This window comes from Streptomyces sp. NPDC051921, from assembly GCF_040680975.1.
GTDB lineage: Bacteria > Actinomycetota > Actinomycetes > Streptomycetales > Streptomycetaceae > Streptomyces.
Genome location: NZ_JBFAXU010000001.1, coordinates 55,204 through 110,719, shown reverse-complemented (window position 1 = coordinate 110,719; position 55,516 = coordinate 55,204). Strand labels below are relative to the sequence as shown.

The 55,516-nt window shown below is 73.4% G+C and carries 54 protein-coding genes (2 of these 54 running past the window's edge); 28 read left to right on the top strand and 26 right to left on the bottom strand.

The genetic code is table 11. The annotated features are described in order from the left end of the window. The 7 genes from AB0M16_RS00545 to AB0M16_RS00515 form a co-directional block, all read left to right on the top strand. Positions 1-147, top strand: the 3' portion of a protein-coding gene (locus AB0M16_RS00545) for an AMP-binding protein (RefSeq protein WP_365337190.1). It extends 1,350 nt beyond the left edge of the window; the window shows 147 of its 1,497 coding nt (coding positions 1,351-1,497); its start codon lies beyond the left edge, outside the window; it ends in the stop codon at positions 145-147. Next, on the top strand, positions 144-410 hold the full coding sequence (locus tag AB0M16_RS00540; RefSeq protein WP_365337188.1) for a phosphopantetheine-binding protein: 267 nt from the start codon (positions 144-146) through the stop codon (positions 408-410). Before AB0M16_RS00545 ends, AB0M16_RS00540 begins: the two co-directional genes overlap by 4 nt. Before the next feature lie 189 nt (positions 411-599). Further along, positions 600-974, top strand: a complete 375-nt coding sequence (locus AB0M16_RS00535; RefSeq protein ID WP_365337186.1) for an ectoine synthase — start codon at positions 600-602, stop codon at positions 972-974. Between the two features lie 94 nt (positions 975-1,068). Beyond that, positions 1,069-2,187: an acyl-CoA dehydrogenase family protein gene (locus tag AB0M16_RS00530; protein WP_365337184.1), complete on the top strand. Its 1,119-nt coding sequence runs from the start codon at positions 1,069-1,071 to the stop codon at positions 2,185-2,187. A 43-nt stretch (positions 2,188-2,230) separates the two neighbouring features. Continuing rightward, entirely contained in the window at positions 2,231-2,908 is a 678-nt protein-coding gene (locus AB0M16_RS00525) for a transglutaminase family protein (protein WP_365337183.1), read from the top strand. An 11-nt stretch (positions 2,909-2,919) separates the two neighbouring features. After that, positions 2,920-3,729, top strand: a complete 810-nt coding sequence (locus AB0M16_RS00520) for a maleate cis-trans isomerase (RefSeq protein ID WP_365337181.1) — start codon at positions 2,920-2,922, stop codon at positions 3,727-3,729. Continuing rightward, complete coding sequence (locus AB0M16_RS00515) at positions 3,726-3,986, top strand: DUF6253 family protein (protein WP_365337179.1); 261 nt, start codon at positions 3,726-3,728, stop codon at positions 3,984-3,986. Before AB0M16_RS00520 ends, AB0M16_RS00515 begins: the two co-directional genes overlap by 4 nt. 68 nt (positions 3,987-4,054) lie before the next feature. Here AB0M16_RS00515 and AB0M16_RS00510 read toward each other — a convergent pair whose 3' ends face one another. The 4 genes from AB0M16_RS00510 to AB0M16_RS00495 all read right to left on the bottom strand — a co-directional run bounded on the left by AB0M16_RS00510 (position 4,055) and on the right by AB0M16_RS00495 (position 7,967). Further along, positions 4,055-5,236: a transposase gene (locus tag AB0M16_RS00510; RefSeq protein ID WP_365337176.1), complete on the bottom strand. Its 1,182-nt coding sequence runs from the start codon at positions 5,234-5,236 to the stop codon at positions 4,055-4,057. Positions 5,237-5,606: 370 nt separating this feature from the next. After that, positions 5,607-6,188 (bottom strand): TetR family transcriptional regulator, encoded by a 582-nt coding sequence (locus tag AB0M16_RS00505; protein WP_365337174.1) that lies wholly within the window; start codon positions 6,186-6,188, stop codon positions 5,607-5,609. A 196-nt stretch (positions 6,189-6,384) separates the two neighbouring features. Beyond that, positions 6,385-7,344 (bottom strand): NAD-dependent epimerase/dehydratase family protein, encoded by a 960-nt coding sequence (locus AB0M16_RS00500; RefSeq protein ID WP_365337172.1) that lies wholly within the window; start codon positions 7,342-7,344, stop codon positions 6,385-6,387. Then, positions 7,341-7,967 (bottom strand): ScbR family autoregulator-binding transcription factor, encoded by a 627-nt coding sequence (locus tag AB0M16_RS00495; protein ID WP_365337170.1) that lies wholly within the window; start codon positions 7,965-7,967, stop codon positions 7,341-7,343. The genes AB0M16_RS00500 and AB0M16_RS00495 overlap by 4 nt, the downstream gene beginning before the upstream one ends. 107 nt (positions 7,968-8,074) lie before the next feature. Between AB0M16_RS00495 and AB0M16_RS00490 the strand changes: the two genes are divergently transcribed. Beyond that, positions 8,075-9,022, top strand: coding sequence for a ScbA/BarX family gamma-butyrolactone biosynthesis protein (locus tag AB0M16_RS00490; RefSeq protein WP_365337168.1), 948 nt, complete (start codon positions 8,075-8,077; stop codon positions 9,020-9,022). Positions 9,023-9,045: 23 nt separating this feature from the next. Here the strand turns inward: AB0M16_RS00490 and AB0M16_RS00485 are convergent, their stop codons facing one another. The 5 genes from AB0M16_RS00485 to AB0M16_RS00465 are packed head-to-tail and all read right to left on the bottom strand — an operon-like array spanning position 9,046 to position 16,256. After that, entirely contained in the window at positions 9,046-10,179 is a 1,134-nt protein-coding gene (locus AB0M16_RS00485; RefSeq protein WP_365337166.1) for an acyl-CoA dehydrogenase family protein, read from the bottom strand. Beyond that, positions 10,176-12,104, bottom strand: a complete 1,929-nt coding sequence (locus AB0M16_RS00480) for a biotin carboxylase N-terminal domain-containing protein (protein ID WP_365337915.1) — start codon at positions 12,102-12,104, stop codon at positions 10,176-10,178. Before AB0M16_RS00480 ends, AB0M16_RS00485 begins: the two co-directional genes overlap by 4 nt. Positions 12,105-12,124: 20 nt before the next feature. Next, positions 12,125-13,729, bottom strand: a complete 1,605-nt coding sequence (locus AB0M16_RS00475) for a carboxyl transferase domain-containing protein (protein ID WP_365337164.1) — start codon at positions 13,727-13,729, stop codon at positions 12,125-12,127. Continuing rightward, complete coding sequence (locus AB0M16_RS00470) at positions 13,726-15,453, bottom strand: acyclic terpene utilization AtuA family protein (RefSeq protein ID WP_365337162.1); 1,728 nt, start codon at positions 15,451-15,453, stop codon at positions 13,726-13,728. The genes AB0M16_RS00475 and AB0M16_RS00470 overlap by 4 nt, the downstream gene beginning before the upstream one ends. Next, positions 15,450-16,256: a TIGR03084 family metal-binding protein gene (locus AB0M16_RS00465; protein ID WP_365337160.1), complete on the bottom strand. Its 807-nt coding sequence runs from the start codon at positions 16,254-16,256 to the stop codon at positions 15,450-15,452. The genes AB0M16_RS00470 and AB0M16_RS00465 overlap by 4 nt, the downstream gene beginning before the upstream one ends. Before the next feature lie 600 nt (positions 16,257-16,856). Here AB0M16_RS00465 and AB0M16_RS00460 point away from each other — a divergent pair. Then, positions 16,857-17,834 carry a CARDB domain-containing protein gene (locus AB0M16_RS00460; RefSeq protein WP_365337159.1) on the top strand — a complete coding sequence of 326 codons (978 nt, stop codon included), beginning with the start codon at positions 16,857-16,859 and terminating at the stop codon, positions 17,832-17,834. 16 nt (positions 17,835-17,850) lie between these two features. On the opposite strand, the gene AB0M16_RS00455 is transcribed toward AB0M16_RS00460, so the two are convergent. Further along, positions 17,851-18,030: a DUF1272 domain-containing protein gene (locus AB0M16_RS00455; protein WP_365337158.1), complete on the bottom strand. Its 180-nt coding sequence runs from the start codon at positions 18,028-18,030 to the stop codon at positions 17,851-17,853. A gap of 110 nt (positions 18,031-18,140) precedes the next feature. Further along, positions 18,141-19,088 carry an EamA family transporter gene (locus AB0M16_RS00450; protein WP_365337156.1) on the bottom strand — a complete coding sequence of 316 codons (948 nt, stop codon included), beginning with the start codon at positions 19,086-19,088 and terminating at the stop codon, positions 18,141-18,143. Positions 19,089-19,257: 169 nt separating this feature from the next. On the opposite strand from AB0M16_RS00450, the gene AB0M16_RS00445 reads away from it, so the two are divergent. Continuing rightward, positions 19,258-20,265, top strand: coding sequence for a LysR family transcriptional regulator (locus AB0M16_RS00445; RefSeq protein ID WP_365337154.1), 1,008 nt, complete (start codon positions 19,258-19,260; stop codon positions 20,263-20,265). Here AB0M16_RS00445 and AB0M16_RS00440 read toward each other — a convergent pair. Then, a complete protein-coding gene (locus AB0M16_RS00440; RefSeq protein ID WP_365337152.1) occupies positions 20,159-20,803 on the bottom strand; it encodes a GNAT family protein in 645 nt (214 codons plus the stop codon). The genes AB0M16_RS00445 and AB0M16_RS00440 overlap by 107 nt on opposite strands. A 248-nt stretch (positions 20,804-21,051) precedes the next feature. After that, complete coding sequence (locus AB0M16_RS00435) at positions 21,052-23,802, bottom strand: FAD-binding and (Fe-S)-binding domain-containing protein (protein ID WP_365337150.1); 2,751 nt, start codon at positions 23,800-23,802, stop codon at positions 21,052-21,054. Between the two features lie 51 nt (positions 23,803-23,853). Here AB0M16_RS00435 and serC point away from each other — a divergent pair, with 51 nt between their 5' ends. Then, positions 23,854-24,972, top strand: a complete 1,119-nt coding sequence (gene serC, locus AB0M16_RS00430; protein WP_365337148.1) for a phosphoserine transaminase — start codon at positions 23,854-23,856, stop codon at positions 24,970-24,972. A 75-nt stretch (positions 24,973-25,047) separates the two neighbouring features. Here the strand turns inward: serC and AB0M16_RS00425 are convergent, their stop codons facing one another. Beyond that, complete coding sequence (locus tag AB0M16_RS00425) at positions 25,048-26,031, bottom strand: WD40 repeat domain-containing protein (protein WP_365337146.1); 984 nt, start codon at positions 26,029-26,031, stop codon at positions 25,048-25,050. A gap of 89 nt (positions 26,032-26,120) precedes the next feature. Between AB0M16_RS00425 and AB0M16_RS00420 the strand changes: the two genes are divergently transcribed. Together AB0M16_RS00420 and AB0M16_RS00415 are read left to right on the top strand one after the other, a co-directional pair. After that, positions 26,121-26,825, top strand: coding sequence for a GDSL-type esterase/lipase family protein (locus tag AB0M16_RS00420; protein WP_365337144.1), 705 nt, complete (start codon positions 26,121-26,123; stop codon positions 26,823-26,825). A 118-nt stretch (positions 26,826-26,943) separates the two neighbouring features. Beyond that, the gene (locus tag AB0M16_RS00415) at positions 26,944-28,248 is read left to right on the top strand and encodes a hypothetical protein (protein WP_365337142.1); all 1,305 of its coding nucleotides are present in this window, start codon (positions 26,944-26,946) and stop codon (positions 28,246-28,248) included. A gap of 118 nt (positions 28,249-28,366) precedes the next feature. Here AB0M16_RS00415 and AB0M16_RS00410 read toward each other — a convergent pair whose 3' ends face one another. Further along, on the bottom strand, positions 28,367-28,780 hold the full coding sequence (locus AB0M16_RS00410; RefSeq protein ID WP_365337140.1) for a carboxymuconolactone decarboxylase: 414 nt from the start codon (positions 28,778-28,780) through the stop codon (positions 28,367-28,369). Positions 28,781-28,811: 31 nt separating this feature from the next. On the opposite strand from AB0M16_RS00410, the gene AB0M16_RS00405 reads away from it, so the two are divergent. Further along, positions 28,812-29,384, top strand: coding sequence for a MarR family winged helix-turn-helix transcriptional regulator (locus tag AB0M16_RS00405; protein ID WP_365337138.1), 573 nt, complete (start codon positions 28,812-28,814; stop codon positions 29,382-29,384). 221 nt (positions 29,385-29,605) lie between these two features. Here AB0M16_RS00405 and AB0M16_RS00400 read toward each other — a convergent pair whose 3' ends face one another. Both AB0M16_RS00400 and thpR read right to left on the bottom strand, forming a co-directional pair. Then, positions 29,606-30,595, bottom strand: coding sequence for an aldo/keto reductase (locus tag AB0M16_RS00400; RefSeq protein ID WP_365337136.1), 990 nt, complete (start codon positions 30,593-30,595; stop codon positions 29,606-29,608). A gap of 174 nt (positions 30,596-30,769) precedes the next feature. Continuing rightward, positions 30,770-31,342 carry an RNA 2',3'-cyclic phosphodiesterase gene (thpR, locus tag AB0M16_RS00395; protein WP_365337134.1) on the bottom strand — a complete coding sequence of 191 codons (573 nt, stop codon included), beginning with the start codon at positions 31,340-31,342 and terminating at the stop codon, positions 30,770-30,772. A gap of 33 nt (positions 31,343-31,375) precedes the next feature. On the opposite strand from thpR, the gene AB0M16_RS00390 reads away from it, so the two are divergent. Then, positions 31,376-31,888, top strand: a complete 513-nt coding sequence (locus AB0M16_RS00390) for a GNAT family N-acetyltransferase (RefSeq protein ID WP_365337132.1) — start codon at positions 31,376-31,378, stop codon at positions 31,886-31,888. 168 nt (positions 31,889-32,056) lie between these two features. Here the strand turns inward: AB0M16_RS00390 and AB0M16_RS00385 are convergent, their stop codons facing one another. Beyond that, a complete protein-coding gene (locus AB0M16_RS00385) occupies positions 32,057-33,421 on the bottom strand; it encodes an MFS transporter (protein WP_365337130.1) in 1,365 nt (454 codons plus the stop codon). 27 nt (positions 33,422-33,448) lie between these two features. After that, entirely contained in the window at positions 33,449-33,892 is a 444-nt protein-coding gene (locus AB0M16_RS00380) for a MarR family transcriptional regulator (protein WP_365337128.1), read from the bottom strand. 186 nt (positions 33,893-34,078) lie between these two features. On the opposite strand from AB0M16_RS00380, the gene AB0M16_RS00375 reads away from it, so the two are divergent. Next, entirely contained in the window at positions 34,079-34,303 is a 225-nt protein-coding gene (locus AB0M16_RS00375) for a ribbon-helix-helix protein, CopG family (RefSeq protein ID WP_365337126.1), read from the top strand. Here the strand turns inward: AB0M16_RS00375 and AB0M16_RS00370 are convergent. Beyond that, on the bottom strand, positions 34,273-35,718 hold the full coding sequence (locus tag AB0M16_RS00370; RefSeq protein ID WP_365337124.1) for an NCS2 family permease: 1,446 nt from the start codon (positions 35,716-35,718) through the stop codon (positions 34,273-34,275). The genes AB0M16_RS00375 and AB0M16_RS00370 overlap by 31 nt on opposite strands. A 153-nt stretch (positions 35,719-35,871) precedes the next feature. Between AB0M16_RS00370 and AB0M16_RS00365 the strand changes: the two genes are divergently transcribed. Together AB0M16_RS00365 and AB0M16_RS00360 are read left to right on the top strand one after the other, a co-directional pair. After that, positions 35,872-36,147, top strand: a complete 276-nt coding sequence (locus AB0M16_RS00365; protein WP_365337122.1) for a DUF2530 domain-containing protein — start codon at positions 35,872-35,874, stop codon at positions 36,145-36,147. Between the two features lie 105 nt (positions 36,148-36,252). Continuing rightward, a complete protein-coding gene (locus tag AB0M16_RS00360) occupies positions 36,253-38,676 on the top strand; it encodes an HAD-IC family P-type ATPase (protein WP_365337120.1) in 2,424 nt (807 codons plus the stop codon). Between the two features lie 598 nt (positions 38,677-39,274). Here the strand turns inward: AB0M16_RS00360 and AB0M16_RS00355 are convergent. Together AB0M16_RS00355 and AB0M16_RS00350 are read right to left on the bottom strand one after the other, a co-directional pair. Then, on the bottom strand, positions 39,275-42,493 hold the full coding sequence (locus AB0M16_RS00355) for a molecular chaperone Hsp90 (RefSeq protein ID WP_365337118.1): 3,219 nt from the start codon (positions 42,491-42,493) through the stop codon (positions 39,275-39,277). Between the two features lie 218 nt (positions 42,494-42,711). Then, positions 42,712-43,632, bottom strand: a complete 921-nt coding sequence (locus AB0M16_RS00350) for a DUF3027 domain-containing protein (protein ID WP_365337116.1) — start codon at positions 43,630-43,632, stop codon at positions 42,712-42,714. A 338-nt stretch (positions 43,633-43,970) separates the two neighbouring features. Between AB0M16_RS00350 and AB0M16_RS00345 the strand changes: the two genes are divergently transcribed. The 4 genes from AB0M16_RS00345 (at position 43,971) to AB0M16_RS00330 (ending at position 47,671) form a co-directional block, all read left to right on the top strand. Then, positions 43,971-45,368, top strand: coding sequence for an MFS transporter (locus AB0M16_RS00345; RefSeq protein WP_365337114.1), 1,398 nt, complete (start codon positions 43,971-43,973; stop codon positions 45,366-45,368). Positions 45,369-45,558: 190 nt separating this feature from the next. Further along, positions 45,559-46,038, top strand: coding sequence for a DUF2771 domain-containing protein (locus tag AB0M16_RS00340; protein ID WP_365337113.1), 480 nt, complete (start codon positions 45,559-45,561; stop codon positions 46,036-46,038). A gap of 23 nt (positions 46,039-46,061) precedes the next feature. After that, on the top strand, positions 46,062-46,826 hold the full coding sequence (locus AB0M16_RS00335) for a futalosine hydrolase (protein WP_365337111.1): 765 nt from the start codon (positions 46,062-46,064) through the stop codon (positions 46,824-46,826). Then, positions 46,823-47,671 carry a 1,4-dihydroxy-6-naphthoate synthase gene (locus tag AB0M16_RS00330; RefSeq protein WP_365337109.1) on the top strand — a complete coding sequence of 283 codons (849 nt, stop codon included), beginning with the start codon at positions 46,823-46,825 and terminating at the stop codon, positions 47,669-47,671. Before AB0M16_RS00335 ends, AB0M16_RS00330 begins: the two co-directional genes overlap by 4 nt. 6 nt (positions 47,672-47,677) lie before the next feature. On the opposite strand, the gene AB0M16_RS00325 is transcribed toward AB0M16_RS00330, so the two are convergent. Then, complete coding sequence (locus AB0M16_RS00325) at positions 47,678-48,061, bottom strand: cold-shock protein (protein ID WP_031073201.1); 384 nt, start codon at positions 48,059-48,061, stop codon at positions 47,678-47,680. Between the two features lie 206 nt (positions 48,062-48,267). On the opposite strand from AB0M16_RS00325, the gene AB0M16_RS00320 reads away from it, so the two are divergent. Then, a complete protein-coding gene (locus AB0M16_RS00320; protein WP_365337107.1) occupies positions 48,268-48,546 on the top strand; it encodes a hypothetical protein in 279 nt (92 codons plus the stop codon). Here AB0M16_RS00320 and AB0M16_RS00315 read toward each other — a convergent pair. Continuing rightward, positions 48,534-49,151, bottom strand: a complete 618-nt coding sequence (locus tag AB0M16_RS00315; protein ID WP_365337105.1) for an HAD family hydrolase — start codon at positions 49,149-49,151, stop codon at positions 48,534-48,536. The two genes, AB0M16_RS00320 and AB0M16_RS00315, sit on opposite strands and share 13 nt — an antisense overlap. A gap of 80 nt (positions 49,152-49,231) precedes the next feature. Between AB0M16_RS00315 and AB0M16_RS00310 the strand changes: the two genes are divergently transcribed. The 4 genes from AB0M16_RS00310 to AB0M16_RS00295 all read left to right on the top strand — a co-directional run bounded on the left by AB0M16_RS00310 (position 49,232) and on the right by AB0M16_RS00295 (position 53,657). After that, entirely contained in the window at positions 49,232-50,245 is a 1,014-nt protein-coding gene (locus tag AB0M16_RS00310) for an iron ABC transporter permease (RefSeq protein WP_365337103.1), read from the top strand. Further along, positions 50,242-51,291 (top strand): iron chelate uptake ABC transporter family permease subunit, encoded by a 1,050-nt coding sequence (locus AB0M16_RS00305; RefSeq protein WP_365337101.1) that lies wholly within the window; start codon positions 50,242-50,244, stop codon positions 51,289-51,291. Before AB0M16_RS00310 ends, AB0M16_RS00305 begins: the two co-directional genes overlap by 4 nt. Then, complete coding sequence (locus AB0M16_RS00300; RefSeq protein ID WP_365337099.1) at positions 51,288-52,100, top strand: ABC transporter ATP-binding protein; 813 nt, start codon at positions 51,288-51,290, stop codon at positions 52,098-52,100. Before AB0M16_RS00305 ends, AB0M16_RS00300 begins: the two co-directional genes overlap by 4 nt. A gap of 117 nt (positions 52,101-52,217) precedes the next feature. Further along, positions 52,218-53,657 carry a DUF308 domain-containing protein gene (locus AB0M16_RS00295; protein ID WP_365337097.1) on the top strand — a complete coding sequence of 480 codons (1,440 nt, stop codon included), beginning with the start codon at positions 52,218-52,220 and terminating at the stop codon, positions 53,655-53,657. Positions 53,658-53,687: 30 nt separating this feature from the next. Here AB0M16_RS00295 and AB0M16_RS00290 read toward each other — a convergent pair whose 3' ends face one another. Next, positions 53,688-54,680, bottom strand: coding sequence for a zinc-binding dehydrogenase (locus AB0M16_RS00290; protein WP_365337095.1), 993 nt, complete (start codon positions 54,678-54,680; stop codon positions 53,688-53,690). Between the two features lie 186 nt (positions 54,681-54,866). Here AB0M16_RS00290 and AB0M16_RS00285 point away from each other — a divergent pair, with 186 nt between their 5' ends. Beyond that, positions 54,867-55,232 (top strand): helix-turn-helix transcriptional regulator, encoded by a 366-nt coding sequence (locus AB0M16_RS00285; RefSeq protein WP_365337093.1) that lies wholly within the window; start codon positions 54,867-54,869, stop codon positions 55,230-55,232. Between the two features lie 7 nt (positions 55,233-55,239). Here the strand turns inward: AB0M16_RS00285 and AB0M16_RS00280 are convergent, their stop codons facing one another. Continuing rightward, a protein-coding gene (locus AB0M16_RS00280) for a hypothetical protein (RefSeq protein WP_365337091.1) crosses the window boundary here: on the bottom strand, positions 55,240-55,516 show its 3' portion. 605 nt of this gene lie beyond the right edge of the window; the window shows 277 of its 882 coding nt (coding positions 606-882); its start codon lies beyond the right edge, outside the window; it ends in the stop codon at positions 55,240-55,242.

The following is a 55,516-nucleotide window of genomic DNA, read 5'->3' as shown; positions in this document are numbered from 1 at the left end:
CTGCGCACCCACTCGGGCCGGCACCTGCCTCGCCACGCCATACCGGCCTCGGTGCACCTCACCGACGCGCCGCTGCCCCGTACTTCGACCGGCAAGCCCGACCGAAACCTGATCAAGCAGAACCGTATGAAGGAGATCGACGCATGAGCACCAGGGACATCGCCGGTGAGATCCGCGCCTACGTCGTGGCCCAGTTCCTCGCCGGGGAGGACACCTCGGACCTGACCGGGGACTACGACCTGATCGACTCCGGCGTCATCGACAGCCTCGGCCTGGTGCGCCTGCTCTCGCACCTCACGCAGGCCTTCGACATCCCCGTCGACGACATCGAGTTCACGCCGGACGACTTCCGCACCCTCGACTCCATCACCGCCGTGGTCGAGGCGCACGCCCCGGCCCAGGTCGCCTGACCTCCGTCACACCCGGCGTCAGGGCGCCCTGCGCCGCACCCCCACACACCCCCACGCACGGCCCCACGCCCCGCCCACGCACCCCCACGCACCGGGCCAGGCACCGCCGAGCACCAGAGCACCAGAGCACCGAGCACCGAGCACCACCTCATCGCGCAGCACCCCTCATCCACCGAAGGAGAACCGGAAATGTTCGTTCGCAGCCTCGATGACGTCGCTCCCGTCGAGTGGGGCAACGGCCTGAGCACCCGGCTGCTGACCAAGTCCGACGGCATGGGCTTCGCGGTCTGCGACACGGTCGTGCGCCAGGGCACCACCAGCGCCCTGCAGTACCGCAACCACCTGGAGGCCTGCTACTGCATCGGCGGTTCCGGCGAGGTCGTGGAGAAGGACGGCACCCGCCACAAGATCGTGCCGGGCACCATATACGTCCTCAACGAGCACGACCCGCACTACCTCGTCGCCTCCGACTACGAGGACCTGCACCTGGTGTCGATCTTCAACCCGCCGATCGTCGGCGACGAGAAGCACACCCTGTCCGAGGACGGCTTCTCGCAGTACTGAGCCGCCCGGTCCGGGCCGGCCCGCTTCCCTCCCCCGTTGCGGGCCGGCCCGGGCCCGGGCCTGTCACCCGACCACCGCCGACCTAGGACCCGCCTTGACCGACGACCTCTTCCATCTCACCGCCCCGTGGGCCCAGCAGCTGAACGCGGACACCCGCGAGCTGGACGCGGCGGGCGCCTTCCCCCACGACAAGTGGAAGGTCCTGCAGGAGACCGGTCTCCTGCGCACGCACTTCGCCCCGGAGTTCGGCGGCGCCGGCCACGGCGTGACGGCGACCATGCGCGCTCTGGAGGGCCTGGGTTACGTCTCCCACGACGCGGGCCTGTCCTTCTCCGCCTCGACCCAGATCGTCTCCGTGGGCGTGCCGCTGCAGCGCTTCGGCAGCCAGGAGCTGAAGGAGCGGTACCTGCCGAGGATCATGTCCGGTGAGGCGATCACCGCGCACGCGATCACGGAGGAGTCCGGCGGATCGGACGCGATGAACCTGTCCGCCACCGCCCGCCGCGACGGCGACCACTACGTGGTCAGCGGCGGCAAGATGTTCATCACGAACGCCCCCGTCGCCGACCTGTTCCTGCTGTACGTCCGCACCGGCAAGCCGGGCCCCTTCGGCCTGACCACCCTGCTCGTCGAAGCCGGCACACCCGGCCTGACCGCGGGCCCCGCGATGGACAAGATCGGCCTGCGCACCAGCCCGGTCGGCACGCTCTCCTTCGACGAGCTGCGCGTCCCGGTCGCCCAGCGGGTCGGGCAGGAGGGCGCCGGCTTCCTCGTCCTGGACCACGTGATGAAGCGCGAGGTCCTGTTCGGCTTCTCGATCACGCTGGGCGAGATGACCCGGCGCCTGGAGGAGACCATCGCCTTCGCCCGGCAGCGCCACCAGTTCGGGCAGCCCATCGGCTCCTACCAGGCCGTCTCCCACAAGATCGCCGACATGAAGATGCGGGTCGAGACGGCCCGCAAGTGGCTCGCCGACACCGGCGCGAAGGTCGAGGCGGGCCAGGACGCCTCGCTCGACCTGGCGGCCACGAAGACGATCGTGTCCGAGGCCAACGTGCAGACCGCGCTGGACGCGGTGCAGATCCACGGCGGCCGCGGCGTGCTCACGGAGCACGGCATCGAGCGCGACCTGCGCAACTCGATCGCCGGAACGATCTACTCGGGCACCTCCGAGATCCAGCGCAACCGCATCGCCACGCTCCTCGGTCTCTGACCGACCGGCCTCCGGCCGAGCCCTCGACCGACAGGAATCCCGCATGACCGACCAGCTGGAACGACTCACCCGCCCCACCGAGTTCCTCGACTACGAGACCGACGCGGTGCAGGCCTTCATCGACCACGCCGTCAAGGACCGCGGCGCGGACCGCACGACCAACGCCATCGAGCTGTACTACGCGGTGCGCGACGACGTCTTCTACGAGGTCTACGGCGCCCCCCTCTCCCGCGAGGGCCTCAAGGCCTCGCACACCGCCACCACCAAGGAAGGGTTCTGCCTGCACAAGTCCGCCCTGTACGCGGCCTGCGTGCGCGCCCTCGGCATCCCCTCCCGGCTCGTCTACGGCGACGTGCGCAACCACCTCGCCTCGCCGCGTCTGCTGCAGCACATCGGCGGCGACGTGTTCTTCCACGGCCTCACCCAGGTCTACCTGAACGGCACGTGGGTCAAGGCCACCCCGGTGTTCAACAAGATGCTCTGCAAGCTCTACGGCATGGAGGCCCTGGAGTTCGACGGCGTCAGCGACAGTCTCTACCACCCCTTCGCCGAGGGCGGCGGCTCCATGGAGTTCCTCACCGACCACGGCGCCTTCGACGACGTCCCCTACGAGTTCGTCATGTCCGCCATGCGCAGCAAGCACCCCGGGTTCCTCGACGCCGACGGTGACGGCACCGTCCGCGGCGGCAGCCTGGCCGACGAGTCCACCCTCACCCGGTAGGAGATCCCGACATGCCCCACACCAGTTCTCCCACCGACGGCTGGGACGCCTCGACCCGGATCGGCGTCGTCGTGCCGCACGCCGACGTCGGCCCGGAGGCCGAGCTGCAGGCCATCGCCCCCTCCTCCGTGTCCGTCCACGGCTCGCGCATCCACTTCGCCGCGATGCGGGCGGGCGGCGAGATGGACGAGAAGATCCCCCACGACCCCGTTCGCGCCTTCGTCGAGCCCCCCTTCCTCGACCAGGCCGTGGAGCTGCTCGCCGCGTCCCCGCTGCACGCCCTCACCCTCGGTTTCACCTCCTCCAGCTACGTGCTGAAGGCGCAGGGCGAGCAGGAGCTGTACGAGCGGCTGCGGCCCGTCACCCGTGACCTGCCGATCACCGGCACCACCAAGGCCGCCCGGGCCGCGTTCGAGGCACTGGGCGCCCGCAGGATCGCGGTGGTCAACCCGCCGTGGTTCGACGACAAGCTCTCGGGCCAAGGCGCCGACTACTTCCGCGAGTTCGGGTTCGAGGTCGTCCACCACGGCCCGTGCGGACTGCCCTCCGACCAGAAGGCCATCACGCCGGACAACCTGTCGGCGTGGATCCGCACCACGGTCGCCGCGCACCGTCCGGACGCCGTCCTCGTCGCCGGCAACGGGATCCGTGCGGTGGGCACCATCAAGCCCCTCGAAGCCGAGCTCGGATTCCACGTGGTCACCGCGAACCAGGTGATCCTGTGGCACGCCCTGCACCTGGCCGGCGCCGCCGACACCGCCTTCGGCATCAGCGACTACGGGCACCTGTTCGCCACCCGGCCGAAGGGCGAGGACGCGTGAGCCTGCTGGACGCGGCCGGTTACGAGGCCGTCTTCGCGACGCCCGAGGGCGACACGTACCGCATCCCGCTGGTGTGCTGGCGCGAGGACGAGGGCCGGGTGTACGGCATGGTCCTGGTGAAGGGGCAGCTGCGGTGCGCGGACCGGGTACGGCACTTCCTGCGGTACGGCACCCGGACCGCGTCCGCCGCGGCCGACGGCGCCGGCGCCCCCCGCGCCGCGTCGCACGCCACCGCCCTGACACCGGTGCTGGGCTGACCGGAACAGGACGAGGGGCCCGTGACACACCGAGGTGGTGGTCACGGGCCCCGCGCGTAGGGACGTGCCTACGCCGAGAGCAGGTCCATGGCCCGTCCGAAGTCATCCTCCCGCGCCCAGTCCGCGGGCACGTCGAGGGCGCCGTACGCCTCGGGACCGGCCGTGAGCCGGCTGTAGGCGAAGGCCGCGGAGACGAGCGTCATGTGGTGGTGCCAGCCGGGGAAGGACCGGCCCTCGAAGTCCTTCAGGCCGAAGCCCCGTTCGAGCCGGTCGACGGTCTCGCCGGTGGCCGTGGTCCGTTCCGCGTACCGCGCGAGTTCACCGACCGTCCGGTCCACCATGTTGGTGAGCCACAGCCGCCCGAGGCCGTTCGCACGGGTGCCGGGCCCCGCGAACAGGCGGAACGGCTGCGGGCGCTGCTCGGCCGGTGTGAACGGCAGCTGCACCAGCTGGTGGCGGACCGGGCCTCGTACCGCGCGCTCCGGCCCGCTCGACCCGGTCAGCATCCGGACGGCCGGCCGCGCCTGGGCGCGCGCCGGCCGGGCAGCGGTGAAGGGTGCGAGCGGCAGGCCGTCGGGAACGGCGACGACGAAGTCGTGCCGTCCCCGGATCAGACCGTGCAGCAGCGGGCGTACGTCCAGGTATCCGTCGACGTCGACCACCACCGGGACCGGCTCGTGCCGCGAGGGCCGCGCCAGCAGCTCGACGAGGCCCAGGACGTGCGTCTCGGGCCGTGCCACGACCTCGTCGGGGACGCGGGCCCGCTCCCGCAGGTCGCCCCGGGCCCATGCTTCGGGCAGCAGAAGGCTCCAGCCGACCGGGAAGTCACCCACGTCCGTCGACATGAACAGGGCTGTTCCGACCTGGCAGTTGACAGTGCGCCCGGTGTGCGGGACGAACCGGCGGTGCACACCGCACGACTTCTCGCCCCGCTTGGGCAGGACGACCGGAGCGACCGTCCAGGCGCGGGGCCGCACCCGGGCCTCGGTCCAGTGCCGTAATCGGTCACAGACCGGCGTCCAGTCCCACGGGCTCTCGTTGATGAACTGGTGCAGCGCCTGCGACGCCGTCGGCGAATCGCTCGCGGCCGCGGCGAGGCGGCGCATCGACTTCTTTCCGGGTGTGGTGAGCAGGCCCAGCACATAGGCGTGGGCCCATCTGCGCTGGTCGATCCTGCGCAGGTGTCCGAAGAGCTGGTCAGTGAACCGGTTGACGGAATCCGGTCCCCCGGATCCGGCTGTCCCCCTCATGCCTTCTCCCTCTCTCGGTGCGACAGCTCCGTGTGGGCTGCGCATCAGAATAAAGAGAATGAGCACTATTTTCTTCTGGGGGAGGTGTTTTCGGCCGCGACTTCGCCAACTCGCGGGGCCGTCGTGCGGCGGGGGCGCCGGCGCCGAATCCGGACAGGGGTGAGCGACCGCGCCCCGTCCGGGGGGCGGCTCGGTGACGCGCGGACCGGTGCCGGATCAGCGCCGGAAAGGGTCGGACCGGTGCCGTATCCACGCCGGAAAGGCGGATCGGGGCCGTATCCACGCCGGAAGGGGGGGAGCGGGGCCGGATCAACGACGGAAAGGCGGATCGGGGCCGGCTCAACGCCGGAGACGTCGGATCAGTTCAGTGTCAGGCGGGGAGACCCGCGGCGAACCGCTGCCACAGGCGGCCCAGTTCGTGCCGGACCGTCGCCACCGAGTGGCCGGCCCGCATCCGGGCCCCGGCACCGGCCAGCAGGTAGGAGATCAGCAGCTGGACGTCCGCCACGACCGCGTCGTCCGATCCGCCCGCCCGGGCCCGCTCCAGGGCGTGGTCCACGGCCGGACGCCACGCCTCCTCCCAGGCCGCGCACTCGTCGGGGCACTCGTCGGGGCACTCGTCCATGAGGCGCACGGTCGCTCGGACATGGACGTCCTGCTCCAGGAGGACGGCAAGGACCTGCGTGAGACGCTCGGCCGCGGCCAGGCCGGGGGCGGCGAGCCGCTCCACCTCGGCCACCGCCGAGCGGGCAGCCTCGACGCCGGCGTCGGCGACCGCGCGGGCCAGCTCCTCCTTGGACACGAAGTGGAAGGTCAGCGCGCCCGAGGTCACACCGGCGGCGGTGCTGATGCGCGCCACGGTGGCGCCGGCGTAGCCGAGCCGGGCGAACTCTCCCGCGGCGGCGGTGATCAGGGCCGAGCGGGTCAGCCGCGCCCGTACCTGCCTCACCACAGCGGCGCGTCCCGGTGCGGGACGACAGGCCCGGCCGGCCGGGTGGCCCCGGCACTTCGTACGAGCTGCACAGCTCCTCCCGCACCCCTATGGCCGGCTCCCGTCACAACCCCTCAACCGTACCGGGGAGGCCGGTCGGCCCTGCTTCATCTCCCGTTCGCGAGGACGGCTTTGGCACGTTGCCCGGACGGATCCCTCACGCCGCCGCGCGGACGGCATCGGCCCGCCGGCCCAGGTACGCGCGGTACCACGGCGCCGCGGCGGCGAGGCGGGCCAGTGGGCCCGGGCCCGCGGTGGCACCGGTCGCGATCCAGATCCCGTCACTGCGGTACCAGTGGTCGCCCGCCAGCAGGGCGAACTGGCGCTCGCTCACACCGCCCGGACCGCCACGCAGCCGCTCCAGGCACTCCTGCCACGACCAGTCCGCCAGCGCGGCGGGCAGGACGTCGAGTGCGGACAGCCTGGCCATCAGATCCGCGTTGCGCACGGGCGTGGGGTGGCTGGCGTGGTGCACGCCCGCGGGCACCGGGTCCGGGGCCAGGACGAGCGCCGCGACCAGCCGGGCGAGGTCGTTCGCGTCGACCATGGACAGCAGCCCGCGGCCGCCGTCCCAGCGGGCGGGCACCAGAGTGAGCAGGTCGGCGAGCGCGGGCACCACCCACCGGTCGCCCGCCCCGGTGACCAGGCCCGGCCGCAGCACCGTGCCGCCGGCGGCCAGTACCGCCTCCTCCCCCGCCAGGCGGGACCGGCTGGCGGGGGACAGCGGCGCGGGCGCGACCTCGTTCTCGGTGATGCCGCGGTGCGGACCCGCGCCGTAGACGGCCGCCGTGGACAGCTGGACGATGCGGCGCACCCCGGCCCGCTCGGCCTCGGCGACGAGCGCCTCGGTGCCGCGGTGGTTGACCGCGTCGCAGGCGGCCTCGTCGCCCACGACCAGGGCGGCCAGGTGCACGAGGACGTCCACGCCCCGGGCGAGACCGCGCAGGGACGCCGGATCGGCCAGGTCGGCCCGGCGGCAGGCGACCCCCGGGACGTTCGCCGAGCGCCCTGCCACCACCACCTCGAGACCGTGGCCCGCGCGGCCCGCCTCCAGGAGCCGGCGCAGCACCTTCGAGCCGATGAAGCCGGTGGCCCCGGTCAGCAGGACGGTGGTCATCGCGCACCCTTCCCGCCGCCGTCGGTGAACTCCAGGCCGGCGATGACGTCGGCCGGAGCGAGCCCGGGCAGCAGGCATCGCCACACGTTGGTGATGCGCTGGGGCAGGTCGGCCCGGCCGCTGGCGAGCCGCGACATGATCTGCGAGCCGGTGAAGGCGGCCACCAGGGTCGTGGCGAACACCGTGGCGTCGGCCTCCGGAAGGAGTTCGCCCCGGTCCCGGGCCGCCGCGAGCTCCTGCGCGAACCGGTCGGCCCACCACTCGTAGATCGAGTACTCCTGCAGCCCCGCCTCGCTCTGCTCCACCGCGAGGCGGACGCCGGCGCGCAGCAGGGTGTCGTGCTGCAGCCGCTCGGCCAGGTACAGGGTCAGGTCGAGGAGTCGCTGCAGTCCCGCCTCCCCCTCGGGGAAGTCCAGGTCGGCGGCCTGCTCCCGGATCACGGCGCGGGCCAGTCCCTCCTTGGAGCGGAAGTGGAAGTAGACCGCGCCGGTCGTGACCCCGGCCCGATCGATGATCTTGGTGATGCTCGCCCCGGGGTAACCGACCTCGTCGAACACCTCCGCCGCCGCACGCAGAAGCACCTCCCTCGTCCGCACCGCTCGCTCCTGCATGACCCGGCTCATCTGTTCACCTTTCCGCCACGAAAAAAAGAATCACCACTATGTTAAATTCGTCGCCGGTCAAGCACCAGTCAGGGCGCACCAGTTGAGTCAGTAAGGGGAGAACTGGCATGTCACAGCTGCACCTTGAGCACAGCAGGATCGACGAGGACCACGGGGTCGCGACCCGTGTCGTCCAAGGACACACCCACAAGACGAATCCGGACGAAGTCCTGCTCACGGACTGGCGGCGAACGGACGAGCACGCCTTCGTCGTACGGGCCCACTGGCCCAGATCGCACGACTTCTACACCACCCGGCACGGGCTGCACGACCCGCTGCTGCTCGGCGAGACGGTGCGGCAGGCACTGCCGCTGATCTCGCACGTCGGGTACGAGATACCGCTCGGCCACCAGCTGCTGTGGCACGACTTCCGCTGGGAGCTCGCCCCGGCGGCGCTGTTAGTGGCCGAGCGGGAGACAGAGGTGGAGCTGCACATCAGGTGCACGGAGCTCAAGTACCGCCGGGGGAGGGTGGTGTCCATGCTCCTGACGGCGCTGGTGTACCGGGAGGGCCGGCTGCTCGCCTGCAGCCGCACCCGGTTCGCCATCCAGGACCGTGCCATCTACGAGCGCCTGCGCGGACAGTACGCCGACATCGAGCTGGCCAACGCCCGGGCGCTGCCGCCCTCGCCCCCGGTGCCCGCGTTCTCCGTCGGACGCTCACGGGCCATGGACGTCGCCCTGTCCCCCGCCGGCCGGCCGCACCGGTGGTTACTGAGGGTGGACACCACCCACCCCATCCTGTTCGACCACCGCGTCGACCACGCCCCCGGCATGCTGCTGCTCGAGGCCAGCCGTCAGGCGGCGCAGGCCGTCACGTCGCCGCGGTCGAGCGTGGTCGTCGGCATGGACACCGCCTTCATCCGGTACGCCGAACTCGACGCGCCCTGCCGGATCCACGCCCACCGCCACGCTGTCGACGAGGCCGGGCGGCGGCGCGTGCTGGTCACCGCCCACCAGCACGACGTGGAGATCTTCACCAACCTCGTGACCCTGGTCGGGGCACCCCTCGACTGAACCCTCGGAGCGCCCCGTCCGGCTCAGTACGACTTGGGCAGCCCCAGGGTGTGGACCGAGACGTAGTTCAGGATCATCTCCCGGCTGACCGGGGCGATCCGGGCCACGCGGGACGCCGCGATCAGGCGGGCGAGTCCGAATTCGCGGGTGAGGCCGTTGCCGCCGAGGGTGTGGACGGACTGGTCGACGGCCCGTACGCACGCCTCGGCGGCGGCGTACTTGGCCATGTTGGCGGCCTCGCCCGCGGCCAGGTCGTCCCCCGCGTCGTAGAGGGCGGCGGCCTTCTGCATCATCAGGCGGGCCAGTTCGAGTTCGATGTGGGCCTGGGCCAGGGGGTGGGCGATGGCCTGGTGGGCGCCGATGGGGGTCTTCCAGACCTGGCGGTCCTTGGCGTACGTCACCGCCTGGGCGAGGGCGTAGCGGCCCATGCCGATCGCGAAGGCGGCGGTCATGATGCGCTCGGGGTTGAGACCGGCGAAGAGCTGGAGGAGGCCCGCGTCCTCGTCGCCGACGAGGGCGTCGGCAGGCAGGTGGACGTCGTCGAGCGTCAGCTCGAACTGCTTCTCGTCGGCGTCGAGTTCCATGTCGATCCGGCGGCGCCCGAAGCCCGGGGTGTCGCGCGGGACGATGAACAGGCAGGCCTTGAGGTTGCCGGTGCGGGCGTCGGACGTGCGGCCCACGATCAAAGTCGCGTCGGCGATGTCGACGCCGGAGACGAAGACCTTGCGCCCGTTGAGGACCCAGCCCGCCTCGGTGCGGGCGGCGGTGGTGGTGATCCGGTGGGAGTTGGAGCCGGCGTCGGGCTCGGTGATGCCGAAGGCCATCGTGCGGCTGCCGTCGGCCAGGCCCGGCAGCCAGGCCCGCTTCTGCGCCTCGGTGCCGAAGCGGGCGATGACCGTGCCGCAGATGGCGGGCGACACCACCATCATCAGCAGCGGCGCGCCGGCCGCTCCCGCCTCCTCCAGGACGATGGACAGCTCGGCCATGCCGCCGCCCCCGCCGCCGTACTCCTCGGGCAGGTTCACGCCGAGGTAGCCGAGCTTGCCGGCCTCGGCCCACAGGGCGGCCCGGTCGAAGCCGGGGCCGTGGCGGTGGCCCAGGGCGGAGACCGCGGCGCGGAGGGCGGTGTGTTCCGGGGACTCGATGAGGCTGCTCATGCGGGGTCTTCCTCCTGGGCTTCGGACGGGACACCTTCGGTCGGTACGGCGGGCTGTTCGACAGCGGGTTGTACGACGGCGAGCAGGGCGCCGACCTCGACCTGGCGGCCGGGGGCGGCGTGCAGCGCGGTGAGCGTGCCGGAGGCGGGCGCGAGGACCCGGTGCTCCATCTTCATGGCCTCCAGCCAGAGCAGCGGCTGCCCGGCCTCCACCGGGTCGCCGACGGCGAGCCCCTCGGCGACCCGGACGACGGTGCCGGGCATGGGGGCGAGCAGGGAGCCGGGGGCGGTCTGTTCGCGCGGGTCGGGGAAGCGGGGGGCGGCGGTGAGGCGATGCCGGCCCACGTAGGCCGTGGCGCCGTGCCGGGCCACCTCGAAGTCCCGTACGACCCCGTCGACGTCGAGGCGCACACGGTCGGGCGACACCGCCACCGCGTGGATGCCGGCCGGGCTCGTCACCTCGTAGCCGCCGTCGCGGGTGGGGCGGTAGCGGACCTCGTGGGCGCCGTAGACCTTCACCTCGTCCTGCGAGCGGACGTTGCGCCAGCCGCCCCCGAAGCGGCTCGTCCCCCGGGCCGCCTCGGCGAGCGCCGCCGCGACGGCTGCCTGTGCCTCCCCGGCGGGCGGCTCGGTCAGGGCGGCCAGGTGCTGCTCGTAGAAGCCGGTGCCGAGCTGGTCGGGGTCGGTGAACCCGGGGTGCCGGAGGGAGGCGACGAGGAGGTCGCGGTTGGTGGCGGGGCCGTGGAGGCGGGCCCGCTCCAGGGCATGGGCGAGCGCGCGGGCGGCCGCCGCGCGGGTGGGCGCGTGGGCGACGATCTTGGCGAGCATGGCGTCGTAGTGGACGCCCACGGTGTCGCCGGACGCGTAACCGGTGTCCACCCGGAGGCCGGGGCCGGTCGGGAGGTCGAGCGTGTGCAGCAGCCCCGTCTGCGGGGTCCAGGCGCCCGCCGGGTCCTCCGCGTACAGCCGGGCCTCGATCGCGTGGCCGCGCGGGACGGGCGTCTCGGCGGGCAGCGGGCCGCCCTCGGCGACGGCGATCTGCAGGGCGACGAGGTCGACGCCGTAGATCTCCTCGGTGACCGGGTGCTCGACCTGGAGGCGGGTGTTCATCTCCAGGAAGTGCGCCCGACCGCCCGCGACCAGGAACTCGACCGTGCCCGCGCCGACGTAGCCGACGGCCTTCGCGGCCGCCGCCGAGCGTGCGTACAACTCGTCGACGAGCGCCGCGGGCAGGCCCGGCGCCGGGGCCTCCTCGACGACCTTCTGGTGACGCCGCTGGAGGGAGCAATCGCGGGTGCCGAGGGTCCACACGGTTCCGTGGGTGTCGGCGAGGATCTGCACCTCGACGTGCCGCCCGTTCTCGACGTACGGCTCGACGAACACCTCGCCGTCGCCGAAGGCGCTCAGCGCCTCGGCCGAAGCTGCGGACAACTCCCCTTCCAACGCCGCGAGTTCCCGGACGACGCGCATGCCTCGGCCACCGCCGCCGGCCGCCGCCTTCACCAGGACCGGCAGGTCGTCCTCGGTGACGTCGGCGGCGGCCAGCGGGGCCACGCCGAGGAGCTCCTTGGCGCGGGTCTTGGACGCCATCGCCGCGATCGCGGCCGGCGGCGGTCCGATCCACACCAGGCCGGCCCCGGTCACCGCCCGCGCGAACTCCTCGTTCTCGGACAGGAACCCGTAGCCGGGGTGCACGGCGTCCGCGCCCGCCGCGAGCGCCGCCCGCACCACCAGGTCGGCGCGCAGATACGTCTCCGCGGGCGTCGCCCCCGGCAGCCGCACGGCCGCGTCCGCCTCCCGTACGTGCAGGGCGTCGGCGTCCGCGTCGGAGTACACGGCGACGGTCGCGATGCCCAGCTCACGGCAGGTGCGGAAGATCCGGCAGGCGATCTCGCCCCGGTTCGCCACGAGGACGGACTTGATCAGCTCGGTCATGAGAGGGGGCCTCACATTCGGAAGACGCCGAAGCCGCCGCGCGCGCCCTCGACCGGTGCCGTGTGGATCGCGGACAGGCAGAGCCCGAGGACCGTGCGCGTGTCGCGCGGGTCGATGACCCCGTCGTCGTACAGCCGCCCGGAGAGGAACATCGGCAGCGACTCCGACTCGATCTGCGCCTCCACCAGGGCGCGCAGGCCGGCGTCGGCCTCCTCGTCGTACGGCTGCCCCTTCGCCGCCGCCGACGCCCGGGCCACGATGGAGAGCACCCCGGCGAGCTGCTGCGGGCCCATGACGGCCGACTTGGCGCTCGGCCACGCGAAGAGGAACCGCGGGTCGTAGGCCCGGCCGCACATGCCGTAGTGCCCGGCGCCGTAGGAGGCGCCCATGAGGACGGACAGGTGCGGGACCTTCGAGTTGGACACCGCGTTGATCATCATCGCGCCGTGCTTGATGATGCCGCCCTGCTCGTACTCCTTGCCGACCATGTAGCCGGTGGTGTTGTGCAGGAAGAGCAGCGGGATGTCGCGCTGGTTGGCGAGCTGGATGAACTGGGCGGCCTTCTGCGACTCGGCGGAGAAGAGGACGCCCTGGGCGTTGGCGAGGATGCCGACCGGGTAGCCGTGCAACCGGGCCCAGCCCGTGGTGAGCGAGGTCCCGTACAGCGGCTTGAACTCGTCGAAGTCCGAGCCGTCGACGATCCGGGCGATCACCTCGCGCGGGTCGAAGGGGGTCTTCAGGTCGCCGGGCACGATGCCGAGGAGCTCCTCCGCGGCGTACTTCGGCGGCTCGACGGCGACCGGGTCCGGATCCGCGTGGTGCTTGCGGTGGTTGAGCCGGGCGACGATCCGGCGGGCCTGGCGCAGGGCGTCGGCCTCGTCGACGGCGTAGTGGTCGGCGAGCCCGCTGGTGCGCGCGTGCATCTCGGCGCCGCCGAGGGACTCGTCGTCGCTCTCCTCCCCCGTGGCCATCTTCACCAGCGGCGGCCCGCCCAGGAAGACCTTCGACCGCTCCTTGATCATCACGGTGTGGTCGGACATGCCGGGGACGTACGCCCCGCCGGCCGTCGAGTTGCCGAAGACGACGGCGATCGTCGGGATGCCGGCGGCGGACAGACGCGTGAGGTCGCGGAAGAGCGCCCCGCCCGGGATGAAGATCTCCTTCTGGGAAGGGAGATCGGCACCGCCGGACTCGACGAGCGAGATGACGGGGAGCCGGTTGGCGAACGCGATCTCGTTGGCCCGCAGCGCCTTCTTCAGCGTCCACGGGTTGGAGGCGCCGCCGCGCACGGTGGGGTCGTTCGCGGTGATCAGGCACTCGACGCCCTCGACCACGCCGATGCCGGTGACGAGCGAGGCGCCCACCGGGTAGTCGCTGCCCCAGGCCGCGAGCGGGGACAGCTCCAGGAACGGGGTGTCGGGGTCGACGAGCAGCTCGATCCGCTCCCGGGCGAGGAGCTTGCCGCGCCCCCGGTGCCGGGCGGTGTACTTCTCGCCGCCGCCGGCCAGCGCCTTGGCGTGCTCGGCGTCGAGCGCGGCGAGCTTCTCCAGCATCGCGGCGCGGTGCGCCGCGTGGTCGGGTCCGCCGGTGTCGAGGGCGGAGGCGAGGACGGTCACAGCTGTTCCTCCAGTCGGTTCACCAGGAGTTCCTCCGGCACGTCCACGTGGCGGGAGCGGAGCCACTCCCCGAGTGCCTTGGCCTGCGGGTCGAAGCGGGCCTGGGAGGCGACGCCCGCGCCGAGGATCCCGGTCACGGTGAAGTTGACCGCCCGCAGGTTGGGCAGCACGTGCCGCTCCACGGGCAGGTCGCCGGTCTCCGGGAGCAGTGCGCGGAAGCGGTCGACGGTGAGGGTGTGCACCAGCCAGCGCCACTCCCGCTCCGTGCGCACCCAGACGCCGACGTTCGCGTCGCCGCCCTTGTCGCCGCTGCGGGCCCCGGCGACGCGTCCCAGCGGGGCCCGGCGCGTGGGCCCCGCGGGCAGCGGGGCGGGGAGCTCCGGCTCCGGTACGGGCTCCAGGGCCCGGGTCTCCTTCGCCGCGGGGACGGGCACGCGGGTCCCGTCGGGCAGCACGGCCGTGTGCGGGACCTCGTCGACGGGCACGGAGGCGGTCTCGAAGACCCCGTACGGCGCGCCCTTCCCGGGCGGGGCGGTGACGTGGAAGCCGGGGTAGCTCGCGAGGGCCAGTTCGATCGCGGCCCCGGTCAGGGCGCGGCCCACCTTCTCGGGATCGGGATCGCGGACGACGAGCCGGAGCAGGGCGCTCGCGGTCTCCTCGGTGGCGGCGTCCGGGCGGTCCGTGCGGGAGAGCTCCCACCGCACCTCGGCGGGCGCCGCCCCGGCCAGGGCGTCGGTGACCTGCGCGCGGACCAGCTCCGCCTTGGCCTCGACGTCGAGGCCGGTGAGCACGAACACGACCTCGTTGCGGAAGCCGCCGAGCCGGCAGAGCCCCGCCTTGAGCGTCGGCGGCGGCGCCTCGCCCCGCACCCCGTCGATCCGGACCCGGTCCGGTCCCTCACGGGTGAGCCGTACGGTGTCGAGGCGGGCGGTCGCGTCGGGCCCGGCGTAGCGGGCGCCGGCGGTCTCGTAGAGGAGCTGGGCGGTGACGGTGCCGGTGTCGACGACCCCGCCCGTGCCGGGGTGCTTGGTGATCACCGCGCTGCCGTCCGCGTGGAGTTCGGCGAGCGGGAAGCCGGGGCGGCGGAGCGCGGCCGGTTCGTGGGCGGTGAAGAAGGCGTAGTTGCCGCCGGTGGCCTGGGTGCCGCACTCCAGGACGTGTCCGGCGACGACGGCACCGGCCAGCTTGTCGTGCCAGTCGGCGTCCTCCGGGCTCCAGCCGAAGAACCACTGCGCGGGCCCGGTGACGAGGGCGGCGTCGGTGACCCGTCCGGTCACGACGACGTCGGCGCCGGCCGTCAGGCAGGCGGCGATCCCGCTGCCGCCGAGGTAGGCGTTGGCGGCCAGCGCCCCGTCCCGGGGCGGGAGCCGGTCGCCCTCGACGTGGGCGATCCGGGCCGGGACGCCGAGCCGTGCGGCGAGCGCGCGCAGGGCGTCGGCGAGCCCGGCCGGGTTGAGGCCGCCCGCGTTGGCGACGATCCGCACCCCGCGCTCGTGGGCGAGGCCGAGGCCCTCCTCCATCTGGCGCAGGAAGGTCTTCGCGTAGCCGGTGGCGGGGTCCTCGAGGAGGTCGCGGCCGAGGATGAGCATGGTCAGCTCGGCGAGGTAGTCCCCGGTGAGGACGTCGAGCCCGCCGTCGGGTCCGCCGCCGGTGAGCATCTCCCGTACAGCGTCGAAGCGGTCCCCGTAGAAGCCGGACGCGTTGCCGATCCGGAGGGTCGTCACCGGTCCCCCTGCGGCTCGCGGCCCTGCCCCGCCGGGCCCGCGAAGGCCTGTGCGATGCCCAGCCACTCCTCGGCGTCGGCGCCGTGCGCGACGAGGGCGGTGTCGGCGCGGTGCACCCGCTGGGTGACGAGGAGGCAGAAGTCGAGCGCGGGCCCGGTGATCACCTGCGGCGCGCCCTCGGGGCCGAAGGACCACACCTCGCCGGCGTCCGACACCCCTTCGGGGGCGGTGAGTTCGAGCCGGAAGGGCGCGGCGGGCGGGGTGAGGCCGCGCACGAGGTACGCGTAGTCCCGGGCCCGCAGCCCGATCCACGCCACGTGCCGCAGCCGGGCCGTGGGTGCCCGTACGACGCCGAGGGCGTCGGCCACGTCCTGACCGTGCGCCCAGGTCTCCATGAGCCGGGCGGTCGCGAGCGAGACGGCGCTCATGGCGGGGCCGTACCAGGGGAAGCGGGTGCCGGGCGGGGCCTCGCGCAGCACCCGGTGGAGCCGCTCGCGGCCCTCGCGCCAGCGGGCGAGGAGCTCGGCGGGCGGCAGGGCCGCGCCCTCCTCCGCGCCGTCGTCGACGAAGCGGTCGGGCGCGGCGAGGGCCTTCTCCGCCTCGGCGGCGAAGGCCTCGGGGTCGGTCGCGGCGAGCAGGGCGGCCGCGTCGGTCCAGGCGAGGTGGGCGATCTGATGGGCGACCGTCCAGCGCGGCGCCGGGGTCGGCGCGGCCCACTGGCCGGCACTCAGGTCCCGTACGAGGGCGTCGACTTCCTCGCTCTCGGCACGCAGGTCGTCGAGCACGGCGGCGGGGTCGGACACGGGGCGCTCCCCTCGGGGGACGGACGGGTCACGGACGTGCGTGAGGAGCATGGCAGCCGCGACAGAAACAATCAAGCGTGCTTGCTTTAGATTCTGCGCGGGACGGCCTCGTGCGCGAGGGGGCCGGTGGGGGCAGCGGGATCACCGGGGCAGCGGGGGCACCCGCGGTCGTCCCCGGCGGTCCTCGCGCCGCTCGCCACCACCGCCCCCACGGTCCTCGCGGCCTCGGTCCCCCCGGCCCGGCGGGCGGGGGGACGCTGGTCGTGCCCGCGCGTCGGGCGCCGTGGCGGACACCCGCACGGCGCCCGCCGTACAACCTTCCGCCGTATCGGGTCGTCCAACTGCTCGCCCCAGGCATCCGACACGAACAGGCGAGGTGGGCACCCCATGGGCTTCAGAAAGGCGGCGGCCGTGTCGACGGCCGCCCTCTTGCTGGCGGTTCCGGCCGCGACGGCGCAGGCCGCCTCCGGTACGCCGACCGCTCCCGCGCCCCGGGCGGCTCCGGCTTCGGCGGCTCCGACGTCGGGAGCTCCGACGTCGGGGGCTCCGGCATCGGGGGCTCCGGCCGCAGCGGATCCGGCCGCAGCGGATCCGGTCGACTTGGCGGCCTCGTTCAAGGCCGCACCGGCCTCGGTCGTGCCGGGCGGCTTCTTCGACCTGCACGTCGGCGGCACGCTCGTATCGGGCTCCGTGAAGGAGCTGGACGTGACGGTCAAGCTGCCCGCGGGCGTCACGTACGCGGAGACGGACAGCGCGATCAACTGCCGTCCGAGCGCGGACGGGCGGTCGTTCACCTGCCCCGGCCGGTGGCCGCTCTCCTCGGGCGCCCTCGGCAGTCCCGTGACCCTCAAGGTCGACAAGAGCGTCGCCGTCGGCAGCGAGCTGGCCCTCACCGGCACGGTCACCCCGGTCGGCGCGACCGACTCCAGGCCGGAGAACGACACCGCGACCATCACGGTCGAGACGGTCCCCGGCGCCGACCTCGCCGTGAGCTGGAAGCCGTCGTCGGCGTCCGTGCGCCCCGGCGAGGACGTCACGGCGGACCTCGTGGTGACCAACAACGGCCCCGCCACGGCCACGGAGGTCATCGTGGCCGTCTACAACGGTTACGACCACTTCCCGAAGCGCAACGACAAGCGCTGCTGGTGGGACCCGGGCACGGCGATCTGCGAGGAGTACTCCGACCTCGCCCCGGGCGAGAGCGTCACCTTCCCCTTCACCTGGAACTACGCCAAGGCCCTGGCGGGCACGACCCACAGGGTGCGGACGAGCCTGTACTCCAGCTCGGCGCTCGACCTGGTGAGGGAGAACAACACTGACGAGCTCGTCATCAAGATCTTGAAGGACGGCGGGCCGAAGCCCACGGCCACGCCGACCCCGCGCCCGACGGCCTCGCCGTCCGCGACGACCGCCGCCCCACAGCCCTCGCACTCCCCGCAGGGCGGCACCGGCACCGGCGGCAGCCTGGCGAACACGGGCTCCGGCCCGCTCACGGCACTGGCCGGCGGGGCGGCCCTGCTGACGGCGGCGGGCGTCCTCCTCGCCCGGTCCCGCACCCGGACCCGCCGGGAGCACTGACCCCGGCCGGTACCGCTCAGGCGGCGCGGCGGGGCCTGGCCACCAGCTCCCCGCCGCAGTTGGGGCAGACGTCGTCCATCGCGTCGGCGCACGGCACGCAGTAGGTGCACTCGTACGTACAGATCCGGGCGGGGGCGTCGACGGGCAGGGCGGTCGTCTCGCAGCGTTCGCAGCGGGTGCGCATCTCCAGGGCCATGGCCCCATCCTGCGGCAAGGCCCGCAACCGGGAAACCGGCCGCGGGCCAAAGATCGACGGGATCGGGTCAGCCGGGGCCGGCCGGCGGACGCCGGCCGAGCCTGGCCACGTCAGACCAGGTCAGGGGCCTTCTTGGGCATCTGCGTCCGGACCGCGCCCATGCTCGCGGCGATGACGAGCGCGATGGCGAGGGCGTCGGTCGGGCCGAGGGCCTGGTGGAGGACGAGGAAGCCGGCCGTGGCGGCGATGGCCGGTTCCAGGCTCATCAGGATGGCGAAGGTGGGCGCCGGGAGACGGCGCAGGGCGAGCAGTTCGAGGGTGTAGGGCAGGACGGAGGACATCAGCGCCACCGCGAGTCCGAGCCCGATCGTCGACGGGACGAGCAGCCGGTCCCCCGCCTCCACGATGCCGAACGGCAGGCTGAGCACGGCACCGAAGGCCATCGCGAGGGCGAGGCCGTCGGCCTGCGGGAAGCGCCGTCCGGTGCGGGCGCTGAAGACGATGTACGTGGCCCACATGGCGCCCGCGGCGAGGGCGAAGCCCGCGCCGGCCGGGTCGAGCCGGTCGAAGCCGCCGCCGCTGAGGAGGACGACGCCGCCGAGGGCGAGGCCCGCCCAGAGCAGGTTCACCAGGCGCCGGGAGGCGATGACGGAGAGGGCGAGCGGGCCGAGCACCTCGAGGGTGACGGCGGCGCCGAGCGGGATCCGGTCGACCGACAGGTAGAAGAGGATGTTCATGCCGGACATCGCGGCGCCGAAGGCGAGCACGGTGCCCCAGTCGGCGCGGCTGTAGCCGCGGACCTTGGGCCGGCAGGCGATCAGCAGGACGGCGGCGGCGAGCACGAGCCGCAGGGTGACGACGCCGAGGGCACCGGCCCGGGGCATGAGGAGCACGGCGACGGCGGACCCGAACTGGACGGAGAGGCCGCCGGCGACGACGAGGGCGACGGGCCCGAGCCGGTGTGCGCGCGAGGATTCGGGCCCCCGGGCGGCCGGGCGCGAAGTCGGGGGGACGGTGGCCGATGCCACGGCGGGTGCGTCCTGGACCGGGGTGTCCACCGGCGTGCTCCTCACGAACGTACGAAAACCAACGACGAGCCCACCGGCTGACGCACACGCGGGCCCGCGAACGATCAAGGTCTATTACTCTGAACTGTCCAGTCCAGAGTAATGCACCACCCCCCATGGCTCCACCTTTCACGCTAGGCAGCACCGCGCGCCGCGTGAAATGCCGATTGGGCTGCGGTTATGCTCCCCACGCATGAGCCGCACGAGCATCGAGCTGCGCCACCTCCGCTGCTTCCTCGCCATCGCCGACGAGGGCAACCTGACCCGGGCGGCCGCACGGCTCCACCTCACCCAGCCGGCCGTCTCCCGCACGCTCGCCGCGCTGGAGAGGCACGTGGGCGCCCGGCTCGTCGACCGCTCCACCCACCACCTGGCCCTCACGCCCGAGGGCCGCGCCTTCCACGACCGGGCCGCGGCGGCGGTCGCCGCCTTCGACGCGGCCGTCGACCCCGAGCGGCTGCGTCGCCGCCCGCTCCGACTCGGCCACGCCTGGGCGGCCTTCGGCCCCTACACCACCCCGCTGCTGCGCCGCTGGCAGCGGGAACATCCGGAGACACCGCTCGAACTGCTCCGGATCGACGACCGCACGGCCGGACTCCTCCGCGGTGAGGTCGACGCGGCGCTGCTGCGCGGTCCGGTGGAGAACCTGGACGTGCCGGGCCTTGCGACGGAGGAGCTGCTCACGGAGCCCCGCGTGGCCGCCGTACCGTCCGACAGCCCGCTGGCCGCCCGCCCCTCGCTCACCCTCGCGGACCTGACCCCCGAGACGGCGATCCTGAACCCGGTCTCCGGCACCACGACGCTCGACCTGTGGCCCGCCGGCGCGCGTCCCCGCTCGACCCTGACCGTCGCGAACACCGACGACTGGCTCACCGCGATCGCCGCGGGCCGCGGCATCGGCGTCTCGGCCGACTCGACGGCCGCCCTCCACCCCCACCCGGGCGTCACCTACCGCCCCCTGCCCGACGCCCCGCCGATCCCGGTCCTGCTGGCCTGGCGGGACGGCAACCGGCATCCGGCGACAGGGGCGCTGGTGGCGCTGACGCGCGAGATCGCGCAGGTCAGGACGGAGGCCGGGCCGAAGGCGGGGCCGGGGCCGGAATCGGGGCCGGGGGCCGGGGCGGGGCCGGGGGCCGGGGCGGGGCCGGGGACGGGGCCGGAGGCCTGAGGGCCTCCCACTCCTCGCGGAGGATCCCGTACGTGATCGAGTCCCGCCACGCGCCGCGTACGTGCACGTGCCCCCGGATCCGGCCCTCCTCCGTCAGACCGGCCGCGAGGAGGGTGCGGGCGGAGGCGCTGTTGAGCGGGGCGCGGGCGGCCCACACGCGGTGGAGGGCGAGGCCGTCGAAGGCGAGGTCGAGGAGCAGGCCGACGGTCTCGCGGCCGTAGCCGACCCCCCAGGAATCGGGCCGCAGCGCGAAGCCCATCGTGGCCGCCTGCTGCTGGTGCGGGTCGAGCGCGAGCCGCCCGAAGCCGACGAGGTCGCCGCCGGCCCTCTCGACGACCGCGAGCGCGAACTCCTGCCGGGGGACGGCCCGCGCGGACGCCCTCGACCGCTCGACGATCCCGCGCACCTCGTCAGGGGTCCGGGGAGTGAAGCTGAGGTGCTCGGTGGCGCGGGCGGAGCCGTAGACGGCGTGCAGGGCGGTGGCGTCGCCGGTCTCCAACTCCCGCAGGGCGAGGCGGTGTCGCGCGAGGGGACTCATGCGGGGATCCTTCCCCACCCCGGCCCGCCGCACGACCTGGTCGTGTCCGTGAAGTCCCGCCCGGCTCGCGACGCCCGGCACGCACGCTCCAGCGACCACACGCACCGGACACCGCGAGCCCCGCCGCCGCGTCGTCGGGTTCACCCGATTACGCCCGGTGCGGGGGCGACCCTCCGCCGTGCGACCGCACGCACCGCACGCCGGGAGCCCCGCCCTGCGGGCGGGCGGCGCCGACTTCCGGACCCGCCCTAGGCGTCCAGCGCCTCCGCCAGCACCTCCGCCAGGTGTCGTGCGTGCCGGTCCGGGGCCAGGTGGGCGATCTGCGTGCGGCACGAGAAGCCGTCGGCGAGGACGACGGCGTCCTGGGGCGCGGTCCGCAGGGCCGGCAGGAGCTGGTCCTCGGCGCAGGCCACGGACACCTCGTAGTGGCCCGGTTCGAAGCCGAAGTTGCCCGCGAGGCCGCAGCAGCCACCCGCCAGGTCACCGTCCATGCCCGCGCGCCGGCGCAGGCGCCGGTCCGCCGCGTCGCCCAGGACGGCGTGCTGGTGACAGTGGGTCTGGCCGGTGGCCGGGCGGGCGAGGCGAGGCGGGGTCCAGTCGGGGGCGAGCTCCTCCAGGGCCTCGGCGAAGGTCCGTACGGACGCGGCGAGGCGGGCCGCGCGGGGGTCGTCGGGGAGGAGTTCGGGCAGGTCGGTGCGGAGGGCAGCCGCACAGGACGGCTCCAGGACCACGACGGGCCCGGTGCTCTGCCCCGTCACGTCGAGGGTCCGGCGCATCACCTTCCGCGCCGCGCCGAGCCGCCCGGTCGAGACGTAGGTGAGGCCGCAGCAGACCCGGCCCGGCGGCAGCGTGACGCCGAGCCCGGCTGCCTCCAGGACGCGGACGGCGGCCCGGCCGACCTCGGGGGCGAGGTGGTCCGTGAAGGTGTCGGGCCAGAGGGTGAGGACGGGCGGGCGGTCCGAGGCGCGCTCGCCGAACCAGGAGGTGAAGGACCGCTCCGCGACCCTCGGCAGGGGCCGTTCCGGGGTGACGCCGGCCAGCCGGGCCGCGAGGGGCAGGCCCATGACCGTGTTGAGGCCCCGCCCGAACAGGTCGAGCAGGTGCGGCAGTCCACCCATCGTCCAGTGGGAGCGGGGGCGGGCGAAGGGGCGCCGGGCGTAGTGGCCGGCGAGGAACTCGGCCTTGTACGCGGCCATGTCGACGCCCACCGGGCAGTCGCTGCGGCAGCCCTTGCAGGAGAGGCACAGGTCGAGGGCCTCCCGGACCTCCTCCGACCGCAGCCCGTCGGTGATCACCTCGCCGAGGGCCATCTCGTGGAGCAGGCGGGCCCGACCGCGCGTGGAGTGCTTCTCCTCCCCCGTCGCCCGGTACGAGGGACACATCACACCCGGCCCCGAACTCGGACCGTCCACACGGCACTTGGCCACCCCGACGCATCGGGCGACCGCACGGCCGAGTCCCACCACCGGCAGGCCCTCGAAGCGCAGCCCGGCGTCCAGCGGCGCGGGCCGGACCAGCGTGCCCGGGTTCAGGCCGCCCGCCGGGTCCCACAGGTCCTTGACCGCGCCGAACAGGGCGACGAGCTCGTCCCCGTACATCCTCGGCAGCAGCTCGGCCCGCGCCTGTCCGTCCCCGTGCTCGCCGGACAGCGAGCCGCCGTGGGAGACGACCAGGTCGGCGACCGCCTCCGAGAATTCCCGGAAGCGCCCCACGCCCTCCCGCGTCCACAGGTCGAAGTCGATGCGGACGTGGACGCAGCCGTCGCCGAAGTGCCCGTACGGGATCCCTCGCAGCCCGAACTCCGCCAACAGGCCCCGGAAGTCGCGCAGGTACGGCCCGAGCCGCGCCGGCGGCACCGCGCAGTCCTCCCATCCGGGCCAGGCTTCCCCGCCTCCCCCGGGCATCCGGGTCGCCGTGCCGGCCGCGTCCTCCCGGATCCGCCACAGCGCGCGCTGCCCGGCCGGGTCGGTGACCAGGAGGCCGTCGAGCGCGTCCGCCGCCCGCGCCAGCTCCGCGGCCGCGGCGGCGCCGTCCACCTCCACGAACAGCCACGCCCCGCCCCGGGGAAGCCCTTCCGCGCCCCGGACGAGATCGGCGGCCATGCCCTCGACCGTCAGCGGCCGGAAGGGCAGCAGCCCGGCGGCGGCGTCCGCGGCGGCACTCTCGTCGGCGTACCCGAGCACCACCAGCACGGGCGCGGCGGGCAGCGGGACCAGGTCGACGACCGCTTCCGTCACCACTCCCAGCGTCCCCTCGCTCCCGCAGAGGAGGCGGGCCACGTCCGCTGCCCGCTCCGGCAGCAGCGCGTCGAGCGCGTACCCGGAGATCCGGCGCGGCAGCCCCTCCGGGTAGCCCGTGCGGATCGGGGCCAGGTGCCGCTCGACCAGCTCCCGCAGCCCGGCCGGCGCGCCCGCCCACTCCCGCCCGGGGCGCAGTCGCTTGCCCCCGTACGTGAGGACGTCCAGGGCCCGTACGTTGTCGGCGGTCGTCCCCCAGGCCACCGAGTGGGAGCCGCACGCGTTGTTGCCGATCATGCCGCCGAGGGTGCAGCGGCTGTGCGTGGACGGGTCGGGGCCGAAGGTCAGTCCGTACGGGCGGGCCGCGTCGCGCAGCCGGTCGAGGACGAGCCCCGGCCGGACGACCGCCGTCCGCGCCACCGGATCGAGTGACACCAATTGGCGCATGTGGCGTGTGAAGTCGAGCACGACGCCCGTCCCCGTGGCCTGCCCGGCGATGGACGTGCCGCCGCCGCGGGCGACGACCGGCACCCCGTGCGCACGGCAGACCGCCAGCGCGGCCGCCACGTCGTCGGCGTCGCGCGGGGCGACGACGCCCAGCGGCACGCGCCGGTAGTTGGAGGCGTCCATCGAGGTCAGGGCGCGGGCGGTGGTGGAGAAGTCGACGTCCCCCGCCACGGCGGCACGCAGTGCGTGCGCCAGTTCGCCGGTCGCGTTCTCGTGTGATCCCACGACTACAGAATGTCCCAGTCCTCGTCTCATCGGGCGGACATCGCCCGTCCCCGCCTTCCCCGAACCGATACGCTCCGCCTCGTGGCCGATATCCAGATTCCCGCTGACATCAAGCCCGCCGATGGCCGTTTCGGCGCGGGCCCCTCCAAGGTGCGTACGGAGGCGCTGGACGCCCTGGCCGCCACCGGCACCTCGTACCTCGGTACCTCCCACCGCCAGGCCAAGGTCAAGAACCTGGTCGGCGAGGTGCGTGCCGGCATCAGTGACCTCTTCTCGCTGCCCGAGGGCTACGAGGTGATCCTGGGCAACGGCGGATCGACCGCCTTCTGGGACATCGCGACCCACGGTCTGATCGAGAACAAGTCGCAGCACCTCACCTTCGGCGAGTTCTCCTCCAAGTTCGCGAAGGCCGCGAAGCTGGCCCCCTGGCTGGCCGAGCCGACCGTGATCTCCTCCGACCCGGGCACCCACCCGGAGCCGGTGGCCGAGGCGGGCGTCGACGTCTACGCCTACACCCACAACGAGACCTCCACCGGTGTCGCCGCCCCGCTGAAGCGGGTCGCGGGTGCCGACGAGGGCGCGCTCGTCCTGGTCGACGCGACCTCGGGCGCCGGCGGCCTGCCGGTCGACATCACCGAGACGGACGTCTACTACTTCGCCCCGCAGAAGTCCTTCGCCGCCGACGGCGGGCTGTGGCTGGCGGCGTTCTCGCCGGCCGCCCTGGAGCGCGCGAAGAAGATCCACGAGTCCGGCCGGCACATCCCCGAGTTCTTCTCGCTGCCGACGGCGATCGACAACTCCCTGAAGAACCAGACGTACAACACCCCGGCCCTCGCGACCCTCTTCCTGCTCAACGAGCAGCTGAAGTGGATCAACGGCCAGGGCGGTCTGGACTGGGCCGTGGCCCGGACGAAGGAGTCCTCGCAGGCGCTGTACGGCTGGGCGGAGGAGTCGAAGTACGCGACCCCGTTCGTCACCGACCCGGCGAAGCGCTCGCAGGTCATCGGCACGATCGACTTCTCGGACGACATCGACGCCGCGGCGGTCGCCAAGGCGCTGCGCGCCAACGGCATCGTCGACACCGAGCCGTACCGCAAGCTCGGCCGCAACCAGCTGCGCATCGCGATGTTCCCGGCGATCGACCCGGCGGACGTGCGGGCGCTGACCGCCTGCATCGACTACGTGATCGAGAAGCTCTGACCTCAGGTCGCGGAAGGGGCCCGGCGCCGGATGTCGTCCGCCGCCGGGCCCTTCGGCGTTCCCCGGCCGGTGGCCCTACCGGCGCTTGAACAGGCGCTTGAGGCCGACCACGACGATCGTGGCCAGGCCGAGGACCACGACGCCGAGCGCGAAGCCGCCCTGCTCGCCATCGTCGACGGCGGGGCTCGCGCCCGGAGTCCGCGGCTTCCCCGGGCCGGTGCTCTGCCCGGGCGACGGGGTGACGCCCTCGCGGTCGACGCGGACGACCCGGCTCTTCCTGCCCTCCGAGCCGAACATGAAGGCCGAGCCGTCGGGCGTGTACGTCACGGACTCCGCCTGCCCCTGGAACGGCGCGCCCACGGAGGTGCCGTCGTCGCCGAGACGGCCGTCCTTCCACGCGTACTCCTTGGCCATCAGGTAGCCGCGGAGCACGAGCCGGTCGCCGTCCGGCGAGAAGGCGCCGTCCGTCACCCACGGCACCTCGTCGACACGCCGGAAGACGTTGGTGCGGGAGGCGTCGAGGCGCGCGGGCCCGGCGTAGAGTCCGCCGCCGTCCTCGTTCTTGCTGGCGATGTAGACCCGGCCGGTCTTCGGATGGACCATCAGCGCCTCGGCGTTGCGGGCGCCGTCGGCGTACTTCACGTCGTACTGGGTGGCCCGCACCGTCTGGTCCCTGAGCTGCTTCGGCTCGGGGAAGCGGTAGATCCAGACGTGGTCCCAGGAGCCGTTCAGGTTGTCGCCGATGTCGCCGACGTAGATGTCGCCGTCCGGCCCGACGGCGATGGCCTCCATGTCGCGCGGTGTGCCGACGCCCTTCATGGTGAGGGTCGCGACGGTCTCGCCCGTACGGGAGTCGATGCCGTAGACCAGCGGCGCGTCCTGGTCGTTGTGCGTCCAGTAGATCCCGGGGTGCGCCCGGCTGGCGGCGAGGCCGCTGGACTCGGTGATCCGGGGGTCCTCGACGGTGAAGTCCCGGTCGGCGTCGGCCGCGCCGGCGGGGGCGGCCGTGACGAGGACGAGGGCTGCCGTTCCCAGGGCGCACCACAGAGCTGATCGCATGCCCTCAAGCGTGCCACGGGGCTGCGTCGGGGCCCTGGTGTCCGGGATCACGTCGCCGCCGCGTCGCGCCGTCGGTGATGATGTCGACCATGCGTTTTCTGTTCGTCGGCGACAGCATGACCATCGGACGCGCCGGCGACTTCACCTGGCGCTACCGCATGTGGCGGCACCTGGAGTCCGTGCTGCCCGGCGGGTACGCCATCGTGGGGCCGCGCACGGCGCTGTACGAGGCGACCGACGACGCCGCCACCTCCCACGCCTACGGCGCACCCGACTTCCCCGCCGACGCCCGCCGGCATCTGGCCGGCTGGGGCGAGGGCTGGCTGCACATGGCGCCGCTCGTCGGGGAGACCGTGGCGGCGACCGGCGCGGACGTGCTGCTGATCTCGCTCGGCCTGATCGACCTGGGCTTCTACACCAACAGCGACCAGACGGCGGAGAACGTCCGCGCGTTCCTGGCCGCCGCCCGCGCCGCGAACCCGCGCGTCCGCGCCGTGCTGCTGCCCGTCATCCCGAACGTCCGGGCCGAGTACGACGCCCCCTTCGCCGCCGAGTGCGCCCGTTTCAACGAGCTGCTCGCGAAGACGGTCGCCGACCAGGACTCGGCGGCCTCGCCGCTGCTCCTGGCGACGGTCCCCGAGTCGTACGACATCCACGCCGACACCTACGACGGCACCCACCCGGGCCCGACGGGCGAGCACAAACTCGCCGCGGCCTTCGCGGACGCGATGCACCAGGCCTGGGGGCTCGGCGGACCGTACCGGGACAGCCCGGCCGCCGCGGCCGCCCGCTAGCCGTCCCACCCGGTCACGCCCACCCCCAACCCTCCTTCCGTTTGGCGCCAGTTGGCTCCCTCGCCGTAGGGTCTGCTGCCGAGGGGGAGCCCCTCGCTCGGCGGGGGAAGGGGGAGCCATGGAGATCTACGCCCACTGGCTTGACGGTGAGCACCTGCGCGTGTCCGGGTGGGGTCCGCAGGACCGGTCCCTGGCCGTCATGCTGAAGATCCAGGCCCTGTTGGGGCACACGGTGGTGCTGAGCGACGTGCAGCTCATCGACAGCCACGTGGTGCAGACGCTGTTCGAGACGGAGGACTTCCGGTCCTTCGTGCGCGGCTACCCGTCGTTCCTGCGCTGCACCACCGCCGCTCCGCCGGGCAGCGACCCGTTCACCCTGGTCACCACGGGCCTGCACCGGGCCCTGGAGCCCGGTTGGCTCTCCTCGTCGTTCGACACGGCGGAGCCGCTGGTCAGGCTGTCCGAGGCCGTCCTGGAGCGCGAAGAGGCCAATCCCGGGCCGCTGTTCGCGCGGGGCACCGCGCTGGGCGCCCGTTACGAGGAGGGCGGGGCGGTCCGGCGGAGGCTGGAGGCGGTGGCCTGGACCCTGCACCACTTCACCCGCGAGGCGGGCGTGCCGTTGGGCACGAGTGCCGTGGCGCGTCCCTGCTCGTACCGCGACGTGCTGGAGGAGGTGGCGGAGCTGCCCGGACTTCCCGGCCACGACTACGCCCCGGTGGAACGCACGCTCGCGTACCTCGACGAGCACGTGGAGCCGGCGGACCGGCACCGCAGGGCCGTGCTCCTCGCCCGGCTCGACGCGACGGACCCGCCGCATCGGACGGCGATGTGGAACACCGCGACGCAGGCCTGGAACGCGGCGGTGCAGCGGACGCTGGGCACCGACGGGGCGTCCCCGCGGTCGCTGCCGGAAGCGGCCGACGTCGGGCTGTACCTCGGACGTCCGACGGACGCGCTGTTCGAACCCGCGGGCCCCGGGGCCACGTCACCCGCGGGACACGGACTCACGCCGGGCAGCCTGGCGGCGGTCGCCGAGCTGGGCTGGCAGGACATCGCGAAGGTCTGTCAGGACGAGGTCGTGACCCGCCGGCGGGACGCCTTCCAGGCGGCGCTGCGCGCCGGGGACGCGGCGGCGGCCGACGACGCCCTGCCGGCGCTGCTCCGGGCGGTCCGGCGGAAGCTGCCGGCCTCCGGCGAACGGCCCGGACGGCTGGCCTGGGCCGCGGCCGAGACCGGCCTCGGGCTCGCCGGCGCGGGGCTGGCGCTCGGCACCGGCGAGACCCTCGGACTCGTGGGACCGGCGCTGGCGTTCGGCCTGGCGGCGGAGCGGCTGCTCCGGGGCGGCCGCAACCGCTCGCACATCGTCAACACGCTGATGACGGCGGGCGGACGAGGGACCTGGGCCCGGCACGCCGGGGCCTGACGGAATGCCGGGTCGCGGGCGCGGGGTACCGGCTTCGGATGCCGGGGACCGACGCCGGGCGCCCGGTACCGGCTCCGGGCACCGGCTCCGGTGCTGGTCATGCGCCCATGATCACCCGTCAGGCGGCGCGGACCAGCCGGTTGGCGAGGGTGGAGACGGTGTACGTGCCGATGCCCAGGACGACTTCGAGGGCGTTCTGGCGGGTGTAGCCGTGGGAGAGGAAGGCGTCCAGCTCGGCGTCGCTGACCGCGCCCGAGGAGGCGAGCACCTGGAGGGTGAAGCTGCGGACTGCGTCGAGGCGTTCGGGCGACGGGGCCGGGCCGAGCTCGGCGAACTTCGTCTCGTGCATGTCGACGCAGAGGTGGCACTGGTTGCGGGCGGCGACGGTGAGGACGACGGTCTCGCGGGAGTGCGGGTCGAGGGTGGTGGACTCGAAGATCTGGCTGAGCTTCAGGAAGCCGTCGAGGGTGTGCGGCGACTCCTTGAGGCGGGCTACGGCGTCGGCGGTACGGGCGGTCAGGTCGAGCTGCACGGCGGATCCCCCTACGGGTAGAATGGACAACATGGTTGACCATGTCGACGGAGAAAACGTAAACCAGGTTGTCGATGGGCGCAAGGGGGTTCCCTCGGCGGCGCCCGCGACCGCCCCCGGCGAGTCCGGAGGCCCCGGCGATCCCCCCGGCTTCGAGCTCCCCCTGCTGCTCTTCGCCGGCTTCCGCACCCTCATCGAACGCCTCCACGCCGAGCTCGCCCGCCAGGGCCACCCCGACATGCGTCCCGCCCACGGCTTCGCCCTCCAGGCCATCGGCCCGTACGGCTCCACGGCCAGCGACATCGGGCGCAGGCTCGGCGTCTCGAAGCAGGCCGCGGGCAAGACCGTCGACCGGCTCCTCGCCCTCGGCTACGCCGAACGCACCGACGACCCCGCCGACGCGCGCCGCAAGCTCGTCCGCCTCACCCCGCGCGGCGTCGACGCCCTCGCCCGCTCGGCCGCCGTCTTCGACACCCTGCGCGCCGAGTGGGCGACCGCGCTCGGGAACGACCGCCTCCGCGACCTGGAGGCCGCCCTGCGCACGGTCGTCCCGGCCGAGACCACCTTCCGGCTGGACGCGACGAGCTGGCTGGGCGGGGCCTGACGCAACACCGACGGTCGCGCGTCGTCGCCACCGGCGGGTCGGCCCGGCCTTTCGCGTCGCTGTCGACGGCGGCTGCACGCGAAAGCGCGGCAGCGGGAGGAGCGCCGCGATGACCGTCGTGATCTCGCCCTCAGGACCGACGTGTTCCCCCGCGACCGACCCCCGCTCCCGCACCCCGGAGGAACCCGTCGGCCCGGATGCTCACCCCGCCTCGCCCGCCGTCACCAGGCGAACGCCTCCGGCGCCGGTCCCGGCCCCGGGAAGATCTCGTCGAGCGCGGTGAGCACCTCCCCGCCCAGCCTCAGCTCCAGGGCGCGCAGGGCGCTCCTCAGCTGCTCCGGGGTGCGCGGGCCGATGATCGGGCCGGTGACGCCCGGGCGGGTGAGCAGCCACGCGAGGGCCGTCTCGCCCGGGTCCAGGCCGTGCTTGTCGAGCAGGTCCTCGTACGCCTGGACGCGGGCCCGCACCGCGGGGTCGGCGAGCCGGGCGGCGGTGCGGCCGGTGGCGCGGCGGCCGCCCCTGACCTCCTTGCGAAGGACGCCGCCGAGCAGACCGCCGGCCAGCGGGGACCAGGGGACGACCCCGAGCCCGTACTCCTGGGCGGCCGGGATCACCTCCATCTCGGCGCGCCGCTCGTGGAGGTTGTAGTGGCACTGCTCGCTGACCAGGCCGACCATCCCGCGCCGGGCGGCGGCCTCGTTGGCCTGGGCGATCTTGTAGCCGGGGAAGTTCGAGGAGCCCGCGTAGAGGATCTTGCCCTGCCGGATCAGGACGTCGACGGCCTGCCAGATCTCCTCGAAGGGGGTCAGGCGGTCGACGTGGTGGAACTGGTAGACGTCGATGCGGTCGGTGCCGAGCCGCCTCAGGCTGCCTTCCACGGCGCGGCGGATGCTCACGGCGGACAGCTTGTCGTGGTTGGGCCAGGCCGGCGCGCCCTCCGCCATGTTCCCGTACATCTTGGTGGCGAGGACCACCTTGTCGCGGTGGGACGGGTCCCGGGCGAACCAGGACCCGATGATCTCCTCGGTGCGCCCCTTGCCCGCGGTCTGGCCGTAGGTGTTCGCCGTGTCGAAGAGGTTGAGACCCGCGTCGAGCGCGGCGTCCATGATCGCGTGGCTGGTCGCCTCGTCCGTCTGCGGTCCGAAGTTCATCGTGCCGAGGACGAGCCGGCCGACCTTGAGTCCCGTGCGTCCGAGCTGCGTGTACTCCATGAAGCCCCAGCCAACGCCTTCGAGCGCGCTCGAAGCAAGGGCGCGACGGCGGCGGGCGGGCGCGGCGCGCAAAGCGGGTCAGTTCACCACGGACGCCACCGCGATGATCGCGAACATCAGGACGAGCACACCGGCCATGATCCGGTTACGGGTTTTCGGGTCCACCATTCGAGGTTAACCCGGTCCGCCCAGTGCCCAGGCGCCGACCGTCTCGTAGCGGGGCTGCGCCCCCGGGGTGCCGCCGCCGGGGAGGTTGCTGCGGACGAGCACGAGCTCCTCGACCTGCCAGCGGGTGCCCTCGAAGGGGTCCAGGGCCGCGACGAAGGGGCGCAGGTCGACGTCGTTGGCGCGGGAGCGGGCCACGGTGAGGTGGGCCTGGTAGCGGCGGTGCTCGTCCATGGGGACACCGGCCCGGCGGGCGGCCGCGTCGGCGCGTTCGGCGAGCAGCCGCATCTCGTCCAGGTCGCCCGCCGCGCCCGTCCACAGCACCGCCCGCCCGAAGTGCCCGCCGCCGTGCAGCCGCAGCGGGAAGGGGTCGGTGCGGTGCGCGGCCCGGCCGAGCCGGGCCCGCAGGTCGGGGAGCAGGGCCTCGTCGACCTCGCCCATGAACGCGAGGGTGAAGTGCCAGCCGGGCCGGGCGGTCCAGCGCAACCGGTCCGCCTCGGGCAGGTGCGCGAGGCGGTCGGCCTCGCGGGCGAGCTCGTCGAGCTGCGCGGGAGGCGGGACGACGGCAGCGAAAAGCCTCATGGCTCGAGTGTGGCAGGGACTAACCTCGACCGGATGGACACCGGGATCAAGATCAGGCGGGGCGGGCCGGCGGACGTGCCCGCGATGTTGGCGATATTCGACAGCGCGGTCGTCTGGCTCAACGAGCGGGGAATCACCGCGCAGTGGGGCACCGAGCCGTTCAGCGCCCGGCCGAAGACCGTGGAGGCGGTCGAGCAGGTCGTCGCCGAGGGCACCCCGTGGATCGCCGAGATCGACGGCGTCCCGGTCGGCACGCTCACCCTCACCCCGCACCCCGGCTCGTACGTGGCCGCCGCGGACGAGCCGGAACAGTACGTCCGCTTCCTGGCGACCGACGGGCGCCGGCACGGCCGCGGGGTGGGGGCGGCGCTCCTCGCGCACGCGGCCGAGGAGACCCGCCGGCAGGGCGTCTCACTGCTGCGCGTCGACTGCTTCGCGGGCGGCGAGGGCCACCTGGTGGCCTATTACGAACGCCAGGGCTTCACCCGTACGGAGGCCTTCACGGTCGGCGACTGGCCGGGCCAGGTGCTGGAGCGGCGGGTCTGACCCGACCGGCCCGCGGGCGGTCCGGCCCACCCGGACCGCACCCCGCCCGGCAGGAACATCCCTGGAGACCGGCAGGCGGGCGGACCGGCCCGTCGGGGCCCGCCCTGGAGACCGGCAGGCGGGCGGACCGGCCCGTCGGGGCCCCGTCCGCCCGCCGGTGCGTGCGCGCTACGCGGCCGTCGCCAGGCTCTCGCGCCGCTCCTGCGGCACGAAGCGGACGCTCGGGTGGCCGTGGCGCCAGCCCACCGCGACCGTGAGGCCGCCGACCCGGGCCAGGACGAGGCCGATGACGGCCGCCGCCGTGAGGGAGACCAGGCCGCCCGCGGCGAAGCCGACGCGGGGGCCGTAGGTGTCGGTGACCCAGCCGAGGAGCGGCGCGCCGATCGGGGTGCCGCCGGCGAAGACCATCATGTAGAGGCTCATCACCCGGCCCCGCATGACCGGGTCCGTCGCCATCTGGACGGCCGAGTTGGCGCTGATGTTGACGGTCAGGCCGATCATGCCGATCGGTACGAGCAGCAGCGCGAACAGCCAGAACGCCGGCGAGAGGGCCGCCGCGATCTCCAGGGCGCCGAACACGCCCGCCGCGACGACCAGCATCCGCAGCCGGGTCGAGCCCCGCCGCGCCGCGAGCAGCGCGCCCGCCAGGGAGCCGGCCGCCATCAGCGTGTTGAGGAAGCCGTACGCACCGGCGCCGACGTGGAAGATCTCCTCCGAGAAGGCGGTCAGCCAGATCGGGAAGTTGAACCCGAAGGTGCCGATGAAGCCGACGAGGACGATCGGCCAGATCAGGTCCGGCCGCCCGGCCACGTATCTCAGGCCCTCCCGCAGCTGGCCCTTGCCGCGCGGGGCGCGCTCCACCTTGTGGAGCTCGCTCGTCCGCATGAGCAGCAGGCCGGCGATCGGGGCGAGGAAGGACAGGCCGTTGATCAGGAACGCCCAGCCGCTGCCGATCGAGGCGATCATCAGGCCCGCGACGGCGGGGCCGACGAGGCGTGCGGACTGGAAGTTCGCCGAGTTCAGCGAGACGGCGTTGCGCAGCCGGCCGGGGCCGACCATCTCGGAGACGAAGGACTGCCGGGCCGGGTTGTCGACGACGGTGACCATGCCGAGGAGGAAGGCGATCAGGTAGACGTGCCAGACCTGCACCTGTCCGGTGAGGGTCAGGACCGCCAGGGTCAGCCCGCACAGGCCGAGCGCGGCCTGGCTGACGAGGAGGAGGCGGCGCTTCGGGTAGCGGTCGGCGATGACGCCGCCGTACAGGCCGAACAGCAGCATCGGCAGGAACTGGAGCGCCGTCGTGACGCCGACGGCGGCGGCGGAGCCGGTGAGGCTCAGGACCAGCCAGTCCTGGGTGATCCGGGCCATCCACGTACCGGTGTTGGAGACGATCGCTCCGGTGAAGAACAGCCGGTAGTTCCGGATCCCGAGCGAGGAGAAGGTCCCCTTGCTCCGGCGGTCGCGCGTACGCGCGGGGGAATAGGTGTCGGATTTATGGACGGGTGCGGAGTCTGCTCCGGGTCCCGTACTCAAAGTGCGTCATCTCCTCGGCCATCGGTTCTAGAGGTGGGCGAGCTTCTCCAGGACCGGGGCGGCCGCGCGCAGCTTGGCCCATTCGTCCTCGTCCAGGCCTTCGGCGAGGGTGGCGAGCCAGGCGTTCCGCTTGCGACGGGACTCTTCGAGCATGGATTCGGCCTGCTCGGTCTGCCTGACCACCTTCTGCCGACGGTCGTCGGGATGCGGCTCCAGCCGGACCAGCCCCTTGGCTTCGAGCAGCGCCACGATGCGGGTCATCGAGGGCGGCTGTACGTGCTCCTTGCGGGCCAGCTCACCGGGGGTGGCCGAGCCGCAGAGCGACAGGGTGCCGAGCACCGACATCTCGGTCGGGCTCAGCGACTCGTCGACGCGCTGGTGCTTCAGGCGTCGGCTCAGCCGCATCACGGCGCTACGGAGCGCGTTCACGGCCGCGGCGTCGTCGGCGGTGCCGTGGGACAGGTCAGGCATGTTCATTAGGATAACTCATTACTCTCGCTAAAGACCAATCGGATCGCGCGGAGCCGCGGCGTGGTCACGGGACGGTCGCGGGGCGGTCGCGGGACGAAAACGCCATGTCGCAATCTGTCACCCAAATGAGTGAGGCCGATCCGGAAAGTGACGCGCGGAGGACTTCCGTGGCGCGAACCTGCGGGCATGGATTCGACCGTGCTCAGCCTGCGCATCGACGGAGAGCTGCTCGAACGGCTCCGCGCACACGCCGCCAGACGCGGAATGAGCGTCCAGGACTATGTCGCCCGGACGCTCATTCGCGAGGATTTCGACGAACGGTTCAAGACCGCCGTCGAGGAGACGGAGAAGTTCTACGGGGCGCAGGACGCGCCCGGCGATCAGGTGAGGCCCAGCGCCGGCATCGCGTAGTAGAAGACGAAGACCGCCGACACCACGTACATGGCCACCGGGACCTCACGGCCCCGGCCGGCCGCGAGCCGCAGCACGCTGAAGGCGATGAAGCCGATGCCGATGCCGTTGGTGATCGAGTACGTGAACGGCATCATCACCATGGCCAGGAAGGCCGGCACGGCGATGGTGTAGTCGCTCCAGTCGATCTCCTTGACCGACCCGGCGAGGATCAGGAAGCCCACCGCCAGCAGGGCGGGGGTCGCCGCCTGCGAGGGCACCATCGTGGCGAGCGGCGTGAGGAACAGCGCGACCGAGAACAGGCCGCCGGTCACGACCGAGGCGAGACCGGTGCGGGCGCCCTCACCGACACCGGCCGTGGACTCCACGAAGCAGGTGGTGGCGGAGGAGGACGTGGCACCGCCGGAGGCGACGGCGAGACCGTCGACCAGCAGGACCTTGTTGATCCCCGGGAGGTTGCCGTCCTCGTCCATCAGCTTGGCCTCGTCGCCGACGCCGAGGATCGTGCCCATGGCGTCGAAGAAGCAGGACAGCAGGACGGTGAAGACGAAGAGGACGCCGGTCAGGAGGCCGACCTTGTCGAAGCCGCCGAACAGGCTGACCTCGCCGACCAGGCCGAAGTCGGGCGAGGCGACCGGGTTGCCGGGCCACTCCGGGGTGGTCAGACCCCAGGACGGGACCGTGGCGACCGCGTTGATCACCATGGCGAGGCCCGTCATGACGACGATCGAGATGAGGATGGCGCCCGGCACCTTGCGGATGATCAGCGCGAGGGTGAGCAGGGTGCCCAGGATGAAGACGAGCACCGGCCAGCCGGTGAGGTGCCCGTCGCCGCCGAGCTGCAGCGGGACGGTGGTGTGGGCGGCGTCGGGAATGCGGGAGACGAAGCCCGAGTCGACGAGGCCGATGAGCATGATGAAGAGGCCGATGCCGATCGCGATGCCCTTGCGCAGGCCGACCGGCACGGCGTTCATCACGCGCTCGCGCAGACCGGTGGCGACGAGCAGCATGACGACCAGACCGGCGAGCACGACCATGCCCATGGCGTCCGGCCAGGACATCTTCGGCGCGAGCTGGAGCGCGACGACCGTGTTGACGCCGAGGCCGGCGGCGAGGGCGATCGGCACGTTGCCGATGACGCCCATGAGGAGCGTGGTGAAGGCCGCGGTCAGGACGGTCGCCGTGACGAGCTGACCGCTGTCGAGCTGGTGCCCGTACATGTCCTTGGCGCTGCCGAGGATGATCGGGTTCAGCACGATGATGTAGGCCATCGCGAAGAAGGTGGCGAAACCGCCGCGGACCTCACGGGCGACGGTGGAGCCGCGCTCGGAGATCTTGAAGAAGCGGTCGAGGCCGGAGACGGGGCCTTCAGGGGTCTCCGGGGCGGTGGCCTTGGCGGTGGCCGTGGTGCTCATGGGGTTCCTCTACGGAGGTTCGAGAGACGTCCTTTTTGGCGGTTCGCACGAGAGGAACCCGCCAGAGGCAAACCGTTTCAGTATGAACACATGAGCGAGCGGCCGTCTATCTCCGCGCGTAGACACTGATTCCCGGCACCTAGACTGAGCCGCATGGCGAAGTGGACACCGAAGCACGAGGCACCCGAGCCCCTGGAGGGGCCCGTCGTCGCCACCATCACCGGCGGCACGATCCTCTGGTTCGTCCTGTTCCTCGTCCAGGTCCCCTTCTACGGCTGGTTCGACGACCGCGACCTGACCTGGTGGGTGTGGACCTGCCTGGCCGGCGCCGGCCTCGGGCTCATCGGCATCTGGTACGTCCGCAAGCGCGACGCGGCGATCAAGCGCCACGCCGCGGAGCAGGCGCGGGGCGGGCAGCCCTCCGCCTAGGACGCGCCGTCCCGTCATGCCACGGGACGATTCACGTCATCCGGCGGTCTGATCTTCGGACTTCTCGGCGGGTGGGCGGCCGAATCCGGTCGTACCGTCGAAACCATGACGCAGCGGGCGAAGATCGACACGGACGGCGGCAGGAGCGAGGACGGGGCGGGGCCGACGGGCACCGCCCCCGTCGTCCACCGCGCAGCAGGCCTGACCGCGGCCGAGGTCGCCGAGCGGGTCGCCCGGGGCGAGGTCAACGACGTCCCGGTGCGGAGCTCCCGCTCCACCGTCGACATCGTCCGCGCCAACGTCTTCACCCGCTTCAACGCCATCATCGGCGTGCTGTGGGTGATCATGCTCTTCGTCGCGCCGATCCAGGACAGCCTCTTCGGCTTCGTGATCATCGCCAACACCGGCATCGGCATCGTCCAGGAACTCCGCGCCAAGAAGACCCTCGACGGGCTCGCCGTCATCGGCGAGGCGAAACCGACCGTCCGGCGCGACGGCGTCGCCGCCGGGATCTCCACCTCCGAGATCGTCCTCGGCGACCTCATCGAACTGGGCCCCGGCGACAAGGTCGTCGTCGACGGCGAGGTCGCCGAGGCGGACAGCCTGGAGGTCGACGAGTCCCTGCTCACCGGCGAGGCCGACCCCGTCGTGAAGCAGCCCGGCGACCGGATGATGTCCGGCTCCTTCGTGGTCGCCGGCGGCGGCGCCTTCACCGCCACCAAGGTCGGGCGCGAGGCCTACGCCGCGCAGCTCGCCGAGGAGGCCTCCCGCTTCACCCTCGTCCACTCCGAGCTGCGCACCGGCATCTCCACGATCCTCAAGTACGTGACGTGGATGATGGTCCCGACCGCCCTCGGCCTCGTCATCAGCCAGCTCGTCGTCAAGGACAACGACTTCAAGGAGTCCGTCGCCCGCACCGTCGGCGGCATCGTCCCGATGATCCCCGAGGGCCTCGTCCTGCTCACCTCCGTCGCCTTCGCGATCGGCGTGATCCGGCTCGGCCGGCGACAGTGCCTCGTGCAGGAGCTGCCCGCCATCGAGGGGCTCGCCCGCGTCGACGTCGTCTGCCTCGACAAGACCGGCACGCTCACCGAGGGCGGCATGGACGTCACGGACCTGCGGCTGCTCGACGGCGCCGACGAGACCTACGTACGGAAGGTGCTCGGCGCCCTCGGCGAGTCCGACCCGCGGCCCAACGCCTCCCTCCAGGCCGTCATCGACGCCTACCCCGACTCCGAGGACTGGCGCTGCACCGAGTCGCTGCCCTTCTCCTCCGCGCGCAAGTACAGCGGGGCGGCCTTCAGCGAGGGCAACGGCGAGAACTCCACCTGGCTGCTCGGCGCGCCCGACGTGCTGCTCCCCGCCGAGGACCCCGCGCTCGGCGAGATCGACCGGCTCAACGAGCAGGGGCTGCGGGTGCTGCTCCTCGCCCGTGCCGCGCGCGACCTCGACTCCCCCGACGTGTCGGCGGGAGCGAAGGCGACGGCCCTCGTCGTGCTCGAACAGCGGCTGCGCCCCGACGCCGCCGACACCCTGTCCTACTTCGCCGACCAGAACGTCGCCGCCAAGGTCATCTCCGGCGACAACGCGGTCTCCGTCGGCGCGGTCGCCGGCAAGCTCGGCCTGCCGGGCGCCGGGCACACGGTCGACGCGCGCGAGCTGCCCACCGACCGGGACCGGATGGCGAAGGTCCTGGACGAGAACGCGGTCTTCGGCCGGGTCACCCCGCAGCAGAAGCGCGAGATGGTCGCCGCGCTGCAGTCCCGGGGCCACACGGTCGCCATGACCGGCGACGGCGTCAACGACGTCCTCGCCCTGAAGGACGCCGACATCGGCGTCTCGATGGGCTCGGGCTCCGAGGCCACCCGGGCGGTCGCCCAGATCGTCCTCCTGAACAACTCCTTCGCCACCCTCCCGTCGGTGGTCGGCGAGGGCCGCCGGGTCATCGGCAACATCACCCGGGTGGCCACCCTCTTCCTGACGAAGACGGTCTACTCGGTGCTCCTGGCGATCCTGGTGGTGATCTGCCAGGTCGAGTACCCCTTCCTCCCCCGCCACCTCACGCTCCTGTCGACCCTGACCATCGGTGTCCCGGCCTTCTTCCTGGCCCTGGCCCCCAACAAGGAGCGCGCCAAGCCCCACTTCGTGCGGCGCGTGATGCGGTACGCGATCCCGGCCGGGGTCATCGCCGGCAGCGCGACCTTCGCCACCTACCTGCTGGCCCGCCACCACTACACCGGCCCCGGCGCCCTCGACGCCGAGACCAGCGCGGCGACCCTCACCCTCTTCCTGGTCTCCATGTGGGTCCTGGCGATCATCGCCCGCCCCTACACCTGGTGGCGCGTCGTCCTGGTCGCCGCCATGGGCGGCGCCTTCCTCCTCGTCCTCGTCGTCCCGTGGCTCCAGCACTTCTTCGCCCTGAGGCTGGTCGGCGTCACCATGCCCTGGACGGCGGTCGCCATCGCGGCGGCGGCCTCGGCGGTCCTGGAGCTCACCTGGCGGTGGGTGGGGCGGCGGTTCCCGGCGTAGTTCCGGCGGCCTGTCTGCAGTCGGCACAGGTGGCGTGCGGATCGTGACTCCGGACGGCGCGCTCGCACCCGTCGCAGGTCACGATCGGCGGTAGCAAAGGTCGCAGATCCCCGCCGCCACGGCGGACAGGTCCGGATGCTGCGCCAGGTGATTGCCCACGACCGGTCCCGGTGCCGGTGCCGTACGTGGATCACTCCTGAGCGTGGCGCACCGGCGGGGATTTCGAACGGACCGGGGTACGCGGACGAGGCCGCGTTAGACTGCGGATCAGCCATCGGGAAGGTCTCTCTTCCGGATTGGTAGGCCCTCGCCAGGATTGCAGTCCTGTCGGGGGCCGAGTTGCATATGCCGTTGTTGCGGCCGACCGTACCGCACCCGCCCCCGTTCCGGATCATCCGTCACCCGATCGTGTATGCACGGTAGTTGGGGGACAGCGGGGGTGGTTCGGAGGGTTCTTTCCCACGTTCCTCTATTGGGCGTCGAGCCTCACCGGGGCGTGGCACTCCGCGCCCCGGATACGTTGCCACCATGACCGAGAGCCGGCCGCCCCGAGTGCCTGGAGTGGATCTCGCGCGCCACTCGCCGGCGCTCGGTGGGCTCAGTCGAACCAGCGGTCGCGGGCCAGTTCCGCCGTCCTCGACGGGTCCTCCAGGAGGGCCGCCACCTCGAAGCGGCGAGGCCACTGCCCCGCGGCCCAGGCCAGGCCGGCGGCGACGCCCTCCAGAGTGGCGGCGTGGATCACGCCGTCGGGGGTGCGGCGCCAGTCGAGCTCGATGCCGGCGGCGCGGAGCTCCTCGTGCTCGATGTAGGTGGCGGGGGTGGCCGGGCCCAGGAGGGCGTGCACGGAGGGCGGAACCTCGTGCTCCTCGCCGACCGTGGTCACCTCGGCCTCGACCGCCTCGCTCAGCCGCCGGACCTGGAACAGCTCCGCCAGGTCCGCCGCCCGGGCCGGGGCGACCGGCAGCAGCGGCAGGTCCGCCGCCAGCGGCAGCAGGTCGGGGGCGTCCGCCACCAGGGCCTCGGCCGCGTCGACGACCACCAGGGCCCCGTCCACGACCGCGCGCAGCTCGTCGGGGAGGGTGACCTGCTCCGGATCCAGGTCGGCCAGGGCCGTGTACAGGGCGTGCAGCTGCGCGCCGGACACCTCGCGGGACGGATCGGCGAGCCGGCCCAGGAGCTCGGCCGCGCCGCCCGGCTCGTCCAGGAGCGCGGGCACCGAGGTGCGGACGCCCAGGGCGCGCAGCACCTGCTCGTCCTCGAAGCCGGTCGCGTCGGCGGAGTCGTAGAGCCCGATCAGCAGCGGGTCGGTGCCGGCGGCGCGCAGTCCGGCCGGGCGGCGCCCGTCGAGGACCGGGTGGTCACGCAACCACCAGGCGGTGTACGAGCGGACGGTCTCCGTCGTGCCGTCCGGCAGCAGCACCCGCACGGGCTGCGTCAGGGCGTCCCGCAGCGGGGGCTGCGCGAGCAGGGCGAGCGCCTGCGGCCAGGAGTCGTCGTCGACCAGGTCCAGGTCCCTCACGGCCACGATCTCGGTCGCCACCGGCGGCACCGGTGTCTCCGGCAGCCGGTCGAGCACGTCCTCGCACCAGACGTCGACGGCATCGAGCAGCCCCGCGTCGTCCGGCTCGGCGAAGTCACCCTCGCGCGGCTCCAGTTCGTCCGGGTCGAGGACCAGGTCGGCGGCACGGACCAGCTGGAAGCCGGCCAGGACACCGCAGGCGGCGAGCGGCTGCTCGCCCCAGCGTTCGGCGAGTTCGGCGTCCACGAGCGCGAGTTCGCCCTCGCGCATGACGGACGCGAAGGCCGAGCCGGGCACGACGAGTTCGCCCGCCGGGGCCAGCTCGCCGTCCTCGTCGGGCAGGGCGAGCGCGCCCAGCCACGGCTCGTCGCCGGGCGCCAGGTCCGCGTCCCGGACGAGGGCGAGGACGGCCTCGGCGAGCTCGTCGGCGTCCAGGGTGTCGGCGTCCTCGTCCCAGATCTCGCCGGCGTCGAGGGACGCGGCGACGGCCGCCCGCACCTGGGGCGTGGTGAGCACCGCGCGCGGGGTCGCCGGCACGGCGCCCAGCTTCTCCAGGATCGGGTGCGCGGCGTCCGGGTGGGCGACCTTCAGTCCCAGGCGGGCCAGGTCGACGGGGGTGTGCTCCTGGGGCAGCAGGACCTGGCGGGGGCCGATGGTGGTGCGGACGCGGGCGGCGAGGGGCGCCTCGTCGTCCGCCCCGGCCTCGGCCCCGACGACCCCGAGGGGCTCGGGAACGGGGGTGTCCGCGCCCATCAGCGGCACCGGCAGACCGGTCAGCCGGTCCGGGTCGACACCGGCCAGGGAGTCGTAGAGCCGCCACCACCAGTCCGGGGTCCGGTCCACGCCCGCGAGCCGGTCGATCGCCTCCGTGAGGGGCAGTCGGCCCACGCCGAGCGTCCGCAGCTCCACGCGGCGCTCCAGGCCCGCCGGGAGCAGGGTCGGGAAGACCTCCGCGAGGACCGCGACCGTGTCGGCACCCGCGCCCTCGACGACCTCGGCCTCGATCGGCCGCAGCGCGGGCAGCTCCTCGGACCCTGCGGCCGGGGCGAGGAACGCGACCCGCGGCAGCCGCTCCAGGACGGCGGCACGCAGCGCCCCGTCGAGGACGCCCTTGCCGAGCGGGCCGGGTACGAGGTCGAGGGTGCCGGTGGTCACCGGCAGCCAGTCGGCCAGCAGTTCCGCGTACGCCTCGCCGGCCCGGTCGACCAGGAAGTCCGTGAGGGGTCCGGGCGCCGGGTGGCGGCGGGCGGTGTCCAGCGGGAAGGACGCGATGAGCAGGGCGGGGACGCCGAGGGGCTCGTCGGTGGGGGTCGGGGCGTGCACGACGGGGGTGGTGCGGGGGTACTGCGGCGCGCCGTCGGCGTCCACCGGCACGGCCCAGGTGACGGACCAGTGCGGGCGGAGGCGCTCCTCGACGGGCCGGTCCTTGAGCAGGGCCGGGTCGAGGGGCCCGCCGTGGCTGACGGTCCGCCAGCGCCGGGTGGCCGACGTGGAGTCGGCGCGGTCGGCGATGTGGACGTATCCGCCCTCGTCGGTACGGGTGAGGGTGCGGGCGCCCTGGTCCGTCTCGACGACGAGCTCGGTGAGGCCGGGCAGGGTGAGCAGCAGGGCGTCGTCGACGGAGTCGAGCAGGCGCTCGGCCAGGTCGACGGCGGCGGAGTCGCGCAGCGGGAGCACGACGACGGTGTCGTAGCCCTCGGGCGCGGTGCCCTCGGCGGGCAGCGGGAGCCGCAGCAGCGGGACGTGGCCGTCGCGGCGGCGCAGCTCGTCACCGAGGCCGGGGCTGTGCCGGGCGACGTCGGCGGCCAGCTCGCGGGCCTCCGCGAGGGACCAGCGGACGCCGCCGTGGCGGCCGAGGACGGCGGGCTCGTCGGTCACGGCGAGCACGGCGGCGAAGCCGACGCCGAAGCGGCCGACGGCGCCGGTGTCGCGCTCGGTGCGCTTGGCGGAGGCGCGGAGGGTCGAGAGGGACTCGACGCCGGCCGCGTCCAGGGGCGCGCCGGTGTTGGCGGCGGCGAGGACGGCGGGGCCGTCGGCGTCCGCGGGGTGCAGGGTGAGCCGGAGCCGGCCGGTGACGCCCGCGCGGCGGGCGGCGTCGGCGGCGTTCTGGGCCAGCTCGACGACGAGGCGGTCCCGGTAGCCGCCGAGGACGAGGTCCTCCTCGGCGTTGGCGTCCTCGCGGAAGCGGGCGGGGCCCGCGGCCCACGCGTCGAGCACGCCTCTGCGGAGCCGTGCGGTACCGAAGGGGTCGGTTCCGTCGGTCGACGTCCTGACGCTGACGCTCACGTCTGACTCCACTCTGCGGGACGGGGAAGTGTGGCCGGTGCCCGAAGGTACCGCGCCCCGCCCCGCGACCACCGCCCGGGCGCGTGCCCCGGCAGGGGGCGTGCGGAGGCACCCGCACGCCGGGTCGCACGCGTCCCTTCACCGCCCCTTCGGGTGGCCCGGGAGCCGGAGCCCCCCAGGTCGTGTCCGGGACGTGGCGCCGCGAGCCCCGAGGGATCCACGGCCTCGGCCTAGGAGTGGCCGAGGTCCTCCGACGCGCCGTCCGGCTCCGTGGTCGAGCCGGAGTCCTTGGCGGGGCGGAGCGGGAACTCGTCCGCGGCCATCGAGTCCAGGACCGGCGGGGCCGGGCGCGGGGGCTTCGGCATGACCGCGGCCTCCGAGTGGCCGCCGCAGCCGTACGAGAGGGACACGACGCGCCCGTCGGCCGGCGAGAACTCGTTGGCGCACACACCGAAGGCCTGCTTCAGGGAGCCGGCCATCGGCACCAGGAAGGCGCAGGTCTGGCAGGTCGCGGGCGCCGCCTGCGCCATCGGGGTCTTCGCGCCGAAGGCCTCGTCCCAGCGGTCCGCCGCGATGTGCAGGCCGTAGCGGGACAGGACCCGGGCCCGACGCATGCCGAGTTCCTCGGCGACCGCGGCGATGGCGCCGCGCGAAGGGGCGCGCGAGGTGAGCTCGGCGTCCTCCTCGTCGAGGTGGTCCTCCATCTCCTCCGAGACGGCCGAGTTCGGCGGCGGCGCGTCCTCGCCCGAGTAGCCGGGCTCCAGGCGCAGGTCGTCCTGCTCTGTGGGCAGCAGGTCGCCCGGGCCCATGTCACCGGGCCGCAGCCGCTCGCTCCACGGCACCCACTCGGGGGCGAGGAGGGAGTCCGGGCCGGGCAGCAGGACGGTTTCGTCAAGCGTGACGTTCTTGGCACGGGAGGCCCGGGTGACGGTCACCGCCCAGCGCCAGCCGCGGTAGCCGGGCTCCTTGCACTCGAAGAAGTGCGTGACGACCCGGTCGCCCTCGGCGACGACCTCCACATGTTCCCCGACCACGCCGGGCGCGGCCGCCTCCTCGGCGGCCTCCCTGGCGAGGTCTACCGCCTCGGCGCACTGACGGTCCGGGGTACGCGTGGCTCGCGGGGCACGGCTTCGCGTCGTCGCAGCACTCACAGGTCTCGCTTCTCTCCTACGCCGTCTCACGGGTGCGCCGGCCGAGGAGCGGGAGCGAGCGAAAGCGAAGTCCGGGGCAGTGGGCGGAGCGGACCAGAGGGCCGCATCGACGTCCACGCCCGACATGTCTCTCGTCTTCTCGCGTGTCTCGGGCACACCTATCGTCATCCATTCTGCGGGATGCCGAAGAGGCGCGCGGCCGAGAACATCCGCCGGTGGCGCGCTACGCACGCTACCCCGTTCGCAGCGCTCAGCCCACCTGCCCGCCCCAAGTGGCCCGCATCGCGGACCACCGATGGGGTCCGACGGGCCCTGCCATCGGTTCGTACGACCTGCGCGTGGGGCACTATGACGGAGTGGCAGCCGCACGGTCTTCCGCACGATCCCACGATCATGCCGGGCCGCTCAGCCGAGCGGGCCGGAAGGTCGGACGTGCCCTTCACCTGCCGTTCACGGGCACGGCGCGGGGCATCAGGAAGGCCACGCACGCGCACGGCGCGGGCGAGTCGGGGCTCGGAAAACTGATCGAACTGCACGCCGTCAACGGCGCCGGTGACGTCATGATCACCGTCGCCCTCGCCTCCACGGTCTTCTTCTCCGTGCCCACCGACGAGGCACGCGGCCGGGTGGCCCTGTACCTGGGCATCACGATGCTCCCGTTCACCCTCCTCGCACCCGTCATCGGCCCACTCCTCGACCGGCTCCCGCACGGCCGCCGCGCGGCCATGGCGGGCGCCATGCTGACCCGTGCGGTGCTCGCCGTCGCGATGTCCGGCGCGGTCGCCACGGGCGGCATCCAGCTCTATCCGGCCGCCCTCGGCGTGCTCGTGGCGTCGAAGGCGTACGGGGTGGTGCGCAGCGCCGTCGTGCCGCGCCTGCTGCCGCCGAACTTCTCGCTGGTGAAGGCGAACTCCCGGGTGACGCTCGCGGGCCTCCTCGCCACCGGCATCGCCGCGCCGATCGGGGCGGGGCTGCAGCAGGTCGGCCCGGGCTGGCCGCTGTACGGGGCGTGCGCGCTGTTCCTGCTGGGTACGTACTGGGCGCTGCGGCTGCCGCACAAGGTGGACTCGGCGAAGGGTGAGCGGCGCGCCCACCTGCTGACGCACGGCGAGAAGAAGCCGAGCCTGCGGACGGTCGGCCCGGCGGTCCTGCACGGCCTGCAGGCGAACGCCTCCCAGCGCATGCTGTCCGGTTTCCTGATCTTCTTCCTGGCGTTCCTGCTGCGCGTGCACCCCCTGCCGGGGCAGAGCGCCGCGGTGTCGCTGGGCATGGTGGCGGTGGCGGCGGGCGTCGGCAACGCCTGCGGCACGGCCGTGGGCTCGCTGCTGAAGGAGCGCGGGCACGGGCCCGAGGTGATCATCGCCACGATGCTGTCGACCGTCCTCGCCACGGCGGTGCTCGCGGCGGTCTTCTTCGGCGGCCTGATGGTGGCCGTGCTCGGCGCGGTCGCCGGGCTGACCCAGGCCCTGTCCAAGCTGTCCCTGGACGCGCTGATCCAGCGCGACGTGCCGGAGGTGGTGCGGACCTCGGCGTTCGCCCGTTCGGAGACGGCCCTGCAGATGTCCTGGGTGGTGGGCGGCGCGATCGGCATCTCGCTGCCCCTGAACGGCACCGTCGGGATGGCGGTGGCGGCCGGGATCCTGGGCACGGGCTGGCTCCTCGCGGTCCGCGGACTGATCACGGCGGCCCGGAAGCCGGGGGGCCGCGGCAGCACCCGCAGGACGCGGGCGGCGTAGGCCCCGTCGTCACGGTCCCGCCCGCCCGCCCCCGGGCCCCGGCACCCCGGGCGGGACACGGGTGGGGCACGTCTGCGCACCCCCGGCTGGACGCGGGTGGCGTACGTCTCCGCCCCCCCGGTGGGGTCTCTCCGGCGGCACGCCGTACCCCCGCGTGTCGCGGGCGCGACGGCCCGATAGCCTTCGGCTCATGACCGTTGCGTTCCTCACCCGTAAGCGCCGCCGGGCCGCCGTGGCCCTCGGGGCCGTCTCCGCGGGGCTCCTCGTCCTCTCCGCCTGCGACAAGCCGACCCCGATCGCGACCGTGACGGTCGGGTCCAAGTCGGTGAGCTCCGAGGCGGCCTGCTACAACGACGGCGACCCCATCAAGGAGTCCCAGATCCCGGCCTGCCTCAACAAGAAGGCCGAGAAGAGCATCACCGTCGACACCGACGACAAGGTCCGCTTCGGCGTCGACCCGGAGATCGCCGACAACGGCTGGACGATCTTCCTGGGCGGCCAGGCGGCCGAGCCGGAGCCGTACAAGAAGACCTACCGCTCCATCCCGGCCAGCGCCTTCTTCTCCAGCCAGACGGGCGAGCCGACGAACCAGACGCAGGTGACGATCGTCGAGAACACCGGCAAGACGGTGACCGGCATCTGGCACTTCGACCTCAAGAAGAAGTCCTGACCCCGGTCCCTCGCATCCTGGTCGTGACGGCCGTGGCGGCGGAGGCGGACTCCGTCGCCGCCGGCCTCGGCCCGGGCGGTGCCCCGGAGGTCCCCCTGCCCGGCGGCTTCACGCTGCGCCGGCACGCGGGCCCGTCCGCCGTCGTCGACGTCCTCGCCGCCGGCGTGGGCCCGGCGGCCGCCGCCACGGCCACCGCGACGGCGCTCGCCGCCGCGGCCCTGCGGGCCCCCGCACCGCCGCGGAAGTCCCCCGTACGGCCGTACGACCTGGTCGTCTCGGCCGGCATCGCGGGCGGCTTCGCGCCGCAGGCGCCCCTCGGGCACGTCGTCGTCGCCGACGCCCTCGTCGGGGCCGACCTGGGGGCCGAGACCGGCGACGGCTACCTCGCCGTCGAGGAGCTCGGCTTCGGCCGGTCCGTGCACCCCGTGGCCGCGCCGCTCGCCGCCCGCGCCGCCGACGCGCTCGCCCGCGGCGGGCAGCCGCACGTCGTCGGGCCCGTCCTCACCGTGTCGACCGTGACCGGGACCGCCGGGCGCGCCGCCGAGCTGGCGGAGCGTCATCCGGGCGCCGCCGCCGAGGCGATGGAGGGATTCGGCGTCGCGGAGGCCGCCGCCGCGTACGGCGTGCCCGTCATCGAGATCCGCGCCGTGTCCAACGCCGTCGGCCCGCGCGACCGCGCCGCCTGGCGGATCGGCCCCGCCCTGGACGCCCTGCGGAACGCCTTCCGGCTGCTCGGCAGCAGCGTCTTCCCGACCGTCCTCGTGGACTCGGAGGAGTCTCCGTCGTGACCAAGCTGAAGATCGCCTACTCGCCCTGCCCGAACGACACCTTCGTCTTCGACGCCTGGGCCCACGGCCGCGTCGCGGGCGCCCCGCGCCTCGACGTGACCTTCGCCGACATCGACCTCACCAACGGGTGGGCGGAGGGCGGCGACGCCCCGTACGACGTCCTGAAGGTCTCGTACGCCGTGCTGCCGTGGATCCTGGACGAGTACGCCCTGCTGCCGTGCGGCGGGGCCCTGGGGCGCGGCTGCGGCCCCCTGGTGCTGACCAGGGAGCCGGACACGGACCTCACCGGGAAGACGGTCGCCGTGCCGAGCGAGCGTTCGACCGCCTACCTGCTGTTCCGGCTGTGGGCGGCGGACACCGTCCCCGGCGGGGTCGGCGAGGTGGTCGTGCTGCCGTTCCACGAGATCATGCCGGCCGTGCGCGACGGCAAGGTCGACGCCGGGCTCGTCATCCACGAGGCCCGCTTCACGTACAAGAACTACGGCCTGCACGCGCTCGCCGACATGGGCGAGCACTGGGAGCACTCCACCGGACTGCCGATCCCGCTCGGCGCGATCGTGGCGAAGCGCTCGCTCGGCGAGGACATGCTGCGTCTGCTCGCCGAGTCGGCGCGTGCCTCGGTCCGGATGGCCTGGGACGACCCGTCCGTCTCACGGCCGTACGTACTCGAGCACGCGCAGGAGATGGACCCGAGGGTGGCCGACCAGCACATCGGTCTCTACGTCAACGAGTTCACCGCCGACCTCGGCGAGACCGGTTACGCGGCGGTGCGCGGACTGCTCACGCGCGCCGCGGCCGAGGGACTCGTGCCACCCCTCGGCCCGGACGCGCTGCACTTCCCGTAGCGGAACTCAGACGTCGAGCTGGTCCGCGACCGCCCGCAGCAGGCCCGCGATCTTCTTGCCGTGGACCTTGTCGGGGTAGCGGCCGCGCTCCAGCATCGGCGTGATGTTCTCCAGGAGCGTGGTGAGGTCCTGCACGATGGACGCCAGTTCGTCGGGCTTACGGCGCTGCGCCGCGGCGACGGACGGGGTCGGGTCGAGGACCGTCACGGAAAGCGCCTGGTCGCCGCGCTGCCCGGCGACCACTCCGAACTCCACGCGCTGCCCCGGCTTCAGGGCGTCGACTCCGGCGGGGAGCACCGACGAGTGGACGAAGACGTCGCCGCCGTCGTCGCGGGAGAGAAAGCCGAAGCCCTTCTCGCTGTTGAACCATTTGACCTTGCCGGTAGGCACGTCCGTCCTCGTCCTCGTACTCGATGGGTGCGCCGGGATCCCGGCTCTGTGTCTGGGAAAGAGATACAGCGGGTCACTGACCCTCCCCCAAGCTCTCGCTGCGCTCGAGCAGGGCGGTACCCCCAGGGACCCAAGGCTAATGGGCTCAGGCCCGGTGACAAGACGTCGCCGGTCCGTTCTCCCGGCCTGGGAACTACCCTGGCCGAATGCGTAGTGAAACCCCCTCGACCCCGTCGGACGACAGCGCTCCGGGTGACGGCCTCGTCCGCGCCGGTGCGATCGTCTTCATCGTCGGCGCGGTCGCGACGCTGGTCACGGTGGCTCCGCTGTTCCTCGGGACGGATCCGTTCCCGACGGTCGCGTACCTCGTGTCCATGCTGATGGGCGTCGGCTTCCTGATCGCCGGCGCCGGCGTGCTCCGCTCGATCGCCGTCCAGCGGCGCCGCGCCCGCGCCGTGCAGGCAGCGGCCGCTCAGCCCCGGTAGCCCTCCCACCAGGCACGGAAGTCCGTCAGGTCGGCGAGGACGACGTCCGCGCCGGCCGCGCGCAGCTCTTCGGCGGGGCACGGACCGGTCGCCACGGCGACCGACAGGGCCCCGGCGGTGGCCGCCCCGCGCACGTCGCCCGTGTGGTCGCCGACGTACACGCCGGCGCCGTGCGCCCGCAGCGCCTCCGCCTTGCCCTCGGCCCACAGTCCGCCGATGACGGCGTCCGGCTCGATGCCGAGGTGGGAGAGGTGCAGCTTGGCGTGCGGCTCGTTCTTGGCCGTCACCACGATCGTCCGGCCGCCCGCCTCGCGAACGGCTTGAATCGCATCCCGCGCGCCGGGCATCGGCAGGCTCGGCTCGATGGCGTACGCCGGGTAGAGCGCCCGGTAGCGCGCCACCATCTCCTGGACCTGCCCGGCCGGGAACCACTCGGCGATCTCGTGCTCCAGCGGCGGCCCCAGCCGGGAGACGGCCAGATCGGCGTCTATCGCGACGCCCGTCTCGGCGGTCAGGGCGAGGTAGGCGGCCCGGATACCGGGCCGGGAGTCGATGAGCGTCATGTCGAGGTCGAATCCGACCGTCGGCGGCGTGAGGGTTCCCATGCGGGCCATTGTGCCCGTACGTTCGGAAATCGCTGCTGTCTACACTTAGCGAAGCCTTACCGAACTTCCGATGGGTGTCCATGTCCGCCACACGTACCCGGCGCGCCTCGCGGCGCGTCGTCGCGACCGCGGCGGCCGTCGTCGCCCTGCTCCTCGCGGTCCTGCTCAGCCTCGCGGTGGGCGCCCGGGCCGTCCCGCCCGCCACCGTGTTCGACGCGCTGGTGCACGGCGCCGCCGGCCCCGAGGCCGACGTCGTCCGGCAGCTGCGGGTGCCCCGCACGCTGATCGGGCTGATGGTCGGCGCCGCGCTCGCCCTCGCCGGGACCGCCCTGCAGGGCATCACCCGCAACCCGATCGCCGACCCCGGCATCCTCGGCATCAGCCAGGGCGCCTCGGTCGGCGTCGTGCTCGCCCTCGCCTTCGCCGGGGTGCACACGCTCACCGGCTACGTGTGGTTCGCCTTCGCGGGCGCCGCGCTCGCCTCCGTGGCCGTCTACGCGATCGCGTCGAGCGGCCGGGGCGGGGCCACGCCCGTGAAGCTGGCCCTCGGCGGCGCCGCGATCAACGCGCTGCTGCTGTCCGTGACGACCGGCGTCCTCACCACCAGGGCCTCGGCGCTCGACGAGTTCCGGTTCTGGCAGATCGGCTCGCTCGACGGCCGCGACGCCCACATCGTCGCCCGGATCTGGCCCTTCCTGCTGCTCGGCGCCGTCCTCGTCGTTGCGGTCGCCCGCGGCCTCGACGCCCTCGCGCTCGGCGAGGACGTCGCCAAGGGGCTCGGGCAGCGCGTCGCGACCGTCCGGATCGTGGGCGGCGTCGGCGCCACCGTGCTGACCGGCGCAGGGGTCGCCGCGGCCGGTCCGATCGCCTTCGTCGGCCTCGCCGTCCCGCACATCGCCCGCGCGGTCGTCGGCAGCGACCACCGCTGGCTGCTGCCGATGGCGGCGCTGATCGGGCCGGTGATGCTGCTGGTGTCGGACGTCCTCGGACGGGTCCTCTTCCCACCGGGCGAGGTCCCGGCGGGCGTGATGACCGCGCTCATCGGCGTGCCGTTCCTGGTGACGCTGGTCCGGCGGAAGGCGGTACCGGCATGACCGCCACCCAGCTCCGCCCCCACGGCTACGGCCTCGTCCGGGCCGGCCGCGCCTCCTTCCTGGTGCACCGCCGCTCCGCGCTCGTCGCCGCGCTCCTCGTCCTGCTCCTGGCCGCGGTCTCGGTCGCGTCCCTGTGCGTCGGCGAGCGCTTCGTCCCGCCCTCGGAAGTGCTGAAGGTCCTCCTCGGCTCCGCCGAGTCCTTCGTCGTCGAGGACCTGCGGATGCCGCGGCTCGGCACCGGGCTCATGGTCGGCGCCGCGTTCGGGATCGCGGGCGCCCTGGTCCAGACCGTCGCCCGCAACCCGCTGGCCAGCCCCGACGTCATCGGCATCAGCCAGGGCGCGGGAGCGGTGACCGTCGCCGCGATGACCTTCGGGCTCGTCTCGTACGACCTCGTCCCGTACGTGTCGATCGCCGGCGGCGTCCTCGCCGCCGCGCTCGTGTACGTCTTCGCCTGGCGCGGCGGGCTGCACGCCACGCGCTTCGTGCTCATCGGCATCGGCTTCGCGATCGCGCTGCGCTCGCTGACCCACCTGTTCATGACCAAGGGCGACTACCTGGTCGCCCAGCAGGCCCAGATCTGGATGACCGGCTCCCTGAACGGGCGCGGTGCGGACGAGTCGCTGCCGCTGCGGATCACGCTCCTGGTGATGCTGCCCGCGGTGCTGTGGGCGGCGCGGGCCCAGCGGACGGTGTCGCTGGACGACGGCACGGCGACGGCGCTCGGCGTACGGCTCGGCCGGGTGCGCCTGGGTCTGGTGGCGGTCGGCGTGGTCCTGGCGTCCGTCGCCACGGGCGTCGCCGGCCCGGTCGACTTCGTCGCCCTGCTCGCCCCGCAGATCGCCCGCCGGACCACCCGGACGGCGCAGATCCCGCTGCTGTGCTCGGCGCTCATGGGCGCGCTGATCGTGGTCCTCGCCGACCTGCTGGGCCGGCGTCTCTTCGCGCCCACCGAACTGCCGGTGGGCGTCCTGACGGCGGCGGTCGGCGCCCCGTACCTGATCTGGCTGATCGTGCGCAGCCGTGGAGTGGGAGGTAGGTCGTGAGCAGGCTGACGGCGCGGGAGCTGACGCTCGCGTACGAGGAGCGGACCGTCGTCCACGAGCTGGACCTGGCGATCCCCGACGGCAGGGTGACGGTGATCGTCGGCCCCAACGCCTGCGGCAAGTCGACGACGCTGCGCGCGCTCGGCCGGCTGCTCCGGCCCCGGGGCGGGGCGGTCCTGCTCGACGGCGAGGAGCTCGCGAAGATCCCCACCAAGCGGATCGCCCGGTCCATCGGCCTGCTGCCGCAGACCCCGGTCGCCCCCGAAGCCATCACCGTCGGCGATCTGGTGGCGCGCGGGCGGCAGCCGCACCAGGCCTGGTGGAAGCAGTGGTCGGAGGAGGACGAGCGGGCGGTCGTCGACGCCATGGAGCGCACAGACGTCAGCGCCCTGTCCGACCGCTCGGTGGACGAGCTGTCCGGCGGCCAGCGCCAGCGCGTCTGGATCGCGATGGCCCTCGCCCAGGAGACCGACCTGCTCCTCCTCGACGAACCCACGACCTACCTGGACATCGCCCACCAGGTCGAGGTCCTGGACCTGGTCCGCCGCCTCAACCGCGTCCGCGGCCGTACCGTGGTCGTCGTCCTGCACGACCTGAACCAGGCGGCGCGGTACGCCGACCACCTGATCGCCATGAAGGCGGGCCGCGTGGTCGCGGAGGGCCCGCCGGGCGAGGTCGTCACGGCGGAGCTCGTCCGGGAGGTCTTCGGCCTGGAGTCGGTGGTCGTGCCGGATCCGGTGACGGGATCGCCGCTGGTGGTGCCGGGGGCGCCGTGGGCGGCGGAGCCGGTGGAGGCGGTCACGGGGTAGCGGTTCCGTTCACGCCCCGTCGCACTTCCGCGCTCCCCTCGCCCCCGTTCACTCCCCCTGCACTCCAACAGGGCAGCACCGGCTGCGCGGGGCCCGTCCCCACGGGACGGTGGGGGCATGGAACGCCCGACCAAGATCACGGTGCGTCCGCCGGACAGTCGGGGGCTGCGCGAGGTGCGCATCGGCTCCGAGACGGTGGACAGCGCCTGGTCCCTGCGAGAGCTACGAGGGATCCTCCGCCGCCACGGCTACCCGAAGGACCTGGACCTGGAGGACAGGCGCGTCGTGAGCTGGTGCGGGGGCGGCAGCGACGTGTGGCCCGATCACACCTGGCGCAGACGCGCGACCATCGGCTTCATGGCCTTCGGGCTGGTGGCGTGCGCGGTCCTGCTGATCGTCATCGGCTTTCCGGACGCCTTCCACGCGATCAGGTTCGCAGGGCGGATGACGGGCTGGCTGTTCATCCTCGGCGGTGTGGTCGAAGGGGCGGCGGCCGTCGCCACCTTCGACTACTGGGGCAAACGGAGCCTGACCGTCTCCGGAGCCCTCGTCCTCGTCGGCGTCCTCAGCGCGCTGACCGTCACCACCCTGCTCGTCGTCCTGTGGTTCCAGGAGAGGGAGGCCACGTGGACCACGCTGGCGTTCTTCCCGCACTTCTTCTGGTCCCTGTGGGCACTGTGGGTGGTCGTCCGGCAGAAGATCTGGCGGGGCACTCCGCATCCGACGAAGATCGCGACAGGCGTGGCCATCACGGCGGTCCTGGCCGGGATGAACTTCGCCTATTCCTCCCTGTACCAACCCACGGCAGCACCGGCGAACCTGGCGCTGCACGTGCAGTACGGGACCCCGCGGATGGACCTCGAACGGCCCGTGATCCACCTTCCCGTGACGCTCCACCTGAAGAACAGCGGGTCCGTCCCGCTGTACGTCCTCGCCGACGGCTGGAAGGTGTACGGGCGCACGGAGACCTACGTCGAGAAGAGCAGCGAGTTGAGGGACCGCCGGAAGACGCTTGAGGTGGGAGAGGACGTGGCCCGCCATCTCGAGTCCATCCGGCGGACGATTCTCGGCACCGGCCCCTTCACCGGCCCCGGCAACTGGTTCGATCCGGGTGAGGAGTACAGCGAGCAGAAGATGGTCGAGGTGCCCGCGACGGCGAAGTACGACGTGGTGGGAGCCGATCTCGACGTGATGGTCATGAGGAAGGACCGCGGAACGATCGACCTGGACGAATTCAAGGTCGCGCAACCTTCGTGGGACAAGAAGTCGAGGTTCTACTGCCCGCCGGAGGAGTGCTGGGAACACCTCGCATACCACGCGGAAGTGGGTTACAGCAGCAACGTGACCACCGTGACGCGAAAGCCGCGTTACGTGACCTCGTGGTGGATCCTCACGCCGGACGAGGCCGTCTGGGACGCCTCCATCTCCTCGTACAGGGGCAAGGGGCTCATCGACGACGAGGAGACCAAGCGCGAATACCGCAAGTACGACCTCTTCACCGTGGAGGCCCACGCCGCGATCCCCTTCGCCGATGTCGTGCGGCCGCAGGTCCCCTGAACCTCCTGCCAGGAGAGCCGCGGCCTCCGATCACGCGACCTTGAGCAGCAGCTTGCCCGTGCTGGTGCGCGAGCCCATGAGGCGGTGCGCCTCGGAGGCCTGGTCCAGGGGGAACTCGGCGGTGACCGGCAGGGTGACCGTGCCGTCGGCGACCTTCGCGAAGGCCTGTTCGGCCAGGGCGCGCAGGGCGTCGGGCGCGGTCTTGGCGAGGTGGAGGACGGACCAGCCCGAGACGGAGACGCCCGTGGGGTAGAGCTCCGGCTGGCCCACCCGCCACGGTTCGGCGGCGCTCGCGTTGCCGAAGGAGACGAGCCGGCCGAAGACGGCCAGCGAGGCGAGCGAGGCCTTGAGGGTCTCACCGCCGACCGGGTCGAGGACCAGGTCCACGCCGCGGCCACCGGTCGCCGCGCGGACCGCCTTCTCCAGGGCCCGCGGGTCCTGCTCGAAGTCGCCCGTGAACACCTCGTCGTAGCCGTGGTCGCGGGCGAACCCGGCCTTGGCGGGCGACGAGACCGTGCCGTACACCGCTGCCGCGCCGGCCGCCTGCGCGAGCGGGCCGAGGACGGTGCCGACGCCGCCCGCGGCGCCGTGCACGAGGACGGTCTCGCCCGGTACGAGCCGCCCCACCGCGTGGACGAGCGCCTGGGCGGTCGGCAGGACGGTGGGAAGGGTCGCGGCCGTCCGCAGGTCGACACCGGCCGGCAGCGGGAAGACGGTGGCGGCGTCGGCCACGGCCACCTCGGCGTAGCCGCCGTTCCCGGTCAGGGCGGCCACCTCCTGGCCCACGGCGAGTCCGGTGACGCCCTCACCGAGCGCCCGGACCCGCCCGGAGACCTCCAGGCCGGGGCGGTGGGGCAGCGCCTCCACCCGGTAGCCCTCGGCGCGGGCCTTGAGCTCGGCGTAGTTCACGCCCGCGTAGGCCACGTCGATGCTCACCTGCCCGGGCCCGGGCGCGGGGACCTCGACCTCCACCGTCTTCAGGACCTCGGGACCGCCGAACTCTTCCAGCTCGATCGCGCGCATGCCGCACCTCCGGCTCGACTGTTCAATGAAAAGCGAACACTGGCGACTGTATGATCTGGATCGAACACTCGGCAAGCGGATACCGGACATCGACCTGCGCCGCGCGACGCGGCGGCGGGACCCCGCACGGGCCGTCCCCGCCCGGCACCCGAGACCCGACACCCGAGGGAACCGAGGGAGGACACCGTGACCACCACCGGCCATCGGGCCGCGCCCCAGCACACCCACCCCGACGACGTGCCGGTCCTCACCGCACTCGCCGCCCTCGCCGACCCCGTACGGCTCAGTCTCGTCCGGGAACTCGCCGGATCCGAGGAATGGTCACGGGCCTGCGGAAGCTTCGACGTCCCCGTCGGCAAGGCGGCCCTCAGCCACCACTTCGCCGTGCTGCGCGCGGCCGGCCTCGTCGAGCAGCGCGACCAGGGCCCCAAGCGGGTCAACCGCCTGCGCCGCCCCGAGTTCGACGCCCGTTTCCCCGGCCTCCTCGACCTCGTCCTGCGCCCGGAGCGGGTCCAGGGCCCGCCCGGAGGATCAGGGCCGGACGGGCCCTGAAAGCCGGTCAGGCCTGGCGCCGGGACCGCCACAGCAGGAACAGCGCCGAGGCGACGGCCGCAGCGCGGAGGGTCCAGGGCCACGTGGCGGAGACCGCGGCGCCCATGGCCTCGCCCCCGGGGGCGACCGGGTCGCCCCAGCGGCCCGCGACACGGCCCCAGAGCCAGACGACGCCGGCCGTGGCGGTCAGGCCGGGGATCACCAGGGCTGCCGCGCGGCGCTCGCGGGAGGCGTACGCGAGGAGCCAGCCGGCCGCGAGCGGGACGAGGGAGCCGACGGCGGCG

Excerpts from the sequence above, each read along its gene's own strand:
- AB0M16_RS00540 (WP_365337188.1), top strand. The coding sequence starts at position 144 with ATGAGCACCAGGGACATCGCCGGTGAGATCCGCGCCTACGTCGTGGCC.
- AB0M16_RS00535 (WP_365337186.1), top strand. The coding sequence starts at position 600 with ATGTTCGTTCGCAGCCTCGATGACGTCGCTCCCGTCGAGTGGGGCAAC.
- AB0M16_RS00525 (WP_365337183.1), top strand. The coding sequence starts at position 2,231 with ATGACCGACCAGCTGGAACGACTCACCCGCCCCACCGAGTTCCTCGAC.
- AB0M16_RS00520 (WP_365337181.1), top strand. The coding sequence starts at position 2,920 with ATGCCCCACACCAGTTCTCCCACCGACGGCTGGGACGCCTCGACCCGG.
- AB0M16_RS00510 (WP_365337176.1), bottom strand. The coding sequence starts at position 5,236 with ATGAGGGGGACAGCCGGATCCGGGGGACCGGATTCCGTCAACCGGTTC.
- AB0M16_RS00500 (WP_365337172.1), bottom strand. The coding sequence starts at position 7,344 with ATGACCACCGTCCTGCTGACCGGGGCCACCGGCTTCATCGGCTCGAAG.
- AB0M16_RS00495 (WP_365337170.1), bottom strand. The coding sequence starts at position 7,967 with ATGAGCCGGGTCATGCAGGAGCGAGCGGTGCGGACGAGGGAGGTGCTT.
- AB0M16_RS00490 (WP_365337168.1), top strand. The coding sequence starts at position 8,075 with ATGTCACAGCTGCACCTTGAGCACAGCAGGATCGACGAGGACCACGGG.
- AB0M16_RS00485 (WP_365337166.1), bottom strand. The coding sequence starts at position 10,179 with ATGAGCAGCCTCATCGAGTCCCCGGAACACACCGCCCTCCGCGCCGCG.
- AB0M16_RS00455 (WP_365337158.1), bottom strand. The coding sequence starts at position 18,030 with ATGGCCCTGGAGATGCGCACCCGCTGCGAACGCTGCGAGACGACCGCC.
- AB0M16_RS00445 (WP_365337154.1), top strand. The coding sequence starts at position 19,258 with ATGCCGATTGGGCTGCGGTTATGCTCCCCACGCATGAGCCGCACGAGC.
- AB0M16_RS00440 (WP_365337152.1), bottom strand. The coding sequence starts at position 20,803 with ATGAGTCCCCTCGCGCGACACCGCCTCGCCCTGCGGGAGTTGGAGACC.
- AB0M16_RS00435 (WP_365337150.1), bottom strand. The coding sequence starts at position 23,802 with ATGAGACGAGGACTGGGACATTCTGTAGTCGTGGGATCACACGAGAAC.
- AB0M16_RS00425 (WP_365337146.1), bottom strand. The coding sequence starts at position 26,031 with ATGCGATCAGCTCTGTGGTGCGCCCTGGGAACGGCAGCCCTCGTCCTC.
- AB0M16_RS00420 (WP_365337144.1), top strand. The coding sequence starts at position 26,121 with ATGCGTTTTCTGTTCGTCGGCGACAGCATGACCATCGGACGCGCCGGC.
- AB0M16_RS00415 (WP_365337142.1), top strand. The coding sequence starts at position 26,944 with ATGGAGATCTACGCCCACTGGCTTGACGGTGAGCACCTGCGCGTGTCC.
- AB0M16_RS00405 (WP_365337138.1), top strand. The coding sequence starts at position 28,812 with ATGGTTGACCATGTCGACGGAGAAAACGTAAACCAGGTTGTCGATGGG.
- AB0M16_RS00400 (WP_365337136.1), bottom strand. The coding sequence starts at position 30,595 with ATGGAGTACACGCAGCTCGGACGCACGGGACTCAAGGTCGGCCGGCTC.
- thpR (WP_365337134.1), bottom strand. The coding sequence starts at position 31,342 with ATGAGGCTTTTCGCTGCCGTCGTCCCGCCTCCCGCGCAGCTCGACGAG.
- AB0M16_RS00390 (WP_365337132.1), top strand. The coding sequence starts at position 31,376 with ATGGACACCGGGATCAAGATCAGGCGGGGCGGGCCGGCGGACGTGCCC.
- AB0M16_RS00380 (WP_365337128.1), bottom strand. The coding sequence starts at position 33,892 with ATGCCTGACCTGTCCCACGGCACCGCCGACGACGCCGCGGCCGTGAAC.
- AB0M16_RS00375 (WP_365337126.1), top strand. The coding sequence starts at position 34,079 with ATGGATTCGACCGTGCTCAGCCTGCGCATCGACGGAGAGCTGCTCGAA.
- AB0M16_RS00370 (WP_365337124.1), bottom strand. The coding sequence starts at position 35,718 with ATGAGCACCACGGCCACCGCCAAGGCCACCGCCCCGGAGACCCCTGAA.
- AB0M16_RS00365 (WP_365337122.1), top strand. The coding sequence starts at position 35,872 with ATGGCGAAGTGGACACCGAAGCACGAGGCACCCGAGCCCCTGGAGGGG.
- AB0M16_RS00360 (WP_365337120.1), top strand. The coding sequence starts at position 36,253 with ATGACGCAGCGGGCGAAGATCGACACGGACGGCGGCAGGAGCGAGGAC.
- AB0M16_RS00340 (WP_365337113.1), top strand. The coding sequence starts at position 45,559 with ATGACCGTTGCGTTCCTCACCCGTAAGCGCCGCCGGGCCGCCGTGGCC.
- AB0M16_RS00320 (WP_365337107.1), top strand. The coding sequence starts at position 48,268 with ATGCGTAGTGAAACCCCCTCGACCCCGTCGGACGACAGCGCTCCGGGT.
- AB0M16_RS00315 (WP_365337105.1), bottom strand. The coding sequence starts at position 49,151 with ATGGGAACCCTCACGCCGCCGACGGTCGGATTCGACCTCGACATGACG.
- AB0M16_RS00310 (WP_365337103.1), top strand. The coding sequence starts at position 49,232 with ATGTCCGCCACACGTACCCGGCGCGCCTCGCGGCGCGTCGTCGCGACC.
- AB0M16_RS00305 (WP_365337101.1), top strand. The coding sequence starts at position 50,242 with ATGACCGCCACCCAGCTCCGCCCCCACGGCTACGGCCTCGTCCGGGCC.
- AB0M16_RS00295 (WP_365337097.1), top strand. The coding sequence starts at position 52,218 with ATGGAACGCCCGACCAAGATCACGGTGCGTCCGCCGGACAGTCGGGGG.
- AB0M16_RS00290 (WP_365337095.1), bottom strand. The coding sequence starts at position 54,680 with ATGCGCGCGATCGAGCTGGAAGAGTTCGGCGGTCCCGAGGTCCTGAAG.